Genomic DNA, 57,671 nt, shown 5'->3' with positions numbered 1-57,671 from the left:
GTCAACGCTACTGGATGCAATAATATTTAACGGCAACCAAAGACTAAAAGACAGTAATATTGATGCCTGGGGAATCGCCAACCAGCTGTGGGCCATGGCAAAACTGGCGGACAACGGACACGAGCAGACACCAGGGCTCAAAGAGGCCGTGACTGCGCTGTTACCCCACGTAAGCGCACAAAAATCTAACTTTATAACACAGGGAATCGCCAACGTGCTGTGGGCCTTGGCCAAACTGGTGGACAACGGCCAGGAGCAGACACCTGGGCTCAAAGAGGCCGTGGCTGCGCTGTTACCCGACGTAAATGCACAGAAAGCTAATTTTAATCCACAGGGAATCGCCAACCTGCTGTGGGCCATGGCGAAACTGGTGGATAACGGGCATGAACAGACACCGGGGCTTAAAAAGGCTGTGGCCGCGTTGTTGCCCATCGTACGCGAACAGAAAGACCAACTTCATACCCTGGGAATCATCAACCTGCTATGGGCCATGGCGAAACTGGTGGACAACGGGCTGGAGCAGACAACAGATCTCAGCGAGGCCGTAGCAGCGCTATTGCCCCGCGTGAGCGCACAGAAAACTGACTTTAAACCACAGGGTATTGCCAACCTGCTGTGGGCCATGGCAAAACTGGTGGACAACGGGCAGAAGCTGACACCCGAGTTCAATGAGGCCGTGGCCGCACTGTTGCCCCACGTGAACCCACAGAAAGACCAATTTGATTCTCAGCATATCGCCAGCCTGCTGTGGGCCATGGCAAAACTGGTGGATAACGGACATGAACAGACAGCGGGGCTTAAAAAGGCTGTGGCCGCGCTGTTGCCCCACGTGAACGCACATAAAAACCAATTTAATGCCCAGGGAATCGCCAACTTGCTGTGGGCCGTGGCGAAACTGGTGGACAACGGGCAGGAGCAGACACCGGGGCTCATAGAGGCCGTGGCCACGCTGTTACCCCACGTGAACGCAAAGAAAGACCAATTTATACCTCAACATATCACCATCCTGATGTGGGCCATGGCTAAACTGGTGGACAACGGGCAGGAGCAGTTGCCAGAATTCAACAGTACTGTGGTCGGACTGCTACCTTATGTGAACGCAAGGAAAGACCAATTTATACCTAAGCAAATCGTCAACCTGCTGTGGGCCATGGCGAAACTGGTGGACAACTGGCAGGAGCAGACACCAGAACTCAAACAGGCCGTGGCCGCGCTGTTGCCCCGCGTGAACGCACAGACAGAGCAATTTAATGCCCAGGGAATCTCCAACCTGCTGTGGGCCATGGCGAAACTGGTGGACAACGGGCAGGAACGGACACCAGAGATCAAAGGGACCCTGGGAGCCCTGTTACACCACGTGAACGCACAGAAATACCAGTTTATTCCTCAGCATATCGCCATCCTGTTGTGGGCCATGGCGAAACTGGTGGACAACGGGCAGGAGCAGACACCAGAGTTCAACGTGGCTGTGGCCCAGCTGTTGTCCCACGTGAACGCAACCAGAGACCAATTTACTCCTCAGCAAATTGCCAACCTGTTGTGGGCCATGGCGAAACTGGTGGACAACGGGCAGGAACAGACACCAGGGCTTAAAACAGCTGTGGCCGTACTGTTGCCCCACGTGAACGCACAGGCAGACCAATTTAATGCCCAGGGAATCACCAACCTGCTGTGGGCCATGGCGAAACTGGTGGACAACGGCCGGGAACAGACACCAGGGCTTAAAACAGCTGTGGCCGCACTGTTGCCTCACGTGAAGGCACAGAAAAACCAATTCAATGCCCAGGATATTACCAACCTGCTCTGGGCCATAGCGAAACTGGTGGACAACGGACAGGAGCAGGCATCAGGGCTCAACGAGGCCATGGCCACGCTGTTACCCCTCGTAAAACTACTGAGAGACCAATTTATTCCTCAGCATATCTCCAACCTGCTGTGGGCCATGGCGAAACTGGTGGACAACGGCCTGGAGCCGACACCAAAGTTCATCGAGGCCGTGGCCCGCCTGTTGCCCCACGTGAACGCAATGAATGACCAATTTAATCCTCAGCAAATCGCCAACCTGCTGTGGGCCATGGCAAAACTGGTGGACAACGACCAGCAACAGACATCAGGGCTTAAAAAAGCTGTGGCCACGCTGTTACCACACGTGCACGCACATACAGCCAACTTTACACCAAAGGCAATCACCAACCTGCTGTGGGCCATGGCAAAACTGGTGGAAAACGGAGAGTGGACACCAGGGCTTAAAGAAGCTGTGGCCGCGCTGCTGCCCTGCGTAAACCCACAGAAAGCTCAATTTGATCCTCAGCAAATCGCCAACCTGCTGTGGGCCATGGCGAAGCTGGGTGAACTCGTTGAGCTGCACGTGGTTACCTCTACATTCGAATCGTTGCTCTGCCGATTCAGCGACAACCCTCAGCTCTCTCAGCAAGATATAGTGATGTCTCTCTGGGGAGTAATGGTATGTTGTGCCAGGTTGTCTCTGGCCCCCAATGCCATTAAAAATAACGTGCTTGAAAAGCACATGGATGACCTGTCCACTCGCCTGGAAAATACATCCCCGGACAATCAAAAGAATCAACAAATCATTACCATGGCTGCCATTTGGTTGGGGAGAGCGTGTCCGATCATCCCCCATTACCGGACAACTATTTCAAAACCTCAAGCCAACTTACGCAATCAACTCCAATCACGCATGCCCTCTTTGAAGATTGAACAGGAAAAGAGCCTGAACTCATTGCCTCCCGTTGACCTGCTACTGCCAGATCACAACATGGTGATTGAAATTCAGGGACCGTCTCATTACGTAAGTAATGATTTCAAAATCAGGAATGGTTCAACTCTGCTTAAAATAGCACTGCTGAAAAAATCAGCATTTGAGGTCATTGAAATCCCGGCTAACCAGCTTTGGAGACAGAATTCAATGAAACAATGCATTGATCAAATAAAGGCCAGGGTGGACATACCGCCACAGGGTCATGGCTGTGTATTACCTGACATCGGATCGATAGAGGAGACAAACGTTACCGCCGATAAAAAGTGGCAATCTTCAGGTCATTGTTACTTAGCCGTTGAAGAAAATTCAGAAAGGCAAACAGACAAACCAAAAAACAGAAAAAGGAAAAGAAAAAAAAGGCACTAACCACTTCCCTTTCATCATGACTCAAGAACCGTGTTCACATTCCGACAAAATGAACTTCTGAACAAAACAGCAGTCTGTAGTTTATATTTTCATGAATTAATGAAATATAATTATGCACAGAACCTCTGCTGGGATCAGTGGTAAATACGCAAGATCCGATAAAGATTACAACCAGCCGGATGGCCATGCTACTTCTTCAAGGCGCGTACAATATAGACAGAATATAGTCAGAAAGTGGGATAATCCCCCCCGCACTACCCCGGGGCGTAAGGAATTTTACCGTTCTTCTGGCGTATGCCCTTCTCAACATCTACAGAGCCGTTCAGTAAACCCTGCTCAAGATTTTAACGCCCCCATTAAACAGGAAATAATGGATGATCTGGTGAATAAATCGTATCGCTTCGGTCATCGCTATGATGGGAGAAATCACGGTCTGTATGCCAATTCAATTAAAAAATACACGTCAGCTGCTAAAAGACCGTTAAATCAAGCGGAACAAACCCAGCTGATACGTTTGCTGCAAAATTTTACAGTAACACGGAGTTGGAGTTGGCGAAGCCTGTCAACAACACTTCATGCATTGACTTCAGCGGGTGTTTTTACCCCTCATAGACCCATGGATGAGCGTGTTAAGCATACTCAAGCTGTCTTATTGTCAATGCTACTGGATACAATAATATTCAAGTGCAACCAAAAACCTGAAGCCAGGAATATTGGTGCCCAGGGAATCGCCAACCTGCTGTGGGCCATGGCGAAACTGGTGGACAACAGGCAGGAGCAAACACCAGAACTCAAAGAGGCCGTGGCCGTGCTGTTGCCTCACATGAATGCACAGAAAGACCACTTTATTCCTCAGCAAACCGCCAACCTGCTGTGGGCCATGGCGAAACTGGTGGACAAGGGCCTGCAACAGACACCAGGACTTAAAAAAGCTGTAGCCGCGCTGTTGCCCCACGTGTACGCAAATAAAGCCAACTTTACACCACAGGCAATTGCCAAACTGCTGTGGGCCATGGCGAAACTGGTGGAAAACGGAAAGTGGACACCAGGTCTTAAAGAAGCCGTGGCCACGCTGCTGCCCTACGTGAACCCACAGAAAGCCCAATTTGATCCTCAGCAAGTCGCCAACCTGCTGTGGGCCATGGCGAAGCTGGGGGAACTCGTTGAGCTGCACGTGGTTACCTCTACGTTCGAATCGTTGCTCTGCCGATTCAGTGACAACCCTCAGCTCTCTCAACAATTTATATTGATGTCTCTCTGGGGAGTAATGGTATGTTGTGCCAGATTGTCTCTGGCCCCCAATGCCAATAAAAATAACGTGCTTGAAAAGCACATGGATGACCTGTTTACTCGCCTGGAAAATACATCCCCGGACAATGAAAAGGATCAACGCATCATTGCCATGCATTGCCATGGCCGCCAGTTGGCTTGGGAGAGCGTGTCCGATCGTTCCCTATTACCAGACAACCATTTCAAAACCTCAAGCCGACTTTTGCGATCAACTCCAATCATGCATGCCCTCTTTGAAGATTGAACAAGAAAAAAGCCTGAACTCATTGCCTCCCGTTGACCTGCTACTGTCAGAACACAACATGGTTGTTGAAATTCAGGGGCCGTCTCATTACGTAAGTAATGATTTTAAAATCAGGAATGGTTCGACTTTGCTTAAAATAGCACTGCTGCAAAGATCAGGATTTGAGGTCATTGAAATCCCGGCTAACCAGCTTTGTAGCCAGAATTCAATGAAACTATGCATTGATCAAATAAAGACCAGGTTGGACATCCCGCCCCAGGGCATGGCTGTGCATCACCTGACATCGGATCGGTAGAGGAGACAAACGTTACCGCCGATAAAAAGTGGCAATCTTCAAGTCATTGTTACTTAGCCGTTGAAGAAAATTAAGAAAAGCAAACAGACAAACCAAAAAACAGAAAAGGAAAAGAAAAAAAAGGCACTAACCACTTCCCTTTCATCATGACTCCGGAACCGTGTACACATTCCGGCAAAATGAACTTCTGAACAGAACAGCAGTCTGTTTTTTATATTTTCATGAATTGATGAAATATAATTATGCATAGAACCTCTGCTGGTATCAGTGGTCAATACGCAAGATCCGATAAAAATTACAACCATCCGGATAACCATCCCAGATCTTCAAGGCATGGGCGATATAAACATGCCACAGTCAAACAATGGAATAATCCCCCACGCACTACCCAGGGGCGCAATGAATTTCACCATTCTTCTGGCGCACACACTTCTCAATATCTACAGAGCCGTTCAGTAAACCCTGTTCAAGATTTCAGTGCTCTCATCAAACAGGAAATAATGGATGGTTTGCTGAGTAAATCGGATCATTTCGGTCATCGCTATGATGGGAGAAATCACGGTCTGTATGCCAATTCAATTAAACGATACACATCAGCTGCCCAAAGACGGTTGAATCGAGCGGAACAAAGCCAGCTGATGCATTTTCTGCAAAATTTTACCGTAACACGGCGTTGGGGCTGGCGAAGCCTTACGACCACACTTCATGCATTGACTTCAGCGGGTGTTTTTACCCCTTATAAACCCGTGGATGAGCGTGTCAGGCACACTCAGGTTGCCTTATTGTCAACGCTACTTGATGCAATCATATTCAAGTGCAACCAACAACCTCAAGCCCGGGACATTGATGCCCGGGGAATCTCCAACCAGCTGTGGGCAATAGCAAAACTGGTGGACAACGGGCAGGAGCACACACCAGGGCTCAAAGAGGCCGTGGCCGCGCTGTTGCCACATGTGAATGCAAAGAAAGACCAATTTATTCCTCAGGGCATTGCCATCCTGCTGTGGGCCATGGCGAAACTGCTGGACTACGGGCAGGAGCAGACACCAGAGTTCAAAGAGGCCGTGGCCGCGCTGTTGCCCCACGTGAACGCACTGAAGGACCGATTGAAAGCTCAGGACATTGTCAACCTGCTGTGGGCCATGGCGAAACTTGTAGACCACGGGCAGGAGCGAACACCGGGGCTCAACAAGGCCGTGGCCACGTTATTGCCCCTTGTGCACGAACAGAAAGACCAACTTACTACTCAGGGAATCGCCAACCTGTTATGGGCCATGGCGAAACTGGTTGACAACGGACAGGAGCGAACACCAGGGCTCAACGAGGCCGTGGCCGCGCTGTTGCCCCACGTGATTACACAGAAAGTTCAATTTAATGCCAATGATATTGCCAGCCTGCTTTGGACCATGGCGAAACTGGTGGACAACGGGCAGGAAAAAACACCAGGGCTTAAAAAGGCTGTGGCCGCGCTGTTTCCCCAAGTGAGCACGCAGAAAAACCAATTTAATGCCCAGGGAATCGCCAATGTGCTGTGGGCCATGGCGAAACTGATGGACAACGTGCAGGAGCAAACACCAGGGCTCATAAAGGCCGTGACTGTGCTGTTGCCCCAAGTGAACGTACTGACAGCTAACTTTAACCCCCAGGAAATCACCAACCTGCTATGGGCCATGGCGAAACTGGTGGACTACGGGCAGGAGCGGACACGCGAGCTACATGGGGCCGTGGCTGCGCTGTTGCCCCGCGTGAACGCACAGAAAGCTAACTTTAAACCACAGGAAATCGCCAACCTGCTGTGGGCCATGGCGAAACTGGTGGACTACGGGCAGGAGCAGACACCAGAGTTCAAAGAGACCGTGGCCGCACTGTTGCCCCACGTGAACGCACAGAAGGACCAATTTAAAGCTCAGGGCAATGTCAACCTGCTGTGGGCCATGGCGAAACTGGTGGACAACGGAATGGAACGAACACAAGGGCTCATGGAGACCGTGGCCGAACTGCTACCCCACGTGAACAAACAGAAAGACCAATTTATTCCTCAGCATATTGCCAACCTGTTGTGGGCCATGGCAAAACTGGTGGACAACGGGCAGGAGTGGACACCAGAACTCAAAGAGGCCGTGGCCGCGCTTTTGCACCACGTGAACGCACCGAAAAACCAGTTTAATACCCAGGATATCGCCAACATGATTTGGGCCATGGCAAAACTGGTGGACAACGGAGAGTGGTTGCCAGAGCTTAGAGAAGCTATGTTCGTAGTGTTGCCCCACGTGCCCCCACAGAAACACCAATTTAATCCTCAGCATATCGCCAACATTCTGTGGGCCATGGCGAAACTGGGTGAACTCGTTGAGCTACACGTGGTTACCTCTACGTTCGAATCGCTGGTCTGCCGATTAAGTGACAACCTTCAGCTCTCTCAGCAAGATATATTTATGTCTCTCTGGGGCGTAATGGTATGCTGTGCCAGGCTGTCCCTGGACTCCAATGCTAATAAAAGTAACATGCTTGAAAAGCACATGGTTGACCTGTTTACTCGCCTGGAAAATACATCCCCGGACAATGAAAAGGATCAACGCATCATGGCCATGGCCGCCAGTTGGCTTGGGAGAGCGAGTCCGATCATCCCCCATTACCAGACAACCATTTCAAAACACCAAGCCGACTTCCGCGATCAACTCCAATCATGCATGCCCTCTTTGAAGATTGAAGAAGAAAAGTGTCTGAACTCATTGCCTCCCGTTGACCTGCTGCTGCCAGATCACAACATGGTGATTGAAATTCAGGGACCGTATCATTACCTGAGTAATGATTTTAAAATCAGGAATGGTTCGACTCTGCTTAAAATTGCACTGCTGAAAAAATCAGGATTTGAGGTCATTGAAATCCCGGTTAACCAGCTCAGCAGCCTGAATTCAATAAAACTATGCATTAACCAAATAAAGGCCAGGGTGGACACCCCGCCACAGGGTCATGGCTGTGTATCACTTAACAGCGGATGGGCAGATGAGACAAACGTTACCGCCGATAAAGGGCAGCCATCCCCGGATCACTGTTATTTAACCGTCGAAGAAAATTCAGAAAAGCACACAGACAAACCAAAAAAAAGAAAAAGGAAAAGAAAAAAAAGGCACTAACCACTTCCCTTGCATCATGACTCCAGAACCGTGTTCACATTCCAGGAAAATGAACTTCTGAACAGCACAGCAGTCAGCCTTTTATATTTTCATGAATTGATGAAATATAATTATGCATAGACCCTCTGCTGGCATCAGTGGTCAATACGCAAGACCAGGTAATGATTACAGCCAACCGGAAAACCATGCCGCTTCTTCAAGGCCCGGGCGATATAGACATGCCACAGTCAGACAATGGGATAATCCTCCCCGCACGCCCTCCGGTCGTGATCAATTTTATAATTCTTCTGGCGCATGTCCTTCTCATTATCTACTATGCCGCTCAGTAAACCCTGCTCAAGAATTCAATGCCCTGATTAAACAGGAAATAATGGATGATCTGCTGAGTAAATCGAATCGTTTCGGTCACCGCTATGATGGGAGACATCACGGGAAATATGCCAGTTTAATTAAAAAATACTCGTTAGCTGCTAAAAGACCGTTAAATCAGGCTGAACAAAGCCAGCTGATTCATCTGCTGCAAAATTTTACCGCAACACGGAGTTGGAATTGGCGAAGCCTGACGACAACACTTCATTCATTGACTTCAGCGGGTGTTTTTACCCCTCATCAACCCATGGATGAGCGTGTCAAGCTTACTCAAGCAGCCTTATTATCAACGATACTTGATGCAATAATATTCAAGTGCAGCAAAAAACTTCAAGCCGGGGATATTGAAGCCCAGGAAATCACCAACATGCTCTGGGCCATGGCAAAACTGGTGGCCAACGGGCAGGAGCTAACACCAGAACTCAAAGAGGCCGTGGTTGCGCTGTTGCCCCACTTACACGCGGAGAAAGCTCACTTTATACCACAGGAAATCACCAACCTGCTGTGGGCAATGGCAAAACTGGTGGGCAGTGGGCAACAGTGGACGCCAGAGTTCAACGGGGCCGTGGCCGCGCTGTTGCCCCATGTGAACGCACAGAAAGCTAACTTTAAACCACAGGAAATCGCCAACCTGGTGTGGGCTATGGCGAAACTACTGTACAACAAGCCAGAGCAGACACCAGGGCTCAAAGAGGCCGTGGCCGCACTGTTGTCCCACGGGAACATACAGGAAGCTAACTTTAAACCACAGGAAATCGTCAATCTGCTGTGGGCCACAGCGAAACTGGTGCACAACGGGGAGTGGACACCAGAGCTTATAGAAGCGGTGGCCGCGCTGTTGCCCCACGTTAAAGCACAGAAAGACCAATTTCTTCCTCAGGGAATCGCCAACCTGCTGTGGGCCACAGCGAAACTGGTGGATAACGGGCAGAAGCAGACACCAGAGTTCAAAGAGGCTGTGGCTGTGCTGTTACCCCACGTGAGCGCACCGAAAGCTAACTTTAAACCACAGGAAATCGCCAACCTGCTGTGGGCCATGGCGAAACTGGTAAACAACGGACAGGAGCAGACACCCGAGCTCAACGAGGCCGTGACCGCGCTGTTATCCCACGTGAACATGGAGAAAGCTGACTTTAAACCACAGGAAATCGCCAACCTGTTGTGGGCCATGGCGAAACTGGTGGACAACGGGCAGCAGCAGACACCAGAACTCAAAGAGGCCGTGGCCGCGCTGTTGCCCCATGTAATCGCACAGAAAGCTGACTTTAAACCACAGGAAATCACCCACCTGCTGTGGGCCATGGCGAAGCTGGTGGGCAACGGGCAGGAACGGGCACCCGGACTCAACGAGGCTGTGGCCGCGTTGTTGCCCCACGTGAAAGCACAGAAAAACCAATTTAATGCCCATAGTATCGCCAACCTGCTGTGGGCCATGGCGAAAGTGACGGACAACGGGCAGGAGCAGACACCCGAGTTCAGAGAGACTCTGGTCGCGCTGTTGCCCCACGTGCTGGCACAGAAAGCTAACTTTAAACCACTGGAAGTCGCCAACCTGCTGTGGGCCATGGCAAAACTGGTGGACAACGGACAGGAGCAGACATCAGCGTTCAAAAAGGCAGTGGCCGCCCTGTTACCCCACGTGAAAGCACAGAAATACCAATTTTTTCCTCAGCAAATCACTATCCTGCTGTGGGCCATGGCGAAACTGGTGAACAACAGGCAGAAGCAGACACCAGCGTTCAAAGAGGCCGTGGTTGCGCTGTTGCCCCTCGTGAACGCACAGAAAGGCCAATTTAATGCCCAGCATATTGCCAACCTGTTGTGGGCCATTGCGAAACTGGTGGACAACGGGCAGGAGTGGACACCAGAGTTCAAAGAGGCCGTGGCCGCGCTGTTGCCCCACGTGAACGCACAGAAAGGCCAGTTTAGTACCCAGGGTATCACCAACATGCTGTGGGCCATGGTGAAACTGATGGACAGCGGGCAGGAGCAGACACCAGAGATGAAAGAGGCCGTGGCCGCGCTGTTACCCCATGTGAACGCACAGAAAGACCAATTTAATACCCAGGGTATCGCCAACCTGTTGTGGGCCATGGCGAGCCTGGGTGAGTTCGTTGAACTGAACGTGGTTACATTTATGTTCGAATCGCTTGTCTACCGAATCAGTGAAAACCCTCAGTTTTCTCAACAAGAGATATTGATGTCTCTCTGGGGAGTAATGGTGTGCTGTGCGAGGTTGTCTCTAGACTCCAATACCAATAAAAATAACGTGCTTGAAAAACACATGGATGAACTTTTTTCTCGCCTGAAAAATACATCCCCGGACAATGAAGAGGATCAACGCATCATTGCCATGGCCGCAAGCTGGCTTGGTAAAGCCTGCCCGGTCGTCCCCCATTACCGGACAAATATTTCAAAACCTCAAGCCGACTTTCGCAATCAACTCCAATTATGCATGCCATCTTTGAAGATTGAAGAGGAAAAGAGCCTGAACTCATTATCGCCGGTTGACCTGCTACTGCCAGATCACAACATTGTTATTGAAATTCAGGGACCGACTCATTACGTGAGTAGTGATTTCAAAACCAGGAAGGGTTCGACTCTGCTTAAAATTGCACTGCTGAAAAAAGCAGGATTTGAAGTCATTGAAGTTCCGACTAACACGCTTTGTAACCGGGATTTATTAAAGCCCTGTATTGATCAAATAAAGACCAGGGTCAACATCTTGTTACAGAGGTAAGTAGTTGACCAAATAGAATCGTTACTCAATCGTCAAACAACATTCAGAAGAGCAAACAGACAAACCAGAATACAGGTAGACACTGTTTGTCTCGCTCCGAATGATTTTCAAGTAGATGGATTGAACTAATGACCAGTACTTCGATCTTAATAAGTAAGCACAGGCTCAAGCTGAATAAACTGTTTGATCTTATTGATGACTCATCAACAAGGAGAAATGTAATGATTAGAAGTATGGTCACTGATAATTTACAGGCTCCGACGACACAACAGGGATTTACCAGAGAAACTCTCCCTGACCAACCTGATCATGTCGGGCAAAAACTTAACATCGCCCCACAATTGACAACCGACGGCGATGGAATTCAGGAACAACATCCCGCCAGTCTTTCCAACCGAACCATTACTGGCTTGAACCCTCATTCTGCGTCGTCACCTGAAATTTACTGGGTAGCAGCCCACATGGATAATAATCCCCGGCGCAATTGTTGTGTGAGCTATGCCAATGTATCGGATACGGCTCAACCGAAAACTGTCCGGATTGGCAACCAGCAACTGATGACACTGGATGCTTCGCAAGCATTTGTTGATTGGGCTCTAGAGGAATACAAAAGCCATATAGAATTCCATAACTTCAGCTTCCTGGTTGATTTTTTAAGCAAAAACAGCGACATCGAATACATTGTTGATATTGGCTGTGGTTTCGGAGCAATATCCCTGTTAATGCAAAACTATCTCAAAGAGCTGTACCCCCGGATCAAAGTAGTTCCTGTAGATATCAAAAATGCTTACGCTAATTGCGATGGAACTTTTTGTAACGATCCACAGCCCATTAACATAATTCCGGCTCAGGAAATTGCTGGCGCTAATCCTGCAACCACTTTATTTACCGCGATACACGCTTTTACCGGCTTGCCTTCGGAAGAAATGCAACTTTGCAAAGAGATTGCCCAGGGGCAAACTGAGTTTTATCTCACCACACTCATAAAAAACAACCCTGGTTGTTTTGTCCTGATCACCGAAGACCCGGACGTATCCTCACCCCAGCAATATATTCCCCCGGAGCTGGTGTACACCAAACATTACCACGCGCTCGCGCAGAGCTCTACGCTGGAGGAGCTTGAGACACAACCCCTTCGCCAGGCAAAAGCCGCAGAAATGAACGCAGAAAACGCTGATATCTACCGGTTAAACCAGTTGCTGGCAAAACTTCCTGCACAGCGGGATCATTATCTATCTTTGACCTCCATAAATACAGAATATCGTCAACAGGAAATTGGTTTAGTACCTTGGCAATACACGCCGGATTATATCTTCAATTGTTCTCTTAAAAGCATGACACTGAACGAGAGGATTAAATCCTTCGATAACATCAAATATGAGGTCGCAAAACATAACCTGGAGCTAAATTGCTGGCATGTCTATCGCCACGATACGGATGGTTCAGAAGCTTCCCGGTGAATCTGGACAGCCACCAAGACACACTCGGCTGATGGTCGGACTCTGCATTACTCAAACACGCTTTTATAGATATTTCAGTAAAATGAACTTCTGAACAGAACAGCAGTCTGCTTTTTATATTTTCATGAATTGATGAAATATAATTATGTATAGAACCTCTGCTGGCATCAGTGGTCAATACGCAGGGCCGGGTAATGATTATAACCAACCGGAAAACTGTACCACTTCTTCAAGGTCCGGGCGGTATAGACATGCCACCGTCAAACAATGGCATAATTCCACCCGCACTACCCCCGGGCGTAATGAATGTTATCATTCTGCTGGCGCATCTTCTTCTCATTATCTACTGCACCGTTCAGTAAACCCTGCTCAGAATTTTAATGCCCTAATCAACCACGAAATAATGGCTGGTCTGGTGAGTAAATCGAATCGTTTCGGTGATCGCTATAATGGGAGACCTCACAGCCAATATGCCAATTCAATTAAAAAATACACGTCAGTTTCTAAAAGGCCGTTAAATCGGGCTGAACAAAGCCAGTTAATAAATTTTCTGCAAACATTTACCGCAACACGACGTTGGCATTGGCGAAGTCTGACGACAACACTTCATTCATTTACTTCAGCGGGTGTATTTACCCCTCATAGCCCCGTGGATAGGCGTGTTCAGCTCACTCAAACGACCTTATTGTCCACGCTACTGGATGCAATCATATTCAAGTGCAACCAAAAACCCGAAGTCAGGGATATAGATTCCCAGGGAATCGCTAACCTGCTGTGGGCCATGGCGAAACTGGTGGACAACGGGCCGGAGTGGACACCAGAGTTCCAAGAGGCCATGGCCGCACTGTTACCCCATGTAATCGCACAGAGAAAGCAATTTAATGCCCAGGGTATCGCCAACCTGCTGTGGGCCATGGCGAAACTGGTGGACAAAAGACATGAGCAGACACCAGAGATCGAAGCGACCGTAGCCGCGTTGTTGCCCACCGTGAACACACAGAAAGCTGACTTCAATCCACAGGAAATCGCCAACCTGCTGTGGGCCATGGCGAAACTGGTGGACAACGGGCAGAAACGGACACCCGAGCTCAAACGGACCCTGGCCGCGTTGTTGCCCCACGTGAACACACAGAAAGCTGACTTCAATCCACAGGAAATCGCCAACCTGCTGTGGGCCATGGCGAAACTGGTGGACAACGGGCAGGAGCGGACACCCGAGTTCAATGAGGCCGTGGCCGCGCTGTTGCCTCAAGTGAACCCAAAGAAAGACCAATTTGATCCTCAGCATATCGCCAGCCTGCTATGGGCCATGGCGAAACTGGTGGATAACGGACATGAACAGACACCGGGGCTTAAAAAGGCTGTGGCCGCACTGCTGCCCCACGTGAACGCACATAAAAACCAATTTAATGACCAGGGAATCGCCAACTTGCTGTGGGCCGTGGCGAAACTGGTGGAAAACGGGCAGGAGCAGACACCGGGGCTTAAAAAAGCTGTGGCCGCGCTGCTGCCCCACGTGAACGCAAAGAAAGATCAATTTATACCTCAACATTTCACCATCCTGTTGTGGGCCATGGCGAAACTGGTGGACAACCTGCAGGAGCAGATGCCAGAGTTCAACAAGACTGTGGTCGGTCTGCTGCCTTACGTGAACGCAAGGAAAGACCAATTTATACCACAGCAAATCGTCAACCTGCTGTGGGCCGTGGCGAAACTGGTGGACAACGGACAGGAGCAGACACCGGGGCTTAAAAAAGCTGTGGCCACGCTGTTGCCCAACGTGAACGCACAGACCGACCAATTTAATGCCCAGGGAATCTCCAACCTGCTGTGGGCCATGGCAAAACTGGTGGACAACGGGCAGGAGCAGACACCAGAACTCAACCAGGCTGTGGCCGCGCTTTTGCCCTGCGTGAAAGTACAGAAAGATCAATTTATACCTCAGCAAACCACCAACCTGCTATGGGCCATGGCGAAACTGGCGGACAACGGGCACGAGCAGACACCAGAGTTCAACAAAACCCTGGCTGCGCTGTTGACCTGCGTGATCGTACAAAAAGCTAATTTCAAACCACAGGGTATCGCCAACCTGCTCTGGGCCATGGCGAAACTGGTGGACAGTGGACAAGACCGGACACCAAAGCTGAACAAGGCCGTAGCCGCGTTGTTGCTCCCCGTGAAGACACTGAAAGACCAATTTATTCCTCAACATATCGCCAACCTGCTCTGGGCCATGGCGAAACTGGTGGACAGTGGACAAAACCGGACACCAAAGCTGAACGAGGCCGTAGCCGCGCTGTTGCTCCCCGTGAAGACACTGAAAGACCAATTTATTCCTCAACATATCGCCAACCTGCTCTGGGCCATGGCGAAACTGGTGGACAAAGGCCAGAAGCGGACACCAGAGTTTGACGAGGCCGTGGCCGCGCTGTTGCACCGGGTGAACACACAGAAAGCTGACTTTAAACCACAGGAAATCGCCAACCTGTTTTGGGTCATGGCAAAACTGACGGACAGCGGACAGAGGCGAACTCCAGAGTTCAACAAGACTGTGGCCACGTTATTGCCCCATGTGAGCGCTCAGAAAGCTAACTTCAAAGCACAGGAAATCGCCAACCTGCTGTGGGCCATGGCGAAACTGGTAGACAACGGGCAGGAGCGGACACCAGCGCTCAACGGGGCCATTGCCACGCTATTGCCGCAGGTAAACGCACATAAAGACCAATTTATTCCTCAGGGTATCGCCAACCTGCTGTGGGCCATGGCGAAACTGGTGGACAACGGGCAGGAACAGACATCAGGGCTCAAAGAGGCGGTAGCCGTGCTGTTGCCCCGCGTGAGCGCACAGCAGGCTAACTTTAAACCACAAGGTATTGCCAACCTGCTGATGGCCATGGCGAAACTGGGTAATCTCGTTGAGCTGAACGTGCTTACCTCTACGTTCGAATCGCTTGTCCGCCGACTCAGTGACAACCCTCAGTTCTCACAGCAAGAGATATCGATGTCTCTCTGGGGTGTAATGGTCTGCTGTGCCCGGTTGTATCTGACCTCCAATACCTATAAAAATAACGTGCTTGAACAGCACATGGATCACCTGTTTACTCGCCTGGAAAATACACCCACAGACGATGAAGAGGATCTATCCATCATTGCCATGGCCGCAAGTTGGCTTGGGAGAGCGTGTCCGGTCACCCCTCATTACCAGACAACCATGTCAAAACCTCAAACCGACTTCCGCGATCAACTCCAATCATGCATTCCCTCTTTGAAGATTGAAGAAGAAAAGAGTCTGAACTCTTTACCGCCGGTTGACCTGATTCTGCCGGATCACAACATCGTTATTGAAGTTCAGGGACAGTTTCATTACGTGAGTGATGATTTCAAAACCAGAAATAGTGCGACTATGCTGAAAATCGCACTGCTGCAAAAGGCAGGATTTGAGGTTATTGAAATCCCGGCTAACACAATTTGGAAACCGGATTTAATGAAACCATACATTGATCAAATAAGAACCAGGGTAGACGTCCCGCTCAAGGGAGAGGGCACTGTATCACTTAACAGCGAGGGAGACAGATTGGGCTAACATGACTGCCGATAAAAGATGGCAACTCTCAGATCAAAGTTATTTAACTGCCTGAGAATATTTAGAGGAGCAAACAGACAAACCAAAATACAGGTTGTAACTGTTTCTCTCGGATGATTTGCAAGTAGATGGTTTCCCCACTCGTTTACGTTCATAGGCCATTTCAACAAAATGAACTTCTGAACAGAACAGCAGTCTGTTGTTTATATTTTCATGAATCAATGAAATATAATTATGGATAGAAGCTCTGCTGGTATCAGTGGTAAATGCGCAAGATCAGATAATGGTTATAACCGCCCGGATGACCAGGCCGCTTCTCCAAGGCGTGGGCGATATAAACATTCTGCAGTCAGACCGTGGGATAACCCCCGCCCCACTACACCGGGGAGTAATAAATTTTACCGTGCTTCTGGCGCACGCTCTTCTCAATATCTACAGAGCCGTTCAGTAAACCCTGCCCAGGATTTTAATGCCCTTATCAAACAGGAAATAATGGCTGGTCTGGTGAGTAAATCGGCTCGCTTCGGCCATCGCTATGATGGGAGAGATCATGGTTACTATGCCAGTTCAATTAAAAAATACACGTCAGCTGCTAAACGACCGTTAAATCCAGCGGAACAAAGCCAGCTGATTCGTTTGCTGCAAAATTTTACCGTAACGCGCAGCTGGAATTGGCTAAGCCTGACGACAACAATTCATTCATTGACTTCAGCGGGTGTTTTTACCCCTCATAACCCAATGAATGAGCATGTTCAGCTCACTCAAACGGCCTTATTGTCCTCTCTACTGGATGCCATAATATTCAAGTGCAATCAAATGCCTCAAGCCAGGGAAATTGATGCCCGAGGTATCGCCAACCTGTTGTGGGCCATGGCGAAACTGGTGGGCAACGGGCAGGCTTGGATACCAGAGTTCAACGAGGCCGTAGCCACACTGTTACCCTGGATGAGCGCACAGAAAGACCAATTTATTCCTCAGCATATTGCCAACCTGTTCTGGGCCCTGGCAAAACTGGTGGACAACGGGCAGGAGCAGACACCAGAGTTCAAAGCGGCCCTTGCTTCGCTGTTGCCCTGTTTGAACGCACAGAAAAACCAATTTACCGGCCAGAATATTACGAACATTCTGTGGGCCATGGCGAAACTGGTGGACAACGGACTGGAGCGAATACCAGAGCTCAACAAGGCCCTGGCCGCCCTGCTGCCCCGCGTGAACGCTCAGAAAAACCAATTTATTCCTCAACATATCGCCAACCTGCTGTGGGCCATAGCAAAACTTGTGGACAACAAGCAGGGGCTGACACCAGAGTTCAAAGAGGCCGTGGTTGCGCTGTTGCCCAATGTAAATGCACAGAAAGCCAACTTTAAACGACAGGAAATCGCCAATCTGCTGTGGGCCATGGCAAAACTGGTGGACAACGAGCTGGAGCAAACACGAGAGCTCAAAAGGGCCGTGGCCGCGGTGTTGTCTCAGGTGAACGCACAGAAAGCTAACTTCAATCTGCAGGAAATCACCAACCTTCTGTGGGCCATGGCGAAACTGGTGGACAACGGGCAGGAACGGACACCTCGACTGAAAGAGGCCATAGCTGCGCTGTTGCCCAACGTGAACAGACACAAAGACCATTTTTTTCCGCGGGGAGTCGCCAACTTGCTCTGGGCCATTGCAAAACTGGTGGACAACAGCCAGGAGCAGACACCAGCTTTCAACAAGGCCGTGTCCGCGCTGTTGCCCTGTGTGAACACGCAGAAAAGCCAATTTAATCCGCAGGATATCGCCAACCTACTGTGGGCCATGGCGAAACTGGTGGAGAAAAGGCAGGAGCAAATACCGGGGCTGAAAGAGGCTCTGGTCGCTCTGTTGCCCTGCGTAAACGCTCAGAAAGCTAACTTTAAACCACAGGGTATCGCCAACCTGCTGTGGGCCATGGCGAAACTGGTGGACAACGGGCAAGAGCAGGTACCAGGGCTCAAAGAGGCTGTAGCCACAATATTGCCACATGTGAACGCACAGAAAGCCAACCTTACCCCACAGCAAATCAGCAACCTGCTGTGGGCCATGGCGAAACTGGTGGACAACGGACAGGAGCGAACACAAGGGCTTAAAGACGCCGTGGCCACGCTGTTGCCTCATTTGAACGCACAGAAAGAACAATTTAATGCGCAAGGCATCGTCAATCTGCTGTGGGCCGTGGCGAAACTGGTTGAGCATGGACAGGAGCGAACATCCGAACTCAACGAGGGTGTGGCCGCGCTGTTTCCCCGCGTGAACGCACTGAAAGACCAATTTATTCCTCAGCATATCGCCAACCTGCTGTGGGCCATGGCAAAACTGGTGGACAACGGGCAGGAGCAGACACCAGAGTTCAAAGAGCCAGTGGTTGCCCTGTTGCTCCACGTAATTGCACAGAAAGCTGACTTTAAACCACAGGAAATCACCAACCTGCTGTGGGCCATCGTAAAACTGGTGGACAACGGGCAGGAGTGGACACCAGCGTTCAAAGAAGCTGTGGCCGCGCTGTTGCCCCTGGTAAACAGACAGAAAGCTAACTTTAAACCACCGGAAATCACCATCCTGGTGTGTGCCATGGCGAAACTGGTGGACAGCGGGCAGGGGTGGATACCAGAGCTCAACGAGTCCCTGGCGGCGCTGCTGCCCCACGTGAACGCACAGAAAGACCAGTTTAATGCCCAGAGTATTGCCAACCTGCTGTGGGCCATGGTGAAACTGGTGGATAACAGGCAGGAGCAGACGCCAGATCTTATAGAGACCGTGGCCGCACTGTTGCCCAGCGCGATTGCACAGAAAGCTAACTTTAAACCACTGGAAATCGCCAATCTGCTGTGGGCCCTGGCGAAACTGGGTGAACTGATTAACCTGAACACAGTTTCCTCTATGTTTGAATCGCTGGTCTACCGCATCAGCGACAACCCTCAACTCTCTCAGCGAGCGATATTGATGTCACTCTGGGGAGTAATGGTTTGCTGTGCCAGGTTGTCTCTGATCTCCACTGCCAATAAAAATAACGTGCTTGAACAGCACATGGATGACCTGTTTACTCGCCTGGAAAATGCCACCCCAGACAATGATGAGGATCTATCCATCATTGCCATGGCGGCAAGTTGGCTTGGGAGAGAGTGTCCGGTCGTTCCCCATTACCAGACCACCATGTCAACACCTCAAACCAACTTCTGCGGTCAGCTCCAATCACACATTCCCTCCTTGAAGATCGTACAAGAAAAGAGCCTTAACCTATTACCGCCGGTTGACCTGCTACTGCCAGATCTCAACATGGTTATTGAAATTCAGGGACCGACTCATTACGTGAATGGTGATTTCACAACCAGGAATGGTTCGACTCTGCTGAAAATCGCACTGCTGCAAAAAGCAGGATTTGAGGTCATTGAAATCCCGGTTAACCAGCTTTGGAACCGGAATTTAATCAAACTATGTGTTGATCACATAAAGACCAGGATAGACATTTTCAATAAAATGAACTTCTGAACAGCAGAGCAGTCTGTTTTTATATTCTCATGAATTAATGAAATATATATGCATAAAATCTCTGCTGGTATCAGTGGTAAATACGCAAGACCAGGTAATGGTCACAACCAACCAGATGACCATGCCGCTTCTTCAAGGCTTGGACGATATATACATGCCACAGTCAGACAGTGGGATAATGCCCCCCGCTCTACCCCGGAGCGTAACGAGTTTTACCATTCTTCTGCCGCATGTTCTTCTCTACAGCATCGTTCAGTAAACCCTGCGCAAGATTTTAATGACCTCATCAAACAGGAAATAATGGATGATCTGGTGAGTAAATCGGATTATTTCGGTCATCGCTATGATGGGAGACATCACGGGCAATATGCCAATTCAATTAAAAAATACACGTCAGCTGCTAAAAGACCGTTAAATCGAGCTGAACAAAGCCAGCTGATACGTTTGCTGCAAAATTTTACCGCAACACGAAGCTGGAATTGGCGAAGCCTGACGACAACATTTCATTCGTTTACTTCATCGGGCGTGTTTACCCATCATAAACCCATGGATGAGCGTATTAAACTTACTCAAGCTCACTTGTTGTCAACGCTACTTGATGCAATAACATTCAAGTGCAACCAAAAACCTCAAGCCAGGGATATTGATGACATGGGAATCGCCAACCTGCTATGGGCCATGGCAAAACTGGTGGACAACAGGCAGGCGCAAACAACAGATTTCAACGTGGCCGTTGCCGCGCTGTTGCCCCACGTAAACGTACTGAAAACTAATTTTAAACCACAGGGTATCACCAACCTGTTGTGGTCCATGGCGAAACTGGTCGACAACGGGCAAGAGCGGATACCAGGACTCAAAGAGGCCGTGGCCACGCTGTTGCACCGGGTGAACGCAAAGAAAGCTGACTTTAACCTACAGCAAATCACCAACCTGCTTTGGGCCATTGCGAAACTGGTAGACAACGGACAAGGGCAAACACAAGGGCTCAAAGAGGCTGTTGCCGTGCTGTTGCCTCTTGTGTATGCGCAGAAAGACCAGTTTAATGCCCAGCGCATCGCCAACCTGCTGTGGGCCATGGCGAAACTGGCGGACAACGGCCAGAAACGGACGCCCGAGTTCAATGAAGCCGTGAACGCGCTGTTGCCCCACGTGAACGCACAGAAAGACCAATTTAATCCCCAGGGCATCGCCAACTTGCTGTGGGCGATAGTGAAACTGGTGGACAACGGCCTGAAGCGCACACCAGAATTCAAAGAAGCCGTGGCCGTGTTGTTGCCCTGCGTGAACGCACAGAAAGCTAACTTTAAACCACAGGGGATCGCAAACCTGCTTTGGGTTATGGTGAAACTGCCGGACATCGGGCAGGAGCCGACACCCGAGCTCAACGAAGCCGTGACCGCGTTGTTGCCCTATGTGAAGGTACAGAAAGCTAACTTTAAACCACAGGGTACCACCAACCTGCTGTGGGCAATGGCGAAACTGGCGGACAACGGGCAGGAGCGGGTGCCCGAATTCAATGAAGCCATGACTGCGCTGTTGCCCTATGTGAAGGCACAGAAAGACCAATTTATTCCTCAGCATGTCGCCAACCTGCTGTGGGCCCTGGCGAAACTGTTGGACAACGGACCGGAGAAGACACAAGAGTTCAATGAGGCTGTGGCCACTCTTTTGTCCTGCGTGAACGCACAGAAAGACCAATTTATTCCCCAGCATATCACCAATTTGATGTGGGCCATGGCGAAACTGGTGGACAATGGACAGGAGTGGACGCCAGAGTTCTACAAAGCTGTAGCCGCGCTGTTGCCCCAAGTGATCGCACAGAAAGCTAACTTTAAACCACAGGAAATCGCCAACCTGCTGTGGGCCATAGCGAAACTGGTGGACAACGGTCAGGAGCAGACAGCGCAGTTCAACGAAGCCGTGGCTGTGCTATTGCCCCTCGTGAACGCAATGAAAGCTGACTTTATCGCACAGGAAATCGCCAACCTGCTGTGGGCCACGGCGAAACTGGCGGACAACGGGCAGGAGCAGACAGCCAGGTTTAAAGAGGCCATGACCGCGCTGTTGCCCTTCGTGAATGCACTGAAAGCCAATTTTAATCCACAGGAAATCGCCAATCTTCTGTGGGCCACGGCGAAACCGGGTGAACTCCTTGAGCTAAACATGGTGACTGCTACGTTCGAATCTCTTGTCTACCGAATCAGTGAAACCCCTCAGCTCTCTCAGCAAGACATATTGATGTCTATATGGGGAGTCATGGTATGGTGTGCCAGGTTGTCCCTGATCTCCAACGCCAATCAAAATAGCGTGATTGAAAAGTACATGGATGACCTGTTTACTCGTCTGGAAAATACCGCCCCAAACAATGAAGATGAACAATCCATCATTGCCCTGGCCGCAAGTTGGCTTGGGAGAGCGTGTCCGATCGTCCCCCATTACCTGCGCACCATGTCACAACCTCAAGCCGAATTCCGCGATCAACTCCAATCATGCATTCCCTCTTTGAAGATTGAAGAAGAAAAGTGCCTGAACTCACTGCCTCCGGTTGACCTGCTACTGCCAGATCACAACATGGTTATTGAAATTCAGGGACCGTTTCATTACGTGTGTGGTGATTTCAAAACCAGGAATGGTTCGACTCTGCTGAAAATCGCACTGCTGAAAAAAGCAGGATTTGAGGTCATGGAAATCCCTGCTAACACGGTTTGGGACCAGGATTCAATAAAACCATGTATTGATCAAATAAAAACCAGGGAAGGAGCTTCCAGACTTGGGTCCGTATCCACAGGTGATCCTTTGGCAGATTAAGCAAAATGAACTTCTGATCAGCACCGAAGTCTGCTTTTTATATTATCATGAATTGATGAAATATAATTATGGATAAAAGCTCTGCTGGTATCAGTGGTCATTACGCAAGATCAGGTAATGGTCGCAACCAACAAGATGACCGTGCCGCTTCATCAAGGCGTGGACGATACAGACATGCCACAGTCAGACAGTGGGATAATACTCAACGCACTACACCGGGGTGTAATCAATTTTACCGATCCACTGCCGTATGCCTTTCTCAACATCTACAGTGTCGTTCAGTAAACCTGGCCCAGGGTTTTTACGCCCTCATCAACCAGGAAATAATAGATAATCTGGTGCGTCAATCTGAACGTTTTGGTCATCGCTATGATGGGAGGTGTCATGGTCAATATGCCAGTTCAATTAAAAAATACACGTTAACTGCTAAAAGACCGTTAAATCGAGCAGAACAAAGCCAGCTGATACGTTTTCTGCAAAATTTTACCGTAAAGCGAAGCTGGAATTGGCGAAGCCTGACGACAACATTTCATTCATTGACTTCAGCAGGTATTTTTACCCCTCATAACCCTATGAATGAGTGTGTTAAGCGTACTCAAACTGCCTTATTGTCAACGCTTCTTGATGTATTAATATTCAAGTGCCATCAAAAACCTCAAGCCAGGGATATTGATGCCATCGGAATCACCAACCTGCTATGGGCCATCGCGAAACTGGTGGACAGCGGGCAGAAGCAGACACCAGAGCTCAAACAGGCCGTGGCCGCGCTGATGCCCCATCTGAGCGTAAAGAAAGACCAATTTATTCCTCAGCATCTCGCCAACCTGCTGTGGGCCATGGCAAAACTGGTGGACAACGGTCAGGAGCAGACAGCAGAGATCAAAAAGGCCGTGGCCGCGCTGTTGCCCCATGTGAATGCCCAGAAAGACCAGTTGAGTCCTCAGAATATCGCCAACCTGCTGTGGGCCGTGGCGAAACTGGTGGACAACGGCCAGGAGTGGACACCCGAGCTCAACGAGGCCGTGGCCGCTCTGCAGCCCTGTATAAACGCACAGCAAGACCATTTTATTCCTCAGCATATCGCCAACCTGCTGTGGGCCATGGCGAAACTGGTGGACAACGGGCAGCAACAGACACCATGGCTCAAACAGGCTGTGGCCGCACTGTTACCCCACGTAAACGCACAGAAAACTAACTTTAAGCCACAGGAACTCGTCAGCCTGCTGTGGGCAATGACGAAACTACTGGACAACGGTCAAGAGCAAAGACAAGGGCTCAAAGAGGCCGTGGCCGTGCTGTTGCCTCAAGTGAACGCAAAGAAAAGCCAATTTAATGCTCAGGGCATTGCCAACCTGCTGTGGGTCGTGGCGAAACTGGTGGACAACGGGCAGGAATGGACACCCGGGCTGAACGCGGTCGTTCACGCGCTGTTGCCGCACGTGAACGCACATAAAGACCAATTTAATCCTCAGCATATCGCTAACCTGCTGTGGGCCATGGCGAAACTGGTGGGCAACGGTCAAATACTGACGCCAGAGTTCAAAGAGGCCGTCGCCGTGTTGTTGCACCTCGTGAACGCACAGAAAGCCAACTTTAAACTACAGGGTATCACCAACCTGCTGTGGGCTATGGCGAAACTGACGGACAACGGCCAGGAGCGGACACCTGAGCTCAACGAAGCAATGGCCGCGCTGTTGCCCCACGTGATCGCACGGAAAGCTGACTTTTTACCACAGGAAATCGCCAACCTGCTGTGGGCCATGGCGAAGGTTGTCAACGGCCCGGGGCAGATACCAATGCTCAACAAAGCCGTGGCCGCGCTGTTGCCCTACGTGAAAACACAGAAAGACCAACCTATTCCTCAGCAAATCGCCAACCTGCTGTGGGCTCTGGCGAAACTGGTGGATAACGGGCAGGAGCAAACACCAGAGTTTAAAGAGGCTGTCGCCGCACTGTTGCCCCACGTGATTACACAGAAAGCTGGCTTTAAACCACAGGAAATCGCCAACCTGCTTTGGGCCATGGCGAAACTGGTGGATAACGGGCAGGAGTGTACACCAGAGTTCTACGAGGCTGTGGCCGCGCTGTTGCCCCACGTGATCGCACGGAAAGCTGACTTTATACCGCAGGAAATCGCCAACCAGCTGTGGGCCATGGCGAAACTGGTGGACAACAGTCAGGAGCAGACAGCTGAGCTCAACGAAGCCGTGGCTGCGCTGTTGCCCTACGTGAATGCACAGAAAACCAACTTTAAACCACAGGAAATCGCCAACCTGCTGTGGGCCACGGCGAAGCTGGGTGAGCTCGTTGAGCTGCCCCTGTTTACCTCCACGTTCAAATCACTTGTCCACCGAATCAGTGACAACCCCCGGCTCTCTCAACAAGATATATTGATGTCACTTTGGGGAGTAATGGTATGCTGTGCCCGGTTGTCTCTGGCCTCCAATGCCAATAAAAATAACGGACTTGAAAAGCACATGGATAACCTGTTTACTCGTCTGGAAAATACCTCCACAGACAATGAAGAGGATCAATCCATCATTGCCATGGCCGCCAGTTGGCTTGGGAGACAGTGTTCGTTCGTCCCCCATTACCAGACCATCAGGTCAAGACCTCAAACCGACTTCCGCAATCAACTCCAGTCATGCATTCCCTCTTTGAAGATTGAAGAAGAAAAGAGCCTGAACTCATTGCCTCCCGTTGACCTGCTACTGCCAGATCACAACATTGTGATTGAAGTTCAGGGACTGTCCCATTACGTGCGCGGTGATTTAAAAACCAGGAAAGGTTCGACTCTGCTTAAAATCGCACTACTGCAAAAAGCAGGATTTGAGGTCGTTGAAATCCCGGCTAATACACTTTGTAACCGTTATTTAATGCAACTATATATTGAGAAAATAAAGACCAGGGTGGACCATTTCAGTAAAATGAACTTCTGCACAGAATAGCAGTCTGTTTTTTATATTTTCATGAATTGATGAAATATAAATATGCATAGAAGCTCAGCTGGAACCTTTGGTTTATACGCAAGACCAGATAATCATGCCAACCAACCGGATACCCATGACGCTTCTTCAAGGCGCGTGCAATATAGACAGGGCACAGTCGAATGGTGGGATAATCCACCCCGCACTACCCCGGGGCATAATGAATTTTATCATTTCTCTGGCGCATACCCTTCTCAAAATCTACTGTGCCGTTCAGTGATCCCCGCTCAGAATTTTAATGACCTTATCAAACAGGAAATAATGGCAGATCTGGTGAGTAAATCTAATCGTTTTGGTCATCGCTACGATGGGAGAAATCACGGGCAATATGCCAGTTCAATTAAAAAATACACGTCAGCTTCTAAAAGACCGTTAAATCGAACAGAACAAAGCCAGCTGATGCGTTTGCTGCAAAATTTCACAGCAACACGGGGCTGGAATTGGCTGAGCCTGACGACAACATTTCACTCATTGACTTCAGCGGGTGTTTTTACTCTTCATAAACCCATGGATGAGCGAGTTAAACTTGCCCAGGCTAACTTATTGTCAACGCTATTTGATTCAATAATATTTAACTGCAACCAAAAACCTCCAGCTAGGGATATTGATGCACAGGGTGTCGCCAACCTGCTGTGGGCCATGGCAAAACTGATGGACAACGGGCAGGAACGGACACCAGAGTTCAACGAGGCCGTTGTCGCGCTGTTGCCCCACGTGAACGCACAGAAAAACCAATTTAAGGCCCAGGGCATTGCCAACCTGCTGTGGGCCATGGCGAAACTGGTGGACAACGGACAGGAGTGGACAGCAGAGTTCAACAAGACCGTGGCCGCGCTGCTGCCCCACGTGAACGCACAGAAAACAAACTTTAGACCACAGGAAATCACCAACCTCCTGTGGGCCATGGCAAAACTGGTGGACAACGGGTACGAACAGACACCAGAGTTCAACGAAACGGTGGCTGCGCTGTTGCCCTGCGTGATCCAACAAAAAGCTAACTTTAACCCACAGGAAATCACCAACCTGCTGTGGTCCATGGCGAAACTGGTGGACAACGGGCTGGAGCGGACACCAGTGCTCAAAGAGGCTCTGGCTGCGCTGTTGCCCCACGTAAACGTACAGAAAGAACAATTTAATGCCCAGGATATCGCCAACCTGCTGTGGGCCATGGCGAAACTGGAGGACAGCGGGCTGGAGCGAACACCGGAGCGCAAAGATGCTATGCTCGCGCTGATGCCCCACGTGAATGCACAGAAAGACCAATTTATTCCCCAGCATATCGCCAACCTGGTGTGGGCCATGGCAAAACTGGTGGACAACGGGTACGAACAGACACCAGAGTTCAACGAAGGGGTGGCTACGCTGTTGATCTGCGTGATCGTACAAAAAGCTAACTTTAACCCACAGGAAATTGCCAACCTGCTGTGGGCCATGGCAAAACTGGTGGATAACGGGCTGGAGCAGACACCAGAGTTCAACGAAGCGGTGGCTGCGCTGTTGATCTGCGTGATCGCACAAAAAGCTAACTTTAACCCACAGGAAATCACCAACCTGCTGTGGGCCATGGCGAAACTGGTGGATAACGGGCAGGAGCAGACACCAGGGCTCAACGAGGCCGTGGCCGCTCTGTTGCCCCGGGTGAACGCACTGGAAGACCAATTTACTGCCCAGGGTATTGCCAACCTGCTGTGGGCCACGGCCAAACTGGGTGAACTCATTGAGCTGAACCTGGCTACCTCTACGTTCGAATCGCTTGTCTATCGAATCAACAAGCACCTGCAGTTTTCTCAGGAAGAGATATCGATGTCTCTCTGGGGAGTCATGGTATGCTGTGCCAGGTTGTCTCTAGACTCCAATGGCAATAAAAATAATGTGTTTAAAAAGCACATGGATGACTTGTTTACTCGCCTGAAAAATACCTCGCCAGATAATCAAGAGGATCAATCCATTATGTTCATGGCCGCAAGTTGGCTTGGCAGAGCCTGCCCGGTCGTTCGCCATTACCACACAAACATTTCAAAAACCCAGGTCGACTTCCGCGATCAACTAAAATCATCTATTCCATCTTTGAAGATCGAAGAGGAAAAAAGTCTGAACTCATTACCTCCGGTTGACCTGCTTCTGCCAGATCACAACATGGTGATTGAAGTTCAGGGCCCCTCTCATTACGTGGGTGGTGATTTCAAAACGAGGAAGGGTTCGACTCTGCTGAAAATCGCACTGCTGCAAAAAGCAGGATTTGAGGTCATTGAAATCCCGACTAACCAGCTTTTGAACAACGATTTAATGAAACCCTGTATTGATCAAATAAAGATCAGGATAGGCATCCCGCCACAGGGGCATGGCTTTGTATCACTTAAAAGAGCGTGGGCAGGTGCTGCATACGTAACTACCGAAGAACATTTAGCAGAGCAAACCAGCCCGGCAAAGAGGAAGAAAACAAACAGCCAGTAATCGCCTTCCTCCCATCATGACTCAAGTAAACTTTGCCGCACAATGAACTTCTGGGCAGAACAGCAGTCTGCTTTTTATATTTTCATGAATTAATGAAATATAATTATGGATAGAAGTTATGCTGGTATCAGTGGTCAATACACAAGATCAGATAACGGTTACAACCAACCGAATGGCCGTGCCCCTTCTTCAAGGCATGGGCGATACCGACATGCCACAGTCAGGCAATGGAATCATCCCACCCGCACTGCACCGGGTCGCAATGAATTTTACCATTCTTCTGACACACGCTCTTCTCAACATCTACTGCGCCGTTCAGTACACCCTGCTCAAAATTTTCATGCCCTCATCAAACAGGAAATAATGGATGATCTGGTGAGTAAATCGGATCGTTTCGGTCATCGCTATGATGGGAGAGATCACGGCCTATATGCCAGTACAATTAAAAAATACACGTCAGCGTCTAAAAGGCCTTTAAATCGAGCGGAACAAAGCCAGCTGATGCGTTTACTGCAAAATTTCACAGCAACACGGAGCTGGAATTGGCGAAGCCTGACGACAACACTGCACTCATTGACTTCAGCGGGGGTTTTTACCCCTCATAAACCCATGGATGAGCGTGTCAGGCGTACTCAAGCTGCCTTATTATCGACGCTACTGGATGCAATAATATTCAAGTGCAAGCAAAAACCTCCCGCCAGGGATATTGATGCCCATGGAACCGCCAACCTGATGTGGGTCATGGCGAAACTGGTGGACAGCGGGCAGAACCCGATACCAGAGCTCAAAGAGGCCGTGGCCGTGTTGTTGCCCCATGTGAACGCACAGAAAAAACAATTTATTCCTCAGGGAATCGCCAACCTGCTGTGGGCCATGGCGAAACTGGTGGACATCGAGCAGGAGCGGACACCAGAGCTCAACGAGACCGTGTCCACGCTGTTGCCCAGCGTGAACGCACAGAAAGCTGACTTTAAACCACAGGAAATCACTAGCCTGCTGTGGTCCATGGCGAAACTGATGGACAACGATCGGAAGTGGGTACCAGGGCTCAAAGAGACTGTGGCCGTGTTGTTGCCCCACGTGAACGCACAGAAAAACCAATTTAATGCCCAGGAAATCTCCAACCAGATGTGGGCCATGGCGAAACTGGTGGACAAAGGGCAGGAGCGGACACCAGGTCTCAACGAGGCCGTGGCCGCCCTGTTGCCCCTTGTGAACGCACAAAAAACTAACTTTAAACCACAGGGTATCGTTAACCTGCTGTGGGCCATGGCGAAACTGGTGGACAACGGGCAGGAACTGACACCAGAGTTCAACGAGGCCCTGGCCGCGCTGTTGCCCCACGTGAACGCACAGAAAGACTGGTTTATTCCTCAGCATATCGCCAACCTGCTGTGGGCCATGGCAAAACTGGAGGACAACGGGCTGGAGCGGACACCAGATTTCAACAAGGCCGTGGTCACGCTTTTGCCCCACGTAAACGCACAGAAAGACCAGTTTAGTCCTCAGCATATCGCCAACCTGCTGTGGGCCATGGCAAAACTGGAGGACAAAGGGCAGGAGCAGACACCAGATCTCACCGAGACCGTAGCCACGCTGTTGCCCCACGTGAACGCACAGAGAGCTAACTTTAAACCTCAGGAAATCACCAACCTGCTGTGGGCCATGGCGAAACTGGTGGACAACTGCTACGAGCAGACACCAGAGTTCAACGAAGCTGTAGCTGCGCTGTTGCCCTGCGTGACCGTACCAAAAGCTAACTTTAAACCACAGCATATCACCAACCTGCTGTGGGCCATGGCGAAACTGGTAGATAACGGGCAGGAGCAAGCACCAGGGTTCAAAAAGGCCGTGGCCGCGCTGTTGCCCCACGTGAATGCACAGAAAGACCAATTTACTGCCCAGGGTATCGCCAACCTGTTACAGGCCATAGCGAAGCTGGTAGATAACGGGCAGGAGCAAACACCAGAGTTCAAAAAGGCCGTGGCCGCGCTGTTGCCCCGCGTGAACGCACAGAAAGACCAGTTTAGTCCTCAGCATATCGCCAACCTGCTGTGGGCCATGGCGAAACTGGTGGACAACGGGCAGGAGCAGACACCAGAGTTCAACGAAGCTGTAGCTGCGCTGTTGCCCTGCGTGACCGTACCAAAAGCTAACTTTAAACCACAGCATATCACCAACCTGCTGTGGGCCATGGCGAAACTGGTAGACAACGGGCAGGAGCAGACACCAGGGTTCAACGAGGCCGTGACCGCACTGATGCCCCTCGTGAATGGACAAAAAGCTAACTTTAAACCGCAGGGTATCGCCAACCTGCTGTGGGCCATGGCGAAACTGGTGGACAACGGGCTGGAGCGGACATCAGGTCTCAAAGAGGCCGTGGCCGCCCTGTTGCCCCTTGTGAACGCACAAAAAACTCACTTTAAACCACAGGAAATCGCTAACCAGCTTTGGGCCATGGCGAAACTGGGTGAACTCGTTGAGCTGAACGTGGTTACCTCTACGTTCGAATCGCTCATCTATCGACTCAGTGAGAAGCTTCAGTTTTCTCAGAAAGAGATATCGATGTCTCTCTGGGCATTAATGGTATGCTGTGCCAGGTTGTTTCTGGACTCTAATGCCAATAAAAATAACCTATTTGAAAAACACATGGATGACCTGTTCATTCGTCTGGAAAATACATCGCCAGATAATGGAGAGGATCAATCCATCATTACCATGGCTGCAAGTTGGCTTGGCAGAACCTGTTCGGTCGTCCACCATTACCAGACAATCATTTCAAAAAACCAAGCCGACTTCCGTGATCAACTCAAATCATCTATTCCATCTCTGAAGATTGACGAAGAAAAGAGTCTGAACTCATTACCTCCGGTTGACCTGCTTCTGCCCGATCACAACATGGTGATTGAAGTTCAGGGACCGCGTCATTACGTAGGTGGTGATTTCAAAACCAGGAATGGTTCGACTCTGCTGAAAATCGCACTGTTGCAAAAAGCAGGATTTGAGGTCATTGAAATCCCGACTAACCAGCTTTTGAAGAAAGATTTAATGAAACCCTATATTGATCAAATAAAGATCAGGGTAAGCATCCCGCCACAGGGTCATGACGCTGTATCACCTAAAAGAGGGTGGAAAGACGCTGCATACGTGACTGGTGAAGAACATTTACAAGAGCAAACCAACCCGGCAAGGAGGAAGAAAACAAACAGCCAGTAATCGCCTTCCTCCCATCATGACTCAAGTAAACTTTTCCGCACAATGAACTTCTGGGCAGAACAGCAGTCTGCTTTTTATATTTTCATGAATTAATGAAATATAATTATGGATAGAAGTTCTGCTGGTATCAGTGATCAATACACAAGATCAGATAACGGTTACAACCAACCGAATGGCCATGCCCCTTCTTCAAGGCGTGGGCGATACAGACATGCCACAGTCAGACAGCGGGATAGTCACCCCCGCTCTACCCCGGGATGTAATGAATTTCACCATTCTTCTGGCACACGCCCTTCTCAATATTTAATTCACCGTTCAGTAAACTGTGCTCAAGATTTTAATACCCTCATCAAACAGGAAATAATGAATGACCTGGTGAGTAAATCGGATCGTTTCGGTCATCGCTATGATGGGAAAAAACACAGTCAATATGCCAGCTCAATTAAAAAATACACATCAGCTGCGAAAAGACCGTTAAATCGAGCTGAACAAAGCCAGCTGATGCGTTTGCTGCAAAATTTTACTGCAACACGGAGCTGGAGTTGGCGAAGCCTGACGACAATATTTCATTCATTCACTTCAGCAGGTGTTTTTACCCCTCATCAACCCATGAATGAGCATGTTAAACTCACTCAAGCTGCCTTATTGTCGACACTGCTTGATGCAATAATATTTAAGTGCAACCAAAAACCTGAAGCCAGGGATATTGATGCCCAGGGAATCGCCAACCTGTTGTGGGCCCTGGCGAAACTGGTGGACAACGGGCAGGAGCGAACAGCAGAGCTCAAAAAGGCCGTGGCCGTGTTGTTGCCCCATGTGAACGCACAGAAAAAACAATTTATTCCTCAGGGAATCGCCATCCTGCTGTGGGCCATGGCGAAACTGGTGGACATCGGGCAGGAGCGGACGCCAGAGATCAACGAGGCTGTGGCTTCGCTGTTGCCCCGTGTGAACGCACAGAAAGACCAATTCAATACCCAGAATATTGCCAACATGCTGTGGGCCATCGCGAAACTGTCGGACAACGGGCAGAAGTGGGCACCAGAGCTCAACGAGGCCGTAGCCTTGCTGCTGCCCCACGTGTACGTACAAAAAGCTGACTTTAAACCACAGGGTATCGCCAACCTGCTGTGGGCCATAGCGAAACTGGTGGACAACGGCCAGGAGCGGACACCAGGGCTCAATGAGGCCGTGGCCGCCCTGTTGCCTCACGTGAATGCACAGAAAGACCAATTTATTCCTCAGGCTATCGCCAACCTGCTATGGGCCGTGGCAAAACTGGTGGACAACGGGCAGGAGCGGACACCAGAACTCAAAGAGTCTGTGGCTGCACTATTGCCACACGTAAACACACAAAAAGCTTGCTTTAAACCACAGGAAATCGCCAGCCTGCTATGGGCTATGGCGAAACTGATGGACAACGGGCAGGGGCCGACACCAGAGTTCAGCGAGGCCGTGGCCGTGCTGTTGCCCCAAGTGAACGCACAGAAAGACCAGTTTATTCCTCAGCATATCGCCAACCTGCTGTGGGCCATGGCGAAACTGGTGGACAACGGGCAGGAGCCGACACCAGAGCTCAACGAGGCCGTGGCTGCCCTGTTGCCCCATGTGAACGCACAGAAAGACCAATTTATTCCTCAGCACATCACCAACCTGCTGTGGGCCATGGCGAAACTGGTGGACAACGGGCTGGAGCCGACACCAGAGCTCAAAAGGGCCTTGGCCGCGCTGTTGTCCCACGTGAACGCACAGAAAAACCAACTTAATGCCCAGGGCATTGCCAACCTGTTTTGGGCCATGGCGAAACTGGTGGACAACGAACTGGAGCGGACACCGGGGCTCAAAGAGACCGTGGCCGCACTGCTGCCCCTCGTGCAAGCACAGAAAAACCAACTGAATGCCCGGAGCATTGCCAACCTGCTGTGGGCCATGGCGAAACTGGTAGACAAAGGGCAGGAGCGGACGCTGGCGCTTAAAAAGACTGTAGCCGCGCTGTTGCCCCATGTGAACGCACAGAAAGAGCAGTTTACTGCCCTGGGTATCGTCAACCTGCTGTGGGCCATGGCGAAACTGGTGGACAGCGGACTGGAGCGAACACAAGGGCTCATAGAGACCGTGGCCGAACTGTTACCCCACGTGAACGCAATGAAAGACCAATTTATTCCTCAGCATATTGCCAACCTGCTGTGGGCCATAGCAAAACTGGTGGACAACGGGCAGGAGTGGACACCAGAGCTCAAAGAGGCAGTGGCCGCGCTTTTGCACTACGTGAACGCACAGAAAAACCAATTTAATACCCAGAATGTCGCCAACCTGCTTTGGGCCATGGCAAAACTGGTGGACAACGGAGAGTGGGTACCAGAGCTTAAAGAAGCTGTGGCCGCGCTGTTGCCCTACGTGAACGCACAAAAAGCCCACTTTAGACCACAGGAAATCGCCAACCTGCTGTGGGCCATGGCGAAACTGGGTGAACTCGTTGAGCTACAAGTGGTTACTTCTACGTTTGAATCGCTTGTCTGCAGATTAAGTGACAACCTTCAGCTCTCTCAGCAAGATATATTTATGTCTCTCTGGGGCATAATGGTATGCTGTGCCAGGTTGTCTCCAGACTCCAATGCCAATAAAAATAACATGCTTGAAAAGCACATGGTTGACCTGTTTACTCGCCTGGAAAATACATCCCCGGACAATGCAAAGGATCAACGCATCATTGCCATGGCCGCCAGTTGGCTTGGGAGAGCAAGTCCGATCATCCCCCATTACCAGACAACCATTTCAAAACTTCAATCCGACTTCCGCGATCAACTCCAATCATGCATGCCCTCTTTGAAGATTGAAGAAGAAAAGTGTCTGAACTCATTGCCTCCCGTTGACCTGCTGCTGCCAGATCACAACATGGTTATTGAAATTCAGGGACCGTCTCATTACGTAAGTAATGATTTTAAAATCAGGAATGGTTCGACTCTGCTTAAAATTGCACTGTTGCAAAAATCAGGATTTGAGGTCATTGAAATCCCGGTTAACCAGCTCAGGAGCCAGGATTCAATGAAACTTTACATTAATCAAATAAAGACCAGAGTGGAAATCCCGCCACAGGGTCATGGCTGTGTATCACTTAACACCGCATGGGCAGATGCTGCATACGTGACTGCCGAAGAACATTTAGGAAGAGCAAACCAATCCAGCAAAGAGGAAGAAAACAAACAGCCAGTAATCGCCTTCTTCCCATCATGACTCAAGTAAACTTTTCCGCAAAATGAACTTCTGAACAGAACAGCAGTCTGCTTTTCATATTTTCATGAATTAATGAAATATAATTATGGATAGAAGTTCTGCTGGTATCAGTGATCAATACACAAGATCTGATAACGGTTACAACCAACCGAATGGCCATGTCGCTTCTTCAAGGCGTGGGCAATACAGACATGCCACAGTCAGAAAGCGTGATAGTCACCCCCGCTCTATCCCGGGATGTAATGAATTTCACCATTCTTCTGGCACACGCCCTTCTCAATATTTAAGGCACCGTTCAGTAAACTCTGCTCAAGATTTTAATGCCCTCATCAAACCAGAAATAATGGATGGTCTGGTGAGTAAATGGGATCGTTTCGGTCATCGCTATGATGGGAGAAATCACAGTCAATATGCCAGCTCAATTAAAAAATACACGTCAGCTGCTAAAAGACCGTTAAACCGAACAGAACAAAGCCAGCTGATGCGTTTGCTGCAAAATTTTACTGCAACACGGAGCTGGAGTTGGCGAAGCCTGACGACAATATTTCATTCATTCACTTCAGCAGGTGTTTTTACCCCTCATCAACCCATGAATGAGCATGTTAAACTCACTCAAGCTGCCTTATTGTCAACACTGCTTGATGCAATAATATTTAAGTGCAACCAAAAACCTGAAGCCAGGGATATTGATGCCCAGGGTGTCGCCAACCTGTTGTGGGCCATGGCGAAACTGATGGACAACGGGCAGGAGCGGACAGCAGAGCTCAAAGAGGCCGTGGCCGCGCTGTTACCCCACATGAACGCACAGAAAGACCAATTTAAGGCCCAGGGTATCACCAACCTGTTGTGGGCCATGGCGAAACTGGTGGACAACCGGCAGGAGCAGACACCAGGACTCAAAGAGGCCGTGGCCGCGCTGTTGCCCTACGTGAACGCACAGAAAGACCAATTTAATGCCCAGGGTATAGCCAACCTGTTGTGGGCCATGGCGAAACTGGTAGACAACGGGCAGGAGCAGACACCAGGACTCAAAGAGGCCGTGGCCGAGCTGTTGCCCCACGTAAACGCACAGAAAACTAACTTTAGACCACAGGGAATCGCCAACCTGCTGTGGGCCATAGCGAAACTGGTGGACAACGGCCAGGAACGGACACCAGGGCTCAACAAGGCCGTGGCCGCCCTGTTGCCCCACGTGAACGCACAGAAAGACCAATTTATTCCTCAGGCTATCGCCAACCTGCTGTGGGCCATGGCAAAACTGGTGGACAACGGTCAGGAGCAGACACCAGAACTCAAAGAGGCTGTGGCTGCGCTGTTGCCCCACGTAAACACACAAAAAGCTTGCTTTAAACCACAGGAAATCGCCAACCTGCTATGGGCCATGGCGAAACTGGTGGACATCGGACAGGAGCAGACAACAGATCTTAACGAGGCCGTGGCCGTGCTGTTGCCACAAGTGAACCCAGAGAAAGCTAACTTTAAACCACAGGAAATCGCCAACCTGCTGTGGGCCATGGCGAAACTGATGGAGAACGGGCAGGAGCAGACACCAGAGCTCGACGAGGCCATGGCCGCCCTATTGCTCCTCGTGAACGTACAAAAAGTTAACTTTAAACCACAGGGTATCGTCAACCTGCTGTGGGCCATGGCGAAACTGGTGGACAACGGGCTGGAGCAGACACCAGAACTTAACGAGACCGTGGCCGTGCTGTTGCCCCACGTGAACGCTCAGAAAGCTAACTTTAAATCACAGGGTATCGCCAACCTGCTGTGGGCCATGGCGAAACTGGTGGACAACGGGCTGGAGCAGACACCAGAACTTAACGAGACCGTGGCCGTGCTGTTGCCCCACGTGAACGCATACAAAGACCAATTTATTCCTCAGCATATCGCCAACCTGCTGTGGGCCATGGCGAAACTGGTAGACAAAGGGCAGGAGCGAACACCAGAGCTCAAAGAAGCAGTGACCGCGCTGTTGCGCCACGTGAACGCACAGAAAGCTCACTTTAAACCTCAGGAAATCACCAACCTGCTGTGGGCCATGGCGAAACTGGTGGACAACGGGCATGAGCAGACACCAGAGCTCAACGAGGCCGTGGCCGCGCTGTTGCCCCACGTGAACGCACGGAAAGACCACTTTAATACCCAGGGCATTGCCAACCTGCTGTGGGCCATGGCGAAACTGGTGGACAGCGGGCAGGAGCAGGCACCAGAACTCAACGAGGCCGTGGCTACCCTGTTGCCCCTCGTGAACGCAAAGAAAGACCACTTTAATACCCAGGGCATTGCCAACCTGCTGTGGGCCATGGCGAAACTGGTGGACAACGCGCAGGAGAAGATACCAGGGCTTGTGGAGGCCACGGCCGCGCTGTTGCCCCACATGAACGCACAGAAAGCTAACTTTACACCACAGGCAATCACCAACCTGCTGTGGGCCATGGCGAAACTGGTGGACAACGCGCAGGAGCGGACACCAGAGCTCATCGAGGCTGTGGTCGCGCTGCTGCCTCTCGTGAACGCACAAAAAGCTAACTTTACACCACAGGCAATCACCAACCTGCTGTGGGCCATGGCGAAACTGGTGGACAACGGGCAGGAGCGGACACCAGAGCTCAACGAGGCTGTGGTCGCGCTGCTGCCTCTCGTGAACGCACAAAAAGCTAACTTCAAATCACAGGAAATCGCTAACCTGATTTGGGCCATGGCGAAACTGGTGGATAACGGTCAGGAGCAGACACCAGGGCTCAACGAGGCTGTGGTCGCGCTGTTGCCCCTCGTGAACGCACAAAAAGCTAACTTTAAACCACAGGAAATCGCTAACCTGCTATGGGCCACGGCCAAACTGGGTGAACTCGTTGAGCTGAACGTGGCTACCTCTGCATTCGAATCGCTCGTCTATCGAATCAGTGAGAACCTTCAGTTTTCTCAGGAAGGGATATCGATGTCTCTCTGGGGAGTCATGGTATGCTGTGCCAGGTTGGCTCTATACTCCAATACCTATAAAAATAACTTGCTTGAAAAGCACATGGGTGACCTGTTGACTCGCCTGGAAAATACATCGCCAGATAATGAAGATGATCGATCCATCATGATCATGGCCGCAAGTTGGCTTGGCAGAGCGTGTCCGGTCGCCCCCCCTTACCAGACAATCGTTTCAAAACGTCAATCCGACTTCCGCAATCAACTCCAATCATCTATTCCATCTTTGAGGATTGAAGAAGAAAAGAGTCTGAACTCATTACCTCCGGTTGACCTGCTTCTGCCAGATCACAACATTGTGATTGAAGTTCAGGGCCCCTCTCATTACGTGAGTGGTGATTTCAATACCAGGAATGGTTCGACTCTGCTCAAAACCGCACTACTGCAAAAAACAGGATTTGAGGTCATTGAAATCCCGGCTAACCGGCTTTTGAACAACGATTTAATGAAACCCTATATTGATCAAATAAAGACCATGATAGGCACCCCCCCACAGGAGCATGGCTCTGTATCATTTAATAGAGGGTGGGCAGATGCTGCATACGTGACTGGCGAAGAACATTTAGAAGAGCAAACCAATCCAGCAAAGAAGAAGAAGAGAAGAAGAAAACAAACAGTCAGTAATCGCCTGCCTCCCATCATGACTCAAGTAAACTTTTCCGCAAAATGAACTTCTGAGCAGAACAGCAGTCTGCTTTTTATATTTTCATGCATTAATGAAATATAATTATGGATAGAAGTTCTGCTGGTATCAGTGGTCAATACACAAGATCAGGTAATGATTACAACCAACCGAATGACCATGCCCCTTCTGCAAGGCGTGGGCGATATAGATATGCCACAGTCAGACAGTGGGATAATCCCCGCAATGCCCCGGGGCGTAATGAATTTTACCATTCTTCTGGCACACGCTCTTCTCAACACCCACTGCGCCGTTCAGTAACCCCTGCTCAAGATTTTAATGCCCTCATCAAACAGGAAATAATGGATGATCTGGTGAGTAAATCGGATCGTTTCGGTCATCGCTATAATGGAAAAAATCACAGTCAATATGCCCTTTCAATTAGAAAATACACGTCAGTTGCTAAAAGACCGTTAAACCGGGCGGAACAAAGCCAGCTGATACGTATGCTGCAAAACTTTACCCCAACACGGAGCTGGAACTGGCGAAGCCTGACGACAACACTTCATTCATTTACTTCAGCGGGTGTTTTTGCCTTTCATAAACCCATGGATGAGAATGTGAAGCTTACTCAAGCTCACTTATTGTCAACGCTACTTGATGCAATAATATTTAACTGCAACCAAAAGCCTGAAGGCCGGGATATTGATGCCCGTGGTATCGCCAACCTGCTGTGGGCCCTGGCGAAATTGGTGGACAACGGGCAGAAGCAGACACCCGAGTTTAAAGAGGCCATGGCCACCTTGTTTCCCCTCGTGAACGCACAGAAAGACCAATTTATTCCTCAGCATATCGCCAACCTGCTGTGGGCCATGGCGAAACTGGTGGAAAACGGGCTGGAGCGAACAACAGGACTCAACGAGGCCCTGATCGTGCTGTTGCCCCAGGTCGACGCACAGAAAGGCCAATTTAATGTCCAGGGTATAGCCAACCTGCTGTGGGCCATGGCGAAACTGGTTGACAACGGGCAGGAGCGGACACCAGGGCTCAAAAAGGCCGTGGCCGCGCTGTTGCCCCAAGTGAATGCTCAGAAAGCTAACTTTACACCACAGGGTATCGCCAACCTGCTATGGGCCATAGCAAAACTGGTGGACAACGGGCTGGAGCGGACACCGCAGCTCAACGAGGCCGTGGCCGTGCTGTTGCCACAAGTGAACCCAGAGAAAGCTAACTTTAAACCACAGGAAATCACCAACCTGCTGTGGGCCATGGCGAAACTGGTGGACAACGGGCAAAAGCGAACACCAGAGCTCAACGAGGCCATGGCCGCGTTGTTGCTGCACGTGAGCGCACAGAAAGACCAATTTAAGGCCCAGGCCATTACCAACCTGCTGTGGGCAATGGCGAAACTGGTGGACAACGGGCTGGAGCGTACACCAGGGCTGAAAGAGGCCTTAGCCGCTCTGTTGCCCCTCGTGAACGCACGGAGAGCTACCTTTAAACCACAAAGTATCGCCAACCTGCTGTGGGCCATGGCAAAACTGGTGGACAACGGGCAGGATCCGACACCAGAGTTCAAAGAGGCCGTGGCTGCACTTTTGCACCACTTGAACGCACAGAAAGACCAATTTAATGCCCGGGATATCGCCAACCTGCTTTGGGCCATAGCGAAACTGGTGGACAACGGGCTGGAGTCAACACCAGAGCTCAACGAGGCCGTGGCCGCACTGTTGCCCCACGTGAATGCACAGAGAGCAACCTTTAAACCACAAGGTATCGCCAACCTGCTGTGGGCCATGGCGAAACTGGTGAACAACGGGCAGGAGTCGACACCAGAACTCAACCAGGCCGTGGCCGCACTGTTGCCCCTCGTGAACGTACAGAAATACCAGCTTAATGCCCATGGCATTGCCAACCTGCTGTGGGCCATGGCGAAACTGGTGGATAACGGGCAGGAGTGGACACCAGAGTTCAAAGCGGCCGTGGCTGCGCTGTTAACCCACGTGAGCGCACGGAAAGCTAACTTTACACCACAGGGTATCGCCAGCCTGCTGTGGGCCATAGCGAAACTGGGTGAACTCGTTGAGCTGAATGTGGTTACCTCTACGTTCGAATCGCTTGTCTACCGAATCAGTGAAAACCCTCAGCTCTCCAGGCAAGATATATCGATGTCTCTCTGGGGCGTATTGGTATGCTGTGCCAGGTTGTCTCTAGACTCCAATGCCAATAAAAATAACGTACTTGAAAAGCACATGGATGACCTGCTGACTCGCCTGGAAAATACATCACCGGATAATGAAGAGGATCAAACCACCATTGCCATGGCCGCCAGTTGGCTTGGCAGAGCGTGTCCGTTCAACCCCCATTACCAGACAACCATTTCAAAACATCAGGCCGACTTCCGCAATCAACTCCAATCATGCATGCCCTCTTTGAAGATTGAAGAAGAAAAGAGTCTGAACTCATTACCTCCGGTTGACCTGTTACTGCCAGATCACAACATGGTGATTGAAGTTCAGGGATCGTCTCATTACGTGAATGGTGATTTCAAAACCAGGAAGGGTTCGACGCTGCTTAAAATTGCACTGCTGCAGAAATCAGGATTTGAGGTCATTGAAATCCCGGTTAACAGGCTTTGGAACCAGGATTTAATGAAACCATTTATTGATCAAATAAAGAAGAGAACAAACAGCCAGTAATCGTCTCCCTGCCATCATGACTCAGGAACCGTTGTCACAATCCAGAGTAGTTATTCTTCTCCAACCACTTGCGTTTATAAACCGTACAGCAAAATGAACTTCTGAACAGAACCGCAGTCTGCTTTTTATATTCTCATGAATTAATGAAATATAATTATGGATAGAAGATCAGCTGGTATCAGTGGTAAATACACAAGATCAGGTAATAATTACAATCAACCGAATAACCATGCCCCTTCTTCAGGGCGTGGGCGATATAGACATGCCACAGTCAGACCATGCGATAATTCCCCACGCACGGCACCGGGTCGCAATGAATTTTACCATTCTTCTGGCACACGCTCTTCTCAACATCTACAGTGCCGTTCAGTAAGCCCTGCTCAAGATTTTAATGCCCTCATCAAACAGGAAATAATGGATGATCTGTTGAGTAAATCGGATCGTTTCGGTCATCGCTATGATGGGAGAAATCACAGCCTATATGCCAGTTCAATTAAAAAATACACGTCAGCGTATAAAAGACCGTTAAATCGAACAGAACAAAGCCAGCTGATGCGTTTGCTGCAAAATTTTACTGCAGCACGGAGCTGGAATTGGCGAAGCCTGACGACAACACTGCACTCATTTACTTCAGCGGGTGTTTTTACACTTCATAAACCCATGGATGAGCGAGTTAAACTTACTCAGGCTAACTTATTGTCAACGCTATTTGATTCAATCATATTTAACTGCAACCAAAAACCTGAATCCAGGGATATTGATGCCCTGGGAATCGCCAGCCTGCTGTGGGCCATGGCGAAACTGGTGAACAACGGGCAGGAGCAGACACCAGAATTCAACGAGACCGTGGCCGCGCTGTTGCCCCAAGTGGCCGCACAGCAAGACCAGTTTAATGCCCAGGGAATCGCCAACCTGCTGTGGGCCATGGCGAAACTGGTGGACAACGGGCAGGAGCGGACGCCAGAGCTGAACGAGGCCGTGGCTTCGCTGTTGCCCCATGTGAACGCACAGAAAAACCAATTTAATACCCAGAATATTGCCAACATGCTGTGGGCCATCGCGAAACTGTCGGACAACGGGCAGAAGCGGACACCAGAGCTCAACGAGGCCGTAGCCGTGCTGCTGCCCCACGTGAACGTACAAAAAGCTAACTTTAAACCACAGGGTATCGCCAACCTGCTGTGGGCCATAGCGAAACTGGTGGACAACGGCCAGGAGCAGGCACCAGAACTCAACGAGGCCGTGGCCGCCCTGTTGCCCCACGTGAACGCCCAGAAAGACCAATTTATTCCTCAGGCTATCGCCAACCTGCTGTGGGCCGTGGCAAAACTGGTGGACAACGGTCAGGAGCAGACACCAGAACTCAAAGAGGCTGTGGCTGCGCTGTTGCCACACGTAAACACACAGAAAGCTTGCTTTAAACCACAGGAAATCGCCAGCCTGCTATGGGCCATAGCGAAACTGGTGGACATTGGACAAGAGCGGACACCAGAGCTCAACGAGGCCGTGGCCGCCCTGTTGTCCCACGTAAACGCACAGAAAGCTCACTTTAAACCACAGGGTATCGCCAACCTGCTGTGGGCCATGGCGAAACTGGTGGACAACGGGCAGGAGCCGACACCAGAGCTCAAAGAGGCTGTGGCCGCGCTGCTGCCCCACGTGAACGCATACAAAGACCAATTTATTCCTCAGCATATCGCCAACCTGCTGTGGGCCATGGCGAAACTGGTGGACAACGGGCAGGAGCCGACACCAGAGCTAAAAAGGGCCTTGGCCGCGTTGTTGTCCCACGTGAACGCACAGAAAGCTCACTTTAAACCACAGGGTATTGCCAACCTGCTGTGGGCCATGGTGAAACTGATGGACAACGTCCAGGAGCGGACACCAGAACTCAAAGAGACCGTAGCCGCGCTGTTACCCCGCGTGAACGCACAGAAAAACCAGTTTAATGCCCTGGCTATTGCCAACCTGCTGTGGGCCATGGCGAAACTGGTGGACAACGGGCAGGAGCCAACACCAGAGCTCAAAAGGGCCTTGGCCGCGCTGTTGTCCTACGTGAAGGCACAGAAAGCTCACTTTAAACCACAGGGTATCGCTAACCTGCTGTGGGCCATGGCGAAACTGGTGGACAAAGGGCTGGAGCGGACACCAGGTCTTAACGAGGCCGTGGCCGTGCTGTTGCCCCAAGTGAACGCACAGAAAGACCAGTTTATTCCTCAGCATATCGCCAACCTGCTGTGGGCCATGGCGAAATTGGTGGACAAAGGGCTGGAGAAAACACCAGAGCTCAAAGATGCTGTGGCTGCGCTGTTGCCCCACGTAAATGCACAGAAAGACCAATTTAATCCCCAGCATATCACCAACCTGCTGTGGGCCATGGCAAAACTGGTGGACAACAGGTACGAGCAGACACCGGAGCTCAACGAAGCGTTGGCTACGCTGTTGACCTGCGTGAACGGACAAAAAGACCAGTTTAATGCCCTGGCTATTGCCAACCTGCTTTGGGCCATGGCGAAACTGGTGGACAACGGGCAGGAGGCAACACCAGGGCTTAACGAGGCTGTGGTCGCGCTGTTGCACCGGGTGAACGCACAGGACCAGTTTAATGCCCAGAGTATTGCCAACCTGCTGTGGGCCACGGCCAAACTGGGTGAACTCGTTGAGCTGACCGTGGCTATCTCTGCGTTCGAATCGCTTGTCTATCGAATCAGTAAGAACCTGCAGTTTTCTCATGAAGAGATATCGATGTCTCTCTGGGGAGTCATGGTATGCTGTGCCAGGTTGGCTCTAGACTCCAACGCCAATAAAAATAACGTGCTTGAAAAGCACATGGATGACCTGTTGACTCGCCTGGAAAATACCTCGCCAGATAATGAAGAGGATCAATCCATCATGATCATGGCCGCAAGTTGGCTTGGCAGATCTTGTCCGGTCGTCCGCCATTACCAGAAAGCAATTTCTTCAAAAACCCAGGCCGACTTCCGCTATCAACTCCAATCATGCATTCCATCTTTGAGGATTGAAGAAGAAAAGAGTCTGAACTCATTACCTCCGGTTGACCTGCTTCTGCCCGATCACAACATTGTGATTGAAGTTCAGGGACCGTCTCATTACCTGGGTCGTGATTTCAAAACCAGGAATGGTTCGACTCTGCTTAAAATCGCACTGCTGCAAAAATCAGGATTTGAGGTCATAGAGATCCCGGTTAACATGCTTTGGAATCAGGATTTAATAAAACCATACATTGATCAAATAAAGACCAGGATAGGCATCCCCCCACAGGAGCATGGCTCTATATCATTTAATAGAGGGTGGGCAGATGCTGCATACGTGACTGCAGAAGAACATTTAGAAGAGCAAACCAACCCAGCAAAAAAGAAGAAGAGAAGAAGAAAACAAACAGTCAGTAATCGCCTTCTTCCCATCATGACTCAAGGAAACTTTTCCGCACAATGAACTTCTGAGCAGAACAGCGGTCTGCTTTTTATATTTTCATGAATTAATGAAATATAATTATGGATAGAAGTTCTGCTGGTATCAGTGGTCAATACCCAAGATCAGATAACGGTTACAACCAACCGAATGGCCATGCCCCTTCTTCAAGGCGTGGGCGATATAGACATGCCACAGTCAGACAGCGGGATAGTCCCCCGCGCTCTACCCCGGGATGTAATGAATTTCACCATTCTTCAGGCCCATGCTCTTCTCAATATCTAGTGCGCCGTTCTGTCAACCCGACTCAAGATTTTAATGCCCTCATCAAACCAGAAATAATGGATGATCTGGTGAGTAAATCGGGTCGTTTCGGTCATCGCTATGATGGGAGAAATCACGGGCAATATGCCAGTTCAATTAAAAAATACACGACAACTGCTAAAAGACCGTTAAATCGAGCGGAACAAAGCCAGCTGGTACGCTTGCTGCAAAATTTTACCGTAACACGGAGTTGGAATTGGCAAAGCCTGACGACAACACTTAACTCATTTACTTCAGCGGGTGTTTTTACCCTTCATAAACCCATGGATGAGCGAGTTAAACTTACTCAGGCTATCTTATTGTCAACACTTCTTGATGCAATAATATTCAAGTGCAACCAAAAACCTCCAGCCAGGGATATTGATGCCCGGGGAATTGCCAACCTGCTGTGGGCCATGGCGAAACTGGTAGACAACGGGCAGGAGCAGACACCAGAACTCAAAGAGGCCATGGCCGAGCTGTTTCCCCACGTAAACGCACAGAAAGACCAATTTATTCCGCAGCATATCGCCAACCTGCTGTGGGCCATGGCGAAACTGGTGGACAACGGGCAGGAGCAGACACCAGAGTTCAAAGAGACAGTCGCCTCGCTGTTGCCCCTGGTGAACGCACAGAAAAACCAATTTACTGCCCAGGGGATTGTCAACCTGCTGTGGACCATGGCGAAACTGGTGGACAAAGGGCAGGAACGGACACCGGGACTCAAAGAGGCCGTGGCCGCATTGTTGCCCCACGTGAACGCACAGAAAGCTAACTTTAAACCCCAAGAAATCGCCAACCTGCTGTGGGCCATGGCAAAACTGGTCGGCAGCGGGCAGCAGACATCAGAGCTTACAGAGGCCTTGGCCGCACTATTGCCCCACGTGAACGTACAGAAAGCTCACTTTAAACCCCAGGAAATCGCCAATCTGCTGTGGGCCATGGCAAAACTGGTCGACAGCGGGCAGCAGACATCAGAGCTTACAGAGGCCTTGGCCGCACTATTGCCCCACGTGAACGCACAGAAAGCTCACTTTAACCCCCAGGAAATCACCAATCTGCTGTGGGCCATGGCAAAACTGGTCGATAGCGGGCAGGAGCAGACACCAGAGTTCAAAGAGGCCGTGACCACGCTGTTGCCCCACGTGAATGCAAAGAAAGCTCACTTTAACCCCCAGGAAATCACCAATCTGCTGTGGGCCATGGCGAAACTGGTGGACAACGGGCAGGAGCAAACACCACGGCTCAAAGAGGCCTTGGCCGCGCTGTTGCCCCACGTGAACGCACAGAAAACTCACTTAAAACCACAGGAAATCGCCAACCTGCTATGGGCCATGGCGAAACTGGTGGACAACGGGCAGGAGCGGACACCCGAGCTCCACGGGGCCGTGGCTGCGCTGTTACCCCGCGTGAATGCACAGAAAGCTAACTTTAAACCACAGGAAATCGCCAACCTGCTGTGGGCCATGGCGAAACTGGTGGACTACGGGCAGGAGCTGACACCAGAGTTCAAAGAGACTGTGGCCGTGCTGTTGCCCCACGTCAACGCACAGAAGGACCAATTTAAAGCTCAGGGCAATGTCAACCTGCTGTGGGCCATGGCGAAACTGGTGGACAACGGACTGGAGCGAACACAAGGGCTCATAGAGACCGTGGCCGAACTGTTATCCCACGTGAACGAACAGAAAGACCAATTTATTCCTCAGCATATTGCCAACCTGCTTTGGGCCATGGCAAAACTGGTGGACAACGGGCAGGAGTGGACACCAGAGCTCAAAGAGGCAGTCGCCGTGCTTTTGCACTACGTGAACGCACAGAAAAACCAATTTAATACCCAGAATGTCGCCAACCTGCTTTGGGCCATGGCAAAACTGGTGGACAACGGAGAGTGGGTGCCAGAGCTTAAAGAAGCTGTGTTCGCACTGTTGCCCCACGTGACCCCACAGAAACACCAATTTACTCCTCAGCATATCGCCAACCTGCTGTGGGCCATGGCAAAACTGGGTGAACTCGTTGAGTTACACGTGGTTACCTCTACGTTCGAATCGCTTGTCTGCCGATTCAGTGACAACCTTAAGTTCTCTCAGCAAGATATTTTTATGTCTCTCTGGGGCGTAATGGTATGCTGTGCCAGGTTGTCTCTAGACTCCAATGCTCATAAAAATAACATGCTTGAAAAGCACATGGTTGACCTGTTTACTCGCCTGGAAAATACATCCCCGGACAATGAAAAGGATCAACGCATCATTGCCATGGCCGCCAGTTGGCTTGGGATAGCGTGTCCGATCATCCCCCATTACCAGACAACCATTTCAAAACATCAAGCCGACTTCCGCGATCAACTCCAATCATGCATGCCCTCTTTGAAGATTGAAGAAGAAAAGTGTCTGAACTCATTGCCACCCGTTGACCTGCTACTGCCAGATCACAACATGGCTATTGAAATTCAGGGACCGTCTCATTACGTAAGTAATGATTTTAAAATCAGGAATGGTTCGACTCTGCTTAAAATTGCACTGATGCAAAAATCAGGATTTGAGGTCATTGAAATCCCGGTTAACCAGCTCAGGAGCCAGGATTCAATGAAACTTTACATTAATCAAATAAAGACCAGAGTGGAAATCCAGCCACAGGGTCATGGCTGTGTATCACTTAACACCGGATGGGCAGATGAGACAAACGTTACCGCCAATAAAGGGAGGCAATCCCTGGATCACTCTTACTTAACCGCCGAAGATAATTCAGAAAAGCAAACAGACAAACCAAAAAACGGAAAAAGGAAAAGAATAAAAAGGCAATAACCGCTTCCCTTTCATCATGGCTCCAGAACCGTGTTCACATTCCAGCAAAATGAACTTCTGAACAGAACAGCAGTCAGTTTTTTATATTTTCATGAATTGATGAAATATAATTATGGATAGAAGTTCTGCCGGTATCAGTGGTCAATACGCAAGATCAGGTAATAATGACAACCAACCGAATGACCATGCCGCTTCCAGGCGTGGGCGATATAAACAAGCCACAGTCAGACAGTGGGATAATACCCCTCGCACAACCCCGGGGCGTAATAAATTTAACCATTCTTCTGCCGCAGGCCCTTCTCAATATCTACTGCGCCGTTCAGTAAACCCTGCTCAAAATTTTCATGCCCTCATCAAACCAGAAATAATGGCTGGTCTGGTGAGGAAATCGGATCGTTTCGGTCATCGCTATGATGGGAGAGATCACGGCCTGTATGCCAGTTCAATTAAAAAATACACGTCAGCGTCTAAAAGGCCTTTAAATCGAGCGGAACAAAGCCAGCTGATGCGTTTGCTGCAAAATTTCACAGCAACCCGGAGCTGGAATTGGCGAAGCCTGACGACAACACTGCACTCATTTACTTCAGCGGGTGTTTTTACCCCACATAAACCCATGGATGAACGTGTTCAGCTCACTCAAGCAGCCTTATTGTCGACGCTACTTGATGCAATAATATTCAAGTGCAAGCAAAAACCTGAAGCCAGTGATATTGGTGCTCAGGAAATCGCTAACCTGCTGTGGGCCATGGCGAAACTGGTGGACAATGGGCAGGAACTAACACCAGGGCTCAACGAGGCCGTGGCCGCAATGTTGCCCTGCGTAAACGCACAGAAAGACCACTTTATTCCTCAGCATATTGTCAACCTGCTGTGGTCCATGGCGAAACTGGTGGACAACGTGCAGGAACTAACACCAGGGCTCAACGAGGCCGTGGCCGCAATGTTGCCCTACGTAAACGCACAGAAAGACCAATTTATTCCTCAGGGTATCGCCAACCTGCTGTGGGCCATGGCGAAAATGGCAGACAACGGGCTGAAGCACACTCCGAGGCTCAAAGAGGCCGTAGCCGCGCTGTTGCCCCACGTGAACACACGGGAAGACCAATTTAATGCCCAGGGTATCGCCAACTTGCTATGGGCCATGGCGAAACTGGTGGACAACGGCCAGGAGCGGACACCAGGGCTCAACGAGGCCGTGGCCGCCCTGTTGCCCCACGTGAACGTACAGAAAAACCAATTTATTCCTCAGCATATCGCCAACCTGCTGTGGGCCATGGCAAAACTGGTGGACAACGAGCAGGGGCTGACTCCAGAGTTCAAAGAGGCCGTGGTCGCGCTGTTGCCCCACGTAAATGCACAGAAAGCCAACTTTAAACGACAGGAAATCGCCAACCTGCTGTCGGCCATGGCAAAACTAGTGGACAGCGGGCTGGAGCAAACACCAGGACTCAAAGAAGCTGTGGCCGCTCTGTTGCCCAACGTGAGCGAACAGAAAGCTAACTTCAATCCACAGGAAAGCACCAACCTTCTGTGGGCCTTGGGGAAACTGGTGGACAACGGGCAGGAACGGACACCCCGTCTGAAAGAGGCCATAGCCGCGCTGTTGCCCTGCGTGCACAGACAGAAAGACCAATTTGTTCCGCGGGGAGTCGCCAACTTGCTCTGGGCCATGGCGAAACTGGTGGACAACAGCCAGGAGCAGACACCAGATTTCAACAAGGCCATGGCCGCACTGTTGCCCCTCGTGAAAGTACAGAAAGCTGACTTTACACCACAGGGAATCGCCAACCTGCTGTGGGCCATGGCGAAACTTTTGTACAACGGGATGGAGCAGACACCTGCGTTCATGGAGGCCGTGGCCGCGCTGCTACCCCACGTGAACGCACAGAAAGGCCAATTTATTCCTCAGCATATCGCCAGCCTGCTGTGGACCATGGCGAAACTGGTGGACAACAGACAGTACCGGACACCAGAGCTGAATGGGGCCGTGGTCGCGCTGTTACCGCTCGTGGACGCACAGAAAGACCAGTTTATTCCTCAGCAAATCGCCAACCTGCTGTGGGCCCTGGCAAAATTGGTGGATAGCGGCCAGGAACAGACACCAGAGTGCAAAGAGGCCGTGGCCGCGCTGTTGCTTCGCGTGAACGCACAGAAAAACCAATTTAATGCCCAGGAAATCGCCAACCTGCTGTGGGCCATGGCGAAACTGGTGGACAACGGGCAGGAACGAACACCCGGGTTCAACGAGGCCGTGGCCGCACTGTTGCCACACGTAAACGCACACAAAGACCAATTTAATGCCCAGGAAATCGCCAACCTGCTGTGGGCCATGGCGAAACTGGTGGACAGCGGGCAGGAGCGGACAGCAGAGCTCAAACAGGCTGTGGCCGTGTTGTTGCCCCACGTAAACGTACAGAAAGACCAATTTATTCCTCAGGCTATCACCAACCTGCTGTGGGCCATGGCGAAAATGGTAGACAACGGGAAGAAGCACACACCAAGGCTCAAAAAGGCCGTGGCCGCACTGTTGCCCCACGTGAACGCACAGAAAGACCAATTTAGTGCCCGGGGTATTGCGATCCTGCTGTGGGCAGTGGCGAAACTGGGTGAGCTCGTTGAGCTGAACCTGGCTACCTCTTCGTTTGAATCACTTTTCTTTAGAATCAGTGAGAACCTTCAGTTTTCTCAGCAAGAGATATTGATGTCTCTCTGGGGAGTCATGGTATGCTGTGCCAGGTTGTCTCTAGATTCCAATACCAATAAAAGTAACGTGTTTGAAAAGCACATGGATGACCTGTTCACTCGCCTGGAAAATACCTCGCCAGACAATGATGAGGAACAATCCATCATTACCATGGCTTCAAGTTGGCTTGGCAGAGCCTGTCCGGTCGTCTGCCATTACCAGACAAACATTTCAAAAACCCAGGTCGGCTTCCGCGATCAACTCCAATCCTCTATTCCATCTTTGAAGATCGAAGAGGAAAAGAGTCTGAACTCATTACCTCCGGTTGACCTGCTACTGCCAGATCACAACATGGTGATTGAAGTTCAGGGTCCCTCTCATTATGTGGGTGGTGATTTCAAAACCAGGAATGGTTCGACTCTGCTTAAAATCGCACTGTTGCAAAAAGCAGGATTTGAGGTCATTGAAATTCCGGTTAACATGCTCTCGAGTCAGGATTTAATGAAACCATACATTGATCAAATAAAGACCAGGATAGGCATCCCGCCACAGGAGCATGGCTTTGTATCACATAAAAGAGCGTGGACAGGTGCTGCATACGTGACTGGTGAAGAACATTTCGCAGAGCAAACCAACCCGGCAAAGAGGAAGAGAACAAGCAGCCAATAATCTCCTTCCTCCCATCATGACTCAAGTAAACTTTTCCGCAAAATGAACTTCTGAACAGAACAGCAGTCTGCTTTTTATATTTTCATGAATTAATGAAATATAATTATGGATAGAAGCTATGCTGGTATCAGTGGTCAATACCCAAGATCAGATAACGGTTACAACCAACCGAATGGCCATGCCCCCTCTTCAAGGCGTGGGCGATATAGACATGCTACAGTCAGACAGCGGGATAGTCACCCCCGCTCTACCCCGAGATGTAACGAATTTCATCATTCTTCTGGCACACGCCCTTCTCAATATTTAATGCACCGTTCAGTAAACTCTGCTCAAGATTTTAATACCCTCATCAAACCAGAAATAATGGATGGTCTGGTGAGTAAATCGGATCGTTTCGGCCATCGCTATGATGGGAGAAATCACGGGCAATATGCAAGTTCAATTAAAAAATACACGACAACTGCTAAAAGACCGCTAAATCGAACAGAACAAAGCCAGCTGATACGTTTTCTGCAAAATTTTACCGCAACACGGAGCTGGAATTGGCGAAGCCTGACGACAACACTGCACTCATTTACTTCAGCGGGTATTTTTGCCATTCATAAACCCATGGATGAGCGTGTTAAGCTTACTCAAGCTTACTTATTGTCAACGCTACTTGATGCAATAATATTTAACTGCAACCAAACACCTGAAGCCAGGGACATTGATGCCCGGGGTATCGCCAACCTGCTGTGGGCCATGGCGAAACTGGTGGACAACGGGCTGGAGCGGACACCAGGGCTCAACGAAGCTGTGGCCGCGCTGTTGCCCCACGTGAATGCACAGAAAGACCAATTTAATGCCCAGGGCAGCGCCAACCTGCTGTGGGCCATGACGAAACTGGTGGACAATGGGCTGGAGCGGGTACCAGGGCTCAAAGAGGCCTTGGCCGGGCTGTTGTCCCACGTGAACGCACAGAAAGACCAATTTAATGCCCAGGGCATCGCCAACCTGCTGTGGGCCATGGCGAAACTGGTGGACAATGGGCAGGAGCGGACACCAGAGCTCAACGAGGCCGTGGCCGCGCTGTTGCCCCACATAAACGCACAGAAAGACCAATTTAATGCCCAGGGCATCGCCAACCTGCTGTGGGCCATGGCGAAGCTTTTGGACAACGGGCTGGAGCGAACACCAGGGCTCAAAGAGGCTGTGGCCGCGCTGTTGCCCCACGTGAACGCACAGAAAGACCAATTTAATGCCCAGGGCATCCCCAACCTGCTGTGGGCCATGGCGAAGCTGATGGACAACGGGCTGGAGCGGACACCAGAGCTCAAAGATGCTGTGGCCGCGCTGTTGCCCCACGTGAATGCACAGAAAGACCAATTTATTCCCCAGCATATCGCCAACCTGCTGTGGGCCATGGCAAAACTGATGGACAACGGCCTGGAGCAGACACCAGAACTCAAAGAGGCCGTGGCGGCGTTGTTGCCCCACGTTAATGCACAAAAAGACCAATTTATTCCTCAGCATATCGCCAACCTGCTGTGGGCTATGGCAAAACTGGTGGACAATGGGCAGGAGCGGACACCAGGGGTCAAAGAAGCCGTGGCGGCGTTGTTGCCCCACGTTAATGCACAAAAAGACCAATTTATTCCTCAGCATATTGCCAACCTGCTGTGGGCCATGGCAAAACTGGTGGACAAAGGGCAGGAGCGGACACCAGAACTCAACGGGGCCGTGGCCGCATTGTTGCCCCACGTTAATGCACAGAAAGCTCACTTTAGACCACAGGAAATCGCCAACCTGCTGTGGGCCATGGCGAAACTGGTGAACAGCGGGCAGGAGCCGACACCAGAGCTCAAAAGGGCCTTGGCCGCGCTGTTGCCCCACGTGAACGCAAAGAAAGCTCACTTTAAACCTCAGGAATTCACCATCCTGCTGTGGGCCATGGCGAAACTGGTGGACAGCGGGCTGGAGCGAACGCCGGAGCTCAAAGATGCCGTGCCCGCGCTGTTGCCCCACGTGAACGCACAGAAAGACCAATTTATTCCCCAGCATATCGCCAACCTGCTGTGGGCAATGGCAAAACTGGTGGACAACAGGTACGAGCAGACACCGGAGTTCAACGAAGCGGTGGCTGCGCTGTTGACCTGCGTGATCGTACAAAAAGTTAACTTTAAACCACAGGAAATCGTCAACCTGCTGTGGGCCATGGCGAAACTGGTGGACAACGGGCAGGAGCAGACACAAGGGCTCAACGAGGCTGTGGTCGCGCTGTTGCCCCTCGTGAACGCACAGAAAGACCAATTTAATGCCCAGGGTATTGCCAACCTGCTCTGGGCCACGGCCAAACTGGGTGAACTCGTTGAGCTGAACGTGGCTACCTCTACGTTCGAATCGCTCGTCTATCGAATCAGTGAGAAGCTTCAGTTTTCTCAGAAAGAAATATCGATGTCTCTCTGGGGATTAATGGTATGCTGTGCCAGGTTGGCTCTGGACTCCAATACTGATGAAAATAATGTGTTTGAAAAGCACATAGATGACCTGTTGACTCGACTGGAAAATACCTCGCCAGATAATGAAGAGGATCAATCCATCATGATCATGGCCGCAAGTTGGCTTGGTAGAACCTGTCCGGTCGCCGGCCATTACCAGACAAACATTTCAAAAACCCAGGTCGACTTCCGCGATCAACTCAAATCATCTATTCCATTTTTGAAGATCGAAGAGGAAAAGAGTCTGAACTCATTACCTCCGGTTGACCTGCTACTGCCAGATCACAACATGGTGATTGAAGTTCAAGGCCCCTCTCATTACGTGGGTGGTAATTTCAATACCAGGAATGGTTCGACTCTGCTTAAAATCGCACTGTTGCAAAAAGCAGGATTTGAGGTTATAGAAATCCCAGCTAACCAGCTTTTGAACAACGATTTAAACCCTATATTGATCAAATAAAGAGCAGGACAGGCATCCCGCCACACGGTCATGACTCTGTATCATTTAAAAGAAGGTGGGCAGGTACTGCATACGTGACTGGTGAAGAACATTTAGCAGAGCAAACCAACCCGGCAAAGAGGAAGAGAACAAGCAGCCAATAATCGCCTTCCTCCCATCATGACTCAAGTAAACTTTTTTGCAAAATGAACTTCTGAGCAGAACAGCAGTCTGCTTTTTATATTTTCATGAATTAATGAAATATAATTATGGATAGAAGTTCTGCTGGTATCAGTGGTCAATACGCAAGATCAGATAACGGTTACAACCAACCGAGTGGCCATGCCCCTTCTGCAAGGCGTGGGCGATATAGACATGCCACAGTCAGACAGCAGGATACTCACCCCCAATCTACCCCGGGCTGTAATAAATTTCACCCTTCTTCTGGCACACGCCCTTCTCAATATTTAATGCACCGTTCAGTCAACTCTGCTCAAGATTTTAATGCCCTCATCAAACCAGAAATAATGGCTGGTCTAGTGAGGAAATCGGAACGTTTCGGTCATCGCTATGATGGGAGAGATCACGGTCTATATGCCAGTTCACTTAAAAAATACACGTCAGCAGCTAAAAGGCCGTTAAATCGAGCAGAACTAAGCCAGCTGATGCGTTTGCTGCAAAATTTCGCAGCAACACGGAGCTGGAATTGGCGAAGCCTGACGACAACACTTCATTCATTGACTTCAGCGGGTGTTTTTACTCTTCATAAACCCATCGATGCGCGAGTTAAACTTACTCAGGCTAACTTATTGTCAACGCTATTTGATTCAATAATATTTAACTGCAATCAAAAACCTCCACCCAGGGATATTGATGCCCAGGGTGTCGCCAACCTGCTGTGGGCCATGGCGAAACTGGTGGACAGCGGGCAGGAGCGGACACCAGAGCTCAAAGAGGCCGTGGTCGTGTTGTTGCCCCATGTGAACGCACAGAAAAAACAATTTATCCCTCAGGGAATCGCCAACCTGCTGTGGGCCATAGCGAAACTGGTGGACAATGGGCAGGAGCGGACGCCAGAGCTCAACGAGGCCGTGGCTTCGCTGTTGCCCCATGTGAACGCACAGCAAAACCAATTTATTCCTCAGCATATCGCCAACCTGCTGTGGGCCATAGCGAAACTGGTGGACAACGGGCAGGAGCCGACACCAGGGCTCGAAGCGGCATTGGCCGCGCTGTTGCCCCATGTGAACACACAGCAAAACCAATTTATTCCTCAGCAGATCGCCAACCTGCTGTGGGCCATGGCGAAACTGGTGGACAACGGGCAGGAGCAGACACCAGGGCTCAAAGCGGCAGTGGCCGCGCTGTTGCCCCAAGTGAACGCACAGCAAAACCAATTTATTCCTCAGCAAATCGCCAACCTGCTGTGGGCCATGGCGAAACTGGTGGACAACGGGCAGGAGCGTACACCAGAACTCAAAGAGACCGTAGCCGCGCTGTTACCCCGCGTGAACGCACAGAAAGACCAGTTTGATGCCCTGGCTATTGCCAACCTGCTGTGGACCATGGCGAAACTGGTGGACAACGGGCAGAAGCCAACACCAGAGCTCAAAAGGGCCCTGGCCGCGTTGTTGTCCCACGTGAATGCACAGAAAGCTCACTTTCAACCACAGGGTATTGCCAACCTGCTGTGGGCCATGGCGAAACTGGTGGACAAAGGGCTGGAGCAGACACCAGGTCTTAACGAGGCCGTGGCCGTGCTGTTGCCCCAGGTGAACGCACAGAAAGACCAGTTTATTCCTCAGCATATCGCCAACCTGCTGTGGGCCATGGCGAAACTGGTGGACAAAGGGCTGAAGAAAACACCAGAGCTCAAAGATGCTGTGGCTGCGCTGTTGCCCCACGTAAATGCACTAAAAGACCAATTTATTCCCCAGCATATCACCAACCTGCTGTGGGCCATGGCAAAGCTGGTGGACAACAGGTACGAGCAGACACCGGAGCTCAACCAAGCGATGACTGCGCTGTTGACCTGCGTGAACGGACAGAAACACCAGTTTAATACCCTGGCTATTGCCAACCTGCTTTGGGCCATGGCGAAACTGGTGGACAACGGGCAGGAGCCAACACCAGGGCTCAACGAAGCTGTAGTCGCGCTGTTGCCCCTCGTGAACGCACAGAAAGACCAATTTAATGCCCAGAGTATTGCCAACCTGCTGTGGGCCACGGCCAAACTGGGTGAACTCGTTGAACTGAACGTGGCTACCTCTGTGTTCGAATCGCTTGTCTATCGAATCCGTAAGAACCTGCAGTTTTCTCAGGAAGAGATAGCGATGTCTCTCTGGGGAGTCATGGTATACTGTGCCAGGTTGTCTCTGGTCTCCAATGCCAATAACAATAACGTGCTTGAAAAGCACATGGATGACCTGTTGACTCGCCTGGAAAATACCTCGCCAGATAATAAAGAGGATCGATCCATCATGATCATGGCCGCAAGTTGGCTTGGTAGAGCGTGTCCGGTGGTCCGCCATTACCACAAAGCCATTTCAAAAAACCAGGCCGACTTCCGCGATCAACTCCAATCATGCATTCCATCTTTGCGGATCGAAGAAGAAAAGAGCCTGAACTCATTACCTCCGGTTGACCTGCTTCTGCCAGATCACAACATGGTGATTGAAGTTCAGGGCCCCTCTCATTACGTGAATGGTGATTTCAACACCAGGAATGGTTCGACTCTACTGAAAATCGCACTGCTGAAAAAATCAGGATTTGAGGTCATTGAAATCCCGGCCAACATGCTTTGGAATCAGGATTTAATGAAACCCTATATTGATCAAATAAAGACCAGGATAGGCATCCCCCCACAGGAGCATGGCTCTGTATCATTTAATAGAGGGTGGGCAGATGCTGCATACGTGGCTGGTGAAGAACATTTAGCAGAGCAAACCAACCCAGCAAAAAAGAAGAAGAGAAGAAAACAAATAGCCAGTAATCGCCTTCCTCCCATCATGACTCAAGTAAACTTTTTTGCAAAATGAACTTCTGAGCAGAACAGCAGTCTGCTTTTTATATTTTCATGAATTAATGAAATATAACTATGGATAGAAGTTCTGCTGGTATCATTGGTCAATACACAACATCAGGTAACGGTTACAACCAACCGAATAGCCATACCCCTTCTTCAGGGCGTGGTCGATATAGACATGCCACAGTCAGACAGCGGGATAGTCACCCCCGCTCTACCCAAGGGTGTAATGAATTTCACCATTCTTCTGGCACACGCCCTTCTCAATATTTAATTCACCGTTCAGTAAACTGTGCTCAAGATTTTAATGCCCTCATTAAACAAGAAATAGTGGAAGATCTGGTGAGAAGATCGGATCGTTTCGGTCATCGCTATGATGGGAGAAATCACGGGCAATATGCCAGTTCAATTAAAAAATACACGTCAGCTGCTAAAAGACCGTTAAATCGAACAGAACAAAGCCAGCTGATGCGTTTGCTGCAAAATTTTACCGCAACACGGAGCTGGAATTGGCGAAGCCTGACGACAACACTTCACTCATTTACTTCAGCGGGTGTTTTTACCCCTCATAAACCCTTTGATGAGCATGTTAAGCTTACTCAAACTGCCTTATTGTCAACACTACTTGATGCAATAATATTTAACTGCAACCAAAAACCTGAAGCCAGTGATATTGGTGCTCAGGAAATCACTAACCTGCTGTGGGCCATGGCGAAACTGGTGGACAACGGGCAGAAGCAGACACCAGAACTCAACGGGGCCGTGGCCGCGCTGTTGCCACACGTGAACGTACAGAATGACCAATTTATTACTCAGGGAATCGCCAACCTGCTGTGGGCCATGGCGAAACTGGTGGACAACGGGCTGGAGCGGACACCAGGCCTCAACGAGCCGGTGGCCGCGCTGTTGCACCACGTGAACGCACAGAAAGCTAACTTTAAACCACAGGAAATCGCCAACCTGCTGTGGGCCATGGCGAAACTGATGGACAAAGGGCTGGAGCGGACACCAGGTCTTAACGAGGCCGTGGCCGTGCTGTTGCCCCAAGTGAACGCACAGAAAGACCAGTTTATTCC

At 50.3% G+C, this 57,671-nt stretch carries 21 protein-coding genes (1 of these 21 running past the window's edge); all 21 read left to right on the top strand.

The window, feature by feature from the left end:
• On the top strand, window positions 1-3,145 hold the 3' portion of the coding sequence (locus ACO6UY_RS00105) for a DUF1601 domain-containing protein (RefSeq protein ID WP_422459220.1). 542 nt of this gene lie to the left of the window's left edge; 3,145 of the gene's 3,687 nt are visible here — the last part of the coding sequence; its start codon lies beyond the left edge, outside the window; it ends in the stop codon at window positions 3,143-3,145.
• Window positions 3,146-3,257: 112 nt separating this feature from the next.
• Window positions 3,258-4,679, top strand: a complete 1,422-nt coding sequence (locus ACO6UY_RS00100) for a hypothetical protein (RefSeq protein WP_422459222.1) — start codon at window positions 3,258-3,260, stop codon at window positions 4,677-4,679.
• A complete protein-coding gene (locus tag ACO6UY_RS00095) occupies window positions 4,669-4,974 on the top strand; it encodes an RAP domain-containing protein (RefSeq protein ID WP_422459224.1) in 306 nt (101 codons plus the stop codon). Before ACO6UY_RS00100 ends, ACO6UY_RS00095 begins: the two co-directional genes overlap by 11 nt.
• Before the next feature lie 242 nt (window positions 4,975-5,216).
• A complete protein-coding gene (locus tag ACO6UY_RS00090; RefSeq protein ID WP_422459226.1) occupies window positions 5,217-8,111 on the top strand; it encodes a DUF1601 domain-containing protein in 2,895 nt (964 codons plus the stop codon).
• A 112-nt stretch (window positions 8,112-8,223) separates the two neighbouring features.
• On the top strand, window positions 8,224-11,220 hold the full coding sequence (locus ACO6UY_RS00085) for a DUF1601 domain-containing protein (RefSeq protein ID WP_422488759.1): 2,997 nt from the start codon (window positions 8,224-8,226) through the stop codon (window positions 11,218-11,220).
• Window positions 11,221-11,441: 221 nt separating this feature from the next.
• Complete coding sequence (locus ACO6UY_RS00080; protein WP_422488757.1) at window positions 11,442-12,680, top strand: hypothetical protein; 1,239 nt, start codon at window positions 11,442-11,444, stop codon at window positions 12,678-12,680.
• A gap of 145 nt (window positions 12,681-12,825) precedes the next feature.
• Complete coding sequence (locus tag ACO6UY_RS00075; RefSeq protein ID WP_422488755.1) at window positions 12,826-16,263, top strand: DUF1601 domain-containing protein; 3,438 nt, start codon at window positions 12,826-12,828, stop codon at window positions 16,261-16,263.
• Window positions 16,264-16,497: 234 nt separating this feature from the next.
• Entirely contained in the window at window positions 16,498-19,767 is a 3,270-nt protein-coding gene (locus ACO6UY_RS00070; protein WP_422488754.1) for a DUF1601 domain-containing protein, read from the top strand.
• A gap of 48 nt (window positions 19,768-19,815) precedes the next feature.
• The gene (locus ACO6UY_RS00065) at window positions 19,816-22,575 is read left to right on the top strand and encodes a DUF1601 domain-containing protein (protein WP_422488752.1); all 2,760 of its coding nucleotides are present in this window, start codon (window positions 19,816-19,818) and stop codon (window positions 22,573-22,575) included.
• Between the two features lie 68 nt (window positions 22,576-22,643).
• Entirely contained in the window at window positions 22,644-25,523 is a 2,880-nt protein-coding gene (locus tag ACO6UY_RS00060) for a DUF1601 domain-containing protein (RefSeq protein ID WP_422488750.1), read from the top strand.
• A 42-nt stretch (window positions 25,524-25,565) separates the two neighbouring features.
• Window positions 25,566-28,016, top strand: a complete 2,451-nt coding sequence (locus tag ACO6UY_RS00055) for a DUF1601 domain-containing protein (protein ID WP_422467394.1) — start codon at window positions 25,566-25,568, stop codon at window positions 28,014-28,016.
• Window positions 28,017-28,121: 105 nt separating this feature from the next.
• Window positions 28,122-31,232 (top strand): DUF1601 domain-containing protein, encoded by a 3,111-nt coding sequence (locus ACO6UY_RS00050; RefSeq protein WP_422488748.1) that lies wholly within the window; start codon window positions 28,122-28,124, stop codon window positions 31,230-31,232.
• 105 nt (window positions 31,233-31,337) lie between these two features.
• Window positions 31,338-34,466: a DUF1601 domain-containing protein gene (locus tag ACO6UY_RS00045; protein WP_422459246.1), complete on the top strand. Its 3,129-nt coding sequence runs from the start codon at window positions 31,338-31,340 to the stop codon at window positions 34,464-34,466.
• Between the two features lie 85 nt (window positions 34,467-34,551).
• Window positions 34,552-38,115 carry a DUF1601 domain-containing protein gene (locus ACO6UY_RS00040; protein ID WP_422488747.1) on the top strand — a complete coding sequence of 1,188 codons (3,564 nt, stop codon included), beginning with the start codon at window positions 34,552-34,554 and terminating at the stop codon, window positions 38,113-38,115.
• Window positions 38,116-38,174: 59 nt separating this feature from the next.
• The gene (locus tag ACO6UY_RS00035; RefSeq protein ID WP_422459250.1) at window positions 38,175-40,766 is read left to right on the top strand and encodes a DUF1601 domain-containing protein; all 2,592 of its coding nucleotides are present in this window, start codon (window positions 38,175-38,177) and stop codon (window positions 40,764-40,766) included.
• Between the two features lie 156 nt (window positions 40,767-40,922).
• Window positions 40,923-44,222: a DUF1601 domain-containing protein gene (locus ACO6UY_RS00030; RefSeq protein ID WP_422488745.1), complete on the top strand. Its 3,300-nt coding sequence runs from the start codon at window positions 40,923-40,925 to the stop codon at window positions 44,220-44,222.
• A gap of 59 nt (window positions 44,223-44,281) precedes the next feature.
• A complete protein-coding gene (locus tag ACO6UY_RS00025) occupies window positions 44,282-47,302 on the top strand; it encodes a DUF1601 domain-containing protein (protein ID WP_422488743.1) in 3,021 nt (1,006 codons plus the stop codon).
• Between the two features lie 112 nt (window positions 47,303-47,414).
• Complete coding sequence (locus ACO6UY_RS00020) at window positions 47,415-50,654, top strand: DUF1601 domain-containing protein (protein ID WP_422463606.1); 3,240 nt, start codon at window positions 47,415-47,417, stop codon at window positions 50,652-50,654.
• A 105-nt stretch (window positions 50,655-50,759) separates the two neighbouring features.
• Complete coding sequence (locus ACO6UY_RS00015; protein ID WP_422488741.1) at window positions 50,760-53,591, top strand: DUF1601 domain-containing protein; 2,832 nt, start codon at window positions 50,760-50,762, stop codon at window positions 53,589-53,591.
• A 248-nt stretch (window positions 53,592-53,839) separates the two neighbouring features.
• The gene (locus ACO6UY_RS00010) at window positions 53,840-56,608 is read left to right on the top strand and encodes an RAP domain-containing protein (protein ID WP_422488739.1); all 2,769 of its coding nucleotides are present in this window, start codon (window positions 53,840-53,842) and stop codon (window positions 56,606-56,608) included.
• Between the two features lie 59 nt (window positions 56,609-56,667).
• On the top strand, window positions 56,668-57,671 hold a 1,004-nt coding region (locus tag ACO6UY_RS00005; protein ID WP_422464139.1), incomplete at its 3' end, for a hypothetical protein.

Origin of the sequence: Endozoicomonas sp. ALE010, assembly GCF_049310165.1 — a bacterium.
GTDB lineage: Bacteria > Pseudomonadota > Gammaproteobacteria > Pseudomonadales > Endozoicomonadaceae > Endozoicomonas.
This window is presented reverse-complemented; position numbering and strand designations above follow the sequence as displayed.

Bases quoted from the DNA above. Each gene is read 5' to 3' on its own strand.
- ACO6UY_RS00010 (WP_422488739.1), top strand. From the start codon at position 53,840: ATGGATAGAAGTTCTGCTGGTATCAGTGGTCAATACGCAAGATCAGAT.
- ACO6UY_RS00100 (WP_422459222.1), top strand. From the start codon at position 3,258: ATGCACAGAACCTCTGCTGGGATCAGTGGTAAATACGCAAGATCCGAT.
- ACO6UY_RS00080 (WP_422488757.1), top strand. From the start codon at position 11,442: ATGATTAGAAGTATGGTCACTGATAATTTACAGGCTCCGACGACACAA.
- ACO6UY_RS00015 (WP_422488741.1), top strand. From the start codon at position 50,760: ATGGATAGAAGCTATGCTGGTATCAGTGGTCAATACCCAAGATCAGAT.
- ACO6UY_RS00045 (WP_422459246.1), top strand. From the start codon at position 31,338: ATGGATAGAAGTTCTGCTGGTATCAGTGATCAATACACAAGATCAGAT.
- ACO6UY_RS00085 (WP_422488759.1), top strand. From the start codon at position 8,224: ATGCATAGACCCTCTGCTGGCATCAGTGGTCAATACGCAAGACCAGGT.
- ACO6UY_RS00070 (WP_422488754.1), top strand. From the start codon at position 16,498: ATGGATAGAAGCTCTGCTGGTATCAGTGGTAAATGCGCAAGATCAGAT.
- ACO6UY_RS00035 (WP_422459250.1), top strand. From the start codon at position 38,175: ATGGATAGAAGTTCTGCTGGTATCAGTGGTCAATACACAAGATCAGGT.
- ACO6UY_RS00030 (WP_422488745.1), top strand. From the start codon at position 40,923: ATGGATAGAAGATCAGCTGGTATCAGTGGTAAATACACAAGATCAGGT.
- ACO6UY_RS00090 (WP_422459226.1), top strand. From the start codon at position 5,217: ATGCATAGAACCTCTGCTGGTATCAGTGGTCAATACGCAAGATCCGAT.
- ACO6UY_RS00025 (WP_422488743.1), top strand. From the start codon at position 44,282: ATGGATAGAAGTTCTGCTGGTATCAGTGGTCAATACCCAAGATCAGAT.
- ACO6UY_RS00075 (WP_422488755.1), top strand. From the start codon at position 12,826: ATGTATAGAACCTCTGCTGGCATCAGTGGTCAATACGCAGGGCCGGGT.
- ACO6UY_RS00050 (WP_422488748.1), top strand. From the start codon at position 28,122: ATGGATAGAAGTTATGCTGGTATCAGTGGTCAATACACAAGATCAGAT.
- ACO6UY_RS00065 (WP_422488752.1), top strand. From the start codon at position 19,816: ATGCATAAAATCTCTGCTGGTATCAGTGGTAAATACGCAAGACCAGGT.
- ACO6UY_RS00020 (WP_422463606.1), top strand. From the start codon at position 47,415: ATGGATAGAAGTTCTGCCGGTATCAGTGGTCAATACGCAAGATCAGGT.
- ACO6UY_RS00060 (WP_422488750.1), top strand. From the start codon at position 22,644: ATGGATAAAAGCTCTGCTGGTATCAGTGGTCATTACGCAAGATCAGGT.
- ACO6UY_RS00040 (WP_422488747.1), top strand. From the start codon at position 34,552: ATGGATAGAAGTTCTGCTGGTATCAGTGATCAATACACAAGATCTGAT.
- ACO6UY_RS00055 (WP_422467394.1), top strand. From the start codon at position 25,566: ATGCATAGAAGCTCAGCTGGAACCTTTGGTTTATACGCAAGACCAGAT.